This window comes from Pseudomonas sp. GW823-FHT02F05, from assembly GCF_058797315.1.
The window spans coordinates 1-55225 of the sequence record NZ_JBXAJM010000027.1 but is presented as its reverse complement, the minus strand read 5'-3'; the positions used below and the strand labels follow the sequence as shown (position 1 = coordinate 55225).

General features: G+C 60.2%; 56 protein-coding genes and 1 pseudogene (1 of these 57 cut by a window edge). 37 read left to right on the top strand and 20 right to left on the bottom strand.

Annotated elements, in window-relative coordinates; translation table 11 throughout:
- Window positions 1–533 carry the 3' portion of a LysR family transcriptional regulator gene (locus AC1RAC_RS25485; protein WP_054897253.1) on the top strand. The gene continues 364 nt to the left of window position 1, outside the view, so the window shows 533 of its 897 coding nt (coding positions 365–897); the start codon falls outside the window, past its left edge; its stop codon occupies window positions 531–533.
- 8 nt (window positions 534–541) lie between these two features.
- Here the strand turns inward: AC1RAC_RS25485 and AC1RAC_RS25480 are convergent, their stop codons facing one another.
- Window positions 542–868: an ElaB/YgaM/YqjD family protein gene (locus AC1RAC_RS25480; RefSeq protein WP_003187304.1), complete on the bottom strand. Its 327-nt coding sequence runs from the start codon at window positions 866–868 to the stop codon at window positions 542–544.
- A gap of 157 nt (window positions 869–1025) precedes the next feature.
- On the opposite strand from AC1RAC_RS25480, the gene AC1RAC_RS25475 reads away from it, so the two are divergent.
- On the top strand, window positions 1026–1241 hold the full coding sequence (locus tag AC1RAC_RS25475; protein ID WP_005783406.1) for a dodecin: 216 nt from the start codon (window positions 1026–1028) through the stop codon (window positions 1239–1241).
- 116 nt (window positions 1242–1357) lie between these two features.
- The gene (locus tag AC1RAC_RS25470) at window positions 1358–1585 is read left to right on the top strand and encodes a DUF1161 domain-containing protein (protein WP_054897252.1); all 228 of its coding nucleotides are present in this window, start codon (window positions 1358–1360) and stop codon (window positions 1583–1585) included.
- Window positions 1586–1730: 145 nt separating this feature from the next.
- On the opposite strand, the gene AC1RAC_RS25465 is transcribed toward AC1RAC_RS25470, so the two are convergent.
- Complete coding sequence (locus AC1RAC_RS25465; protein WP_034129211.1) at window positions 1731–2732, bottom strand: LLM class flavin-dependent oxidoreductase; 1002 nt, start codon at window positions 2730–2732, stop codon at window positions 1731–1733.
- Window positions 2733–2949: 217 nt separating this feature from the next.
- On the opposite strand from AC1RAC_RS25465, the gene AC1RAC_RS25460 reads away from it, so the two are divergent.
- Window positions 2950–3381, top strand: a complete 432-nt coding sequence (locus AC1RAC_RS25460; RefSeq protein ID WP_003187311.1) for an OsmC family protein — start codon at window positions 2950–2952, stop codon at window positions 3379–3381.
- Between the two features lie 212 nt (window positions 3382–3593).
- Entirely contained in the window at window positions 3594–3833 is a 240-nt protein-coding gene (locus tag AC1RAC_RS25455; RefSeq protein WP_003187312.1) for a DUF1161 domain-containing protein, read from the top strand.
- Window position 3834: 1 nt separating this feature from the next.
- Here the strand turns inward: AC1RAC_RS25455 and AC1RAC_RS25450 are convergent, their stop codons facing one another.
- Window positions 3835–4257 (bottom strand): PA0061/PA0062 family lipoprotein, encoded by a 423-nt coding sequence (locus tag AC1RAC_RS25450; protein ID WP_034134140.1) that lies wholly within the window; start codon window positions 4255–4257, stop codon window positions 3835–3837.
- Window positions 4258–4367: 110 nt separating this feature from the next.
- On the opposite strand from AC1RAC_RS25450, the gene AC1RAC_RS25445 reads away from it, so the two are divergent.
- Window positions 4368–5411, top strand: a complete 1044-nt coding sequence (locus AC1RAC_RS25445; RefSeq protein ID WP_057975187.1) for an aminopeptidase — start codon at window positions 4368–4370, stop codon at window positions 5409–5411.
- Between the two features lie 95 nt (window positions 5412–5506).
- Here the strand turns inward: AC1RAC_RS25445 and AC1RAC_RS25440 are convergent, their stop codons facing one another.
- Both AC1RAC_RS25440 and AC1RAC_RS25435 read right to left on the bottom strand, forming a co-directional pair.
- Window positions 5507–6166 carry an HAD family hydrolase gene (locus AC1RAC_RS25440; protein ID WP_034129215.1) on the bottom strand — a complete coding sequence of 220 codons (660 nt, stop codon included), beginning with the start codon at window positions 6164–6166 and terminating at the stop codon, window positions 5507–5509.
- Window positions 6163–6705, bottom strand: a complete 543-nt coding sequence (locus AC1RAC_RS25435) for a gamma carbonic anhydrase family protein (RefSeq protein ID WP_054897248.1) — start codon at window positions 6703–6705, stop codon at window positions 6163–6165. Before AC1RAC_RS25435 ends, AC1RAC_RS25440 begins: the two co-directional genes overlap by 4 nt.
- A gap of 101 nt (window positions 6706–6806) precedes the next feature.
- Here AC1RAC_RS25435 and prlC point away from each other — a divergent pair, with 101 nt between their 5' ends.
- Window positions 6807–8858 carry an oligopeptidase A gene (prlC, locus tag AC1RAC_RS25430; protein ID WP_054897247.1) on the top strand — a complete coding sequence of 684 codons (2052 nt, stop codon included), beginning with the start codon at window positions 6807–6809 and terminating at the stop codon, window positions 8856–8858.
- Window positions 8855–9130, top strand: coding sequence for a YheV family putative zinc ribbon protein (locus AC1RAC_RS25425; RefSeq protein WP_020301415.1), 276 nt, complete (start codon window positions 8855–8857; stop codon window positions 9128–9130). The genes prlC and AC1RAC_RS25425 overlap by 4 nt, the downstream gene beginning before the upstream one ends.
- 108 nt (window positions 9131–9238) lie before the next feature.
- On the opposite strand, the gene AC1RAC_RS25420 is transcribed toward AC1RAC_RS25425, so the two are convergent.
- Window positions 9239–9889, bottom strand: coding sequence for a dual specificity protein phosphatase family protein (locus tag AC1RAC_RS25420; RefSeq protein ID WP_057975184.1), 651 nt, complete (start codon window positions 9887–9889; stop codon window positions 9239–9241).
- Between the two features lie 275 nt (window positions 9890–10164).
- Here AC1RAC_RS25420 and AC1RAC_RS25415 point away from each other — a divergent pair, with 275 nt between their 5' ends.
- From AC1RAC_RS25415 to AC1RAC_RS25390, 6 genes are all read left to right on the top strand, one after another.
- Window positions 10165–10917, top strand: coding sequence for a gluconate 2-dehydrogenase subunit 3 family protein (locus tag AC1RAC_RS25415; protein ID WP_054897245.1), 753 nt, complete (start codon window positions 10165–10167; stop codon window positions 10915–10917).
- Window positions 10918–10919: 2 nt separating this feature from the next.
- Window positions 10920–12704, top strand: a complete 1785-nt coding sequence (locus AC1RAC_RS25410) for a GMC family oxidoreductase (protein ID WP_492617087.1) — start codon at window positions 10920–10922, stop codon at window positions 12702–12704.
- Window positions 12705–12716: 12 nt separating this feature from the next.
- Entirely contained in the window at window positions 12717–14015 is a 1299-nt protein-coding gene (locus tag AC1RAC_RS25405; protein ID WP_072445700.1) for a cytochrome c, read from the top strand.
- Window positions 14016–14097: 82 nt separating this feature from the next.
- Window positions 14098–15156: a PA0069 family radical SAM protein gene (locus AC1RAC_RS25400; RefSeq protein WP_492617086.1), complete on the top strand. Its 1059-nt coding sequence runs from the start codon at window positions 14098–14100 to the stop codon at window positions 15154–15156.
- Window positions 15157–15384: 228 nt separating this feature from the next.
- Window positions 15385–16116 carry a carbonic anhydrase gene (locus tag AC1RAC_RS25395; protein WP_003187331.1) on the top strand — a complete coding sequence of 244 codons (732 nt, stop codon included), beginning with the start codon at window positions 15385–15387 and terminating at the stop codon, window positions 16114–16116.
- A gap of 85 nt (window positions 16117–16201) precedes the next feature.
- On the top strand, window positions 16202–17743 hold the full coding sequence (locus tag AC1RAC_RS25390; RefSeq protein WP_089041581.1) for a SulP family inorganic anion transporter: 1542 nt from the start codon (window positions 16202–16204) through the stop codon (window positions 17741–17743).
- Window positions 17744–17873: 130 nt separating this feature from the next.
- Here AC1RAC_RS25390 and AC1RAC_RS25385 read toward each other — a convergent pair whose 3' ends face one another.
- On the bottom strand, window positions 17874–18521 hold the full coding sequence (locus tag AC1RAC_RS25385; protein WP_003187334.1) for a hypothetical protein: 648 nt from the start codon (window positions 18519–18521) through the stop codon (window positions 17874–17876).
- 369 nt (window positions 18522–18890) lie between these two features.
- Here AC1RAC_RS25385 and coxB point away from each other — a divergent pair, with 369 nt between their 5' ends.
- The 4 genes from coxB to AC1RAC_RS25365 all read left to right on the top strand — a co-directional run bounded on the left by coxB (window position 18891) and on the right by AC1RAC_RS25365 (window position 23270).
- Window positions 18891–20018, top strand: a complete 1128-nt coding sequence (gene coxB / locus AC1RAC_RS25380; protein ID WP_032894328.1) for a cytochrome c oxidase subunit II — start codon at window positions 18891–18893, stop codon at window positions 20016–20018.
- Between the two features lie 58 nt (window positions 20019–20076).
- Window positions 20077–21660, top strand: coding sequence for a cytochrome c oxidase subunit I (gene ctaD / locus AC1RAC_RS25375; protein WP_003187339.1), 1584 nt, complete (start codon window positions 20077–20079; stop codon window positions 21658–21660).
- Window positions 21661–21795: 135 nt separating this feature from the next.
- Window positions 21796–22347, top strand: a complete 552-nt coding sequence (locus AC1RAC_RS25370; protein ID WP_054897242.1) for a cytochrome c oxidase assembly protein — start codon at window positions 21796–21798, stop codon at window positions 22345–22347.
- Between the two features lie 35 nt (window positions 22348–22382).
- Window positions 22383–23270, top strand: coding sequence for a cytochrome c oxidase subunit 3 (locus AC1RAC_RS25365; RefSeq protein WP_003187344.1), 888 nt, complete (start codon window positions 22383–22385; stop codon window positions 23268–23270).
- Between the two features lie 6 nt (window positions 23271–23276).
- On the opposite strand, the gene AC1RAC_RS25360 is transcribed toward AC1RAC_RS25365, so the two are convergent.
- Window positions 23277–23480 carry a twin transmembrane helix small protein gene (locus AC1RAC_RS25360; protein WP_003187345.1) on the bottom strand — a complete coding sequence of 68 codons (204 nt, stop codon included), beginning with the start codon at window positions 23478–23480 and terminating at the stop codon, window positions 23277–23279.
- A 31-nt stretch (window positions 23481–23511) separates the two neighbouring features.
- On the opposite strand from AC1RAC_RS25360, the gene AC1RAC_RS25355 reads away from it, so the two are divergent.
- From AC1RAC_RS25355 to AC1RAC_RS25335, 5 genes are read left to right on the top strand one after another with little or no spacing between them, the layout of a single operon-like run.
- Window positions 23512–24276: an SURF1 family protein gene (locus AC1RAC_RS25355; RefSeq protein WP_492617085.1), complete on the top strand. Its 765-nt coding sequence runs from the start codon at window positions 23512–23514 to the stop codon at window positions 24274–24276.
- Window positions 24242–24826, top strand: a complete 585-nt coding sequence (locus AC1RAC_RS25350; protein WP_492617084.1) for a PA_0111/PP_0108 family redox-active disulfide protein — start codon at window positions 24242–24244, stop codon at window positions 24824–24826. The genes AC1RAC_RS25355 and AC1RAC_RS25350 overlap by 35 nt, the downstream gene beginning before the upstream one ends.
- 10 nt (window positions 24827–24836) lie before the next feature.
- Window positions 24837–25916 carry a COX15/CtaA family protein gene (locus AC1RAC_RS25345; RefSeq protein WP_054897239.1) on the top strand — a complete coding sequence of 360 codons (1080 nt, stop codon included), beginning with the start codon at window positions 24837–24839 and terminating at the stop codon, window positions 25914–25916.
- Window positions 25904–26803, top strand: a complete 900-nt coding sequence (gene cyoE, locus AC1RAC_RS25340; protein WP_054920928.1) for a heme o synthase — start codon at window positions 25904–25906, stop codon at window positions 26801–26803. The genes AC1RAC_RS25345 and cyoE overlap by 13 nt, the downstream gene beginning before the upstream one ends.
- Window positions 26800–27435: an SCO family protein gene (locus tag AC1RAC_RS25335; protein WP_054897237.1), complete on the top strand. Its 636-nt coding sequence runs from the start codon at window positions 26800–26802 to the stop codon at window positions 27433–27435. Before cyoE ends, AC1RAC_RS25335 begins: the two co-directional genes overlap by 4 nt.
- 129 nt (window positions 27436–27564) lie before the next feature.
- Here the strand turns inward: AC1RAC_RS25335 and AC1RAC_RS25330 are convergent, their stop codons facing one another.
- The 3 genes from AC1RAC_RS25330 to AC1RAC_RS25320 are packed head-to-tail and all read right to left on the bottom strand — an operon-like array spanning window position 27565 to window position 30068.
- Entirely contained in the window at window positions 27565–28335 is a 771-nt protein-coding gene (locus AC1RAC_RS25330; RefSeq protein WP_003187353.1) for a MetQ/NlpA family ABC transporter substrate-binding protein, read from the bottom strand.
- A 51-nt stretch (window positions 28336–28386) separates the two neighbouring features.
- The gene (locus AC1RAC_RS25325; RefSeq protein ID WP_003187354.1) at window positions 28387–29061 is read right to left on the bottom strand and encodes a methionine ABC transporter permease; all 675 of its coding nucleotides are present in this window, start codon (window positions 29059–29061) and stop codon (window positions 28387–28389) included.
- Window positions 29061–30068: a methionine ABC transporter ATP-binding protein gene (locus AC1RAC_RS25320; protein WP_034129230.1), complete on the bottom strand. Its 1008-nt coding sequence runs from the start codon at window positions 30066–30068 to the stop codon at window positions 29061–29063. The genes AC1RAC_RS25325 and AC1RAC_RS25320 overlap by 1 nt, the downstream gene beginning before the upstream one ends.
- Window positions 30069–30333: 265 nt before the next feature.
- On the opposite strand from AC1RAC_RS25320, the gene katE reads away from it, so the two are divergent.
- The gene (katE, locus tag AC1RAC_RS25315; RefSeq protein ID WP_186527005.1) at window positions 30334–32475 is read left to right on the top strand and encodes a catalase HPII; all 2142 of its coding nucleotides are present in this window, start codon (window positions 30334–30336) and stop codon (window positions 32473–32475) included.
- Window positions 32476–32561: 86 nt separating this feature from the next.
- On the opposite strand, the gene AC1RAC_RS25310 is transcribed toward katE, so the two are convergent.
- From AC1RAC_RS25310 to zur, 4 genes are read right to left on the bottom strand one after another with little or no spacing between them, the layout of a single operon-like run.
- Entirely contained in the window at window positions 32562–33281 is a 720-nt protein-coding gene (locus tag AC1RAC_RS25310; RefSeq protein WP_014716334.1) for a PA5502 family lipoprotein, read from the bottom strand.
- Window positions 33282–33318: 37 nt separating this feature from the next.
- Window positions 33319–34107: a zinc ABC transporter permease subunit ZnuB gene (gene znuB, locus AC1RAC_RS25305; RefSeq protein WP_034129232.1), complete on the bottom strand. Its 789-nt coding sequence runs from the start codon at window positions 34105–34107 to the stop codon at window positions 33319–33321.
- Window positions 34100–34870, bottom strand: coding sequence for a zinc ABC transporter ATP-binding protein ZnuC (gene znuC, locus AC1RAC_RS25300; protein WP_072435321.1), 771 nt, complete (start codon window positions 34868–34870; stop codon window positions 34100–34102). The genes znuB and znuC overlap by 8 nt, the downstream gene beginning before the upstream one ends.
- The gene (zur, locus tag AC1RAC_RS25295) at window positions 34870–35352 is read right to left on the bottom strand and encodes a zinc uptake transcriptional repressor Zur (RefSeq protein ID WP_014716336.1); all 483 of its coding nucleotides are present in this window, start codon (window positions 35350–35352) and stop codon (window positions 34870–34872) included. The genes znuC and zur overlap by 1 nt, the downstream gene beginning before the upstream one ends.
- Before the next feature lie 58 nt (window positions 35353–35410).
- Between zur and AC1RAC_RS25290 the strand changes: the two genes are divergently transcribed.
- Window positions 35411–36340 (top strand): zinc ABC transporter substrate-binding protein, encoded by a 930-nt coding sequence (locus tag AC1RAC_RS25290; protein WP_127880425.1) that lies wholly within the window; start codon window positions 35411–35413, stop codon window positions 36338–36340.
- Between the two features lie 107 nt (window positions 36341–36447).
- Here the strand turns inward: AC1RAC_RS25290 and AC1RAC_RS25285 are convergent, their stop codons facing one another.
- Both AC1RAC_RS25285 and AC1RAC_RS25280 read right to left on the bottom strand, forming a co-directional pair.
- Window positions 36448–37401, bottom strand: coding sequence for a homoserine kinase (locus AC1RAC_RS25285; protein ID WP_492617083.1), 954 nt, complete (start codon window positions 37399–37401; stop codon window positions 36448–36450).
- Window positions 37402–37457: 56 nt separating this feature from the next.
- Window positions 37458–37748 (bottom strand): DUF2782 domain-containing protein, encoded by a 291-nt coding sequence (locus AC1RAC_RS25280; RefSeq protein WP_016978788.1) that lies wholly within the window; start codon window positions 37746–37748, stop codon window positions 37458–37460.
- A gap of 74 nt (window positions 37749–37822) precedes the next feature.
- Between AC1RAC_RS25280 and polA the strand changes: the two genes are divergently transcribed.
- Window positions 37823–40618, top strand: a complete 2796-nt coding sequence (polA, locus tag AC1RAC_RS25275) for a DNA polymerase I (RefSeq protein WP_054920911.1) — start codon at window positions 37823–37825, stop codon at window positions 40616–40618.
- 271 nt (window positions 40619–40889) lie between these two features.
- Here polA and yihA read toward each other — a convergent pair whose 3' ends face one another.
- The gene (gene yihA / locus AC1RAC_RS25270) at window positions 40890–41531 is read right to left on the bottom strand and encodes a ribosome biogenesis GTP-binding protein YihA/YsxC (protein ID WP_003187369.1); all 642 of its coding nucleotides are present in this window, start codon (window positions 41529–41531) and stop codon (window positions 40890–40892) included.
- A 192-nt stretch (window positions 41532–41723) separates the two neighbouring features.
- Between yihA and AC1RAC_RS25265 the strand changes: the two are divergent.
- The 6 genes and pseudogenes from AC1RAC_RS25265 to AC1RAC_RS25240 all read left to right on the top strand — a co-directional run bounded on the left by AC1RAC_RS25265 (window position 41724) and on the right by AC1RAC_RS25240 (window position 47203).
- Window positions 41724–41931: pseudogene (locus AC1RAC_RS25265) on the top strand (cytochrome).
- A gap of 33 nt (window positions 41932–41964) precedes the next feature.
- The gene (locus tag AC1RAC_RS25260) at window positions 41965–42591 is read left to right on the top strand and encodes a c-type cytochrome (protein WP_014716340.1); all 627 of its coding nucleotides are present in this window, start codon (window positions 41965–41967) and stop codon (window positions 42589–42591) included.
- Window positions 42592–42758: 167 nt separating this feature from the next.
- The gene (dsbA, locus tag AC1RAC_RS25255) at window positions 42759–43394 is read left to right on the top strand and encodes a thiol:disulfide interchange protein DsbA (RefSeq protein WP_003187375.1); all 636 of its coding nucleotides are present in this window, start codon (window positions 42759–42761) and stop codon (window positions 43392–43394) included.
- A 10-nt stretch (window positions 43395–43404) separates the two neighbouring features.
- Window positions 43405–44283, top strand: a complete 879-nt coding sequence (locus AC1RAC_RS25250; protein WP_003187377.1) for an endonuclease/exonuclease/phosphatase family protein — start codon at window positions 43405–43407, stop codon at window positions 44281–44283.
- Window positions 44280–46337, top strand: a complete 2058-nt coding sequence (locus AC1RAC_RS25245) for a GGDEF domain-containing protein (protein WP_492617082.1) — start codon at window positions 44280–44282, stop codon at window positions 46335–46337. Before AC1RAC_RS25250 ends, AC1RAC_RS25245 begins: the two co-directional genes overlap by 4 nt.
- 89 nt (window positions 46338–46426) lie before the next feature.
- On the top strand, window positions 46427–47203 hold the full coding sequence (locus tag AC1RAC_RS25240) for an N-acetylmuramoyl-L-alanine amidase (RefSeq protein WP_054897230.1): 777 nt from the start codon (window positions 46427–46429) through the stop codon (window positions 47201–47203).
- Between the two features lie 32 nt (window positions 47204–47235).
- Here the strand turns inward: AC1RAC_RS25240 and AC1RAC_RS25235 are convergent, their stop codons facing one another.
- Complete coding sequence (locus tag AC1RAC_RS25235) at window positions 47236–49023, bottom strand: ATP-binding protein (protein WP_054897229.1); 1788 nt, start codon at window positions 49021–49023, stop codon at window positions 47236–47238.
- Between the two features lie 10 nt (window positions 49024–49033).
- A complete protein-coding gene (gene algB / locus AC1RAC_RS25230) occupies window positions 49034–50380 on the bottom strand; it encodes a sigma-54-dependent response regulator transcription factor AlgB (protein WP_034129241.1) in 1347 nt (448 codons plus the stop codon).
- A gap of 389 nt (window positions 50381–50769) precedes the next feature.
- Between algB and AC1RAC_RS25225 the strand changes: the two genes are divergently transcribed.
- From AC1RAC_RS25225 to AC1RAC_RS25205, 5 genes are all read left to right on the top strand, one after another.
- On the top strand, window positions 50770–51054 hold the full coding sequence (locus AC1RAC_RS25225; RefSeq protein ID WP_020301400.1) for a hypothetical protein: 285 nt from the start codon (window positions 50770–50772) through the stop codon (window positions 51052–51054).
- 77 nt (window positions 51055–51131) lie between these two features.
- Complete coding sequence (locus AC1RAC_RS25220) at window positions 51132–51296, top strand: DUF1328 domain-containing protein (protein ID WP_003187386.1); 165 nt, start codon at window positions 51132–51134, stop codon at window positions 51294–51296.
- A 2-nt stretch (window positions 51297–51298) separates the two neighbouring features.
- Window positions 51299–51766: an inhibitor of vertebrate lysozyme family protein gene (locus tag AC1RAC_RS25215; protein ID WP_034129242.1), complete on the top strand. Its 468-nt coding sequence runs from the start codon at window positions 51299–51301 to the stop codon at window positions 51764–51766.
- A 712-nt stretch (window positions 51767–52478) separates the two neighbouring features.
- Window positions 52479–53810, top strand: coding sequence for a glutamate/aspartate:proton symporter GltP (gene gltP / locus AC1RAC_RS25210; protein WP_003187390.1), 1332 nt, complete (start codon window positions 52479–52481; stop codon window positions 53808–53810).
- 97 nt (window positions 53811–53907) lie between these two features.
- Window positions 53908–55137 (top strand): nucleoside recognition domain-containing protein, encoded by a 1230-nt coding sequence (locus AC1RAC_RS25205; protein ID WP_492617081.1) that lies wholly within the window; start codon window positions 53908–53910, stop codon window positions 55135–55137.
- Window positions 55138–55225: the final 88 nt, after the last annotated feature.

Below are 55225 nucleotides of genomic sequence, written 5' to 3'. Positions count from 1 at the left end.
ATTTACGCTTGCACCTGTCGGCAGGCGAAGGCGATCTGGACCCGCGCCGCCCGGGGCTGGATGCCTTGCTGGTATTCGCTGAGCCGCCGTGGCCGGCGGATATGCAGGTGTATGAGCTGGCCAGCGAGCGCATCGGACCGGTCTTGAGCCCCCGCTTCGCCGGTTTTGAACAACTGCGTCAGGCCCCAGCGTCGGATCTGCTGGAGCAACCCTTGCTTCACACCACCTCACGTCCGCAAGCCTGGCCCAGTTGGGCACGGCAACACGGCCTAGAGCCCGGCGCGCTGAAACTCGGCCAGGGGTTTGAGCATTTGTATTATCTGCTGGAAGCGGCGGTTGCCGGCTTGGGAGTGGCAATTGCGCCAGAACCGCTGGTGGCAGAGGACCTGCGAGCGGGTCGCCTGGTGGCGCCTTGGGGGTTCAGTGAAACCCCGGCGCACCTGGCGTTGTGGCTACCCAAGCGCGCCGCAGACGGGCGCGCCGGGCAGTTGGCGCAATGGCTCAAGGCTGAGCTGTTGCGTCAACCGATGTAACCGGTCAATCAGTCACCGCGTTTGCACAGCAGATAAGCCGCCAGCAGGCCCAGCGCGCCAACGGCGACACCGGCGGTCGTCCAGGGGTGCTCTTGTGCGTAGTCACGGGTGGCAGCGCTGGTTTCGCGGATTTTGACTTTGCTTTCTTCGTAGGCGTCGCTGATCAGGTGGCGAGAGTGCTTGAGGGCGTTCTCGGCATTGCTTTTCAAGGCCTTCAGCGTTTTGCGCGACTCATCGGACGCGTCGTCCTTGAGGCTCTCCAGCGATTTGAGCAGGCTCGAAATCTCGGCTTCCATGCTTTCCAGCGACGCTTTGCGTAAAGAAGTGTTGGCCATGTGGACATCTCCTGAAGTGATTGAGTGGCGTGTGTAGATACCGACTGCGCCGGTTTCAGAAAGTGCAGTAATTCTGAACTTTCGCCTCCCAACGGTCGCCTGAAGCAGTACGCACATTCGCTGCTAGTCTTGATTGACGACCTAAAGGAGAAACGCCATGAGTGATCATCACACGTACAAGAAAGTCGAACTGGTAGGCTCTTCCACCACCAGCATCGAAGACGCGATCAACAATGCCCTGGCTGAAGCCAACAAAAGCATCAAGCATCTGGAGTGGTTTGAGGTGACCGAAACCCGTGGTCACATCAAAGATGGCAAGGCTGCGCACTTCCAGGTCACGCTCAAAGTGGGATTCCGCATTGCCAGTAGTTGATCGGCAGAGTTGAACTTTGCCCGCTGGCCGATTGCCATAACCTGCGCTACAAACAACGGGTGCCGACGCGATGAGCGTCGGCACGCTCTTTTTGATCAGCGCAAGGAAAGTAACGGATGAAGAAGTTTCTGTTAGCGGTAGGGTTGTTGAGCATTGCGGGTACCGCTATGGCGGCGGGCAAGCCTTGTGAAGAGCTGAAAAGCGAAATCGCAGCGAAAATCGACGCCAAGGGTGCTTCGGGGTATTCGCTGGAAGTGGTGGACAAAGGTGCTACGCCAAGTGACCAGAAAGTAGTTGGCACCTGCGAAGGTGGCACCAAGGAAATTGCCTACAAGCGCGGCTAACCCCGTGCTGTATAAGCGACGCACCTGTGGCGAGGGAGCTTGCTCCCGCTGGAGTGCGCAGCGCTCCCATTTTTTGGGGCCGCTACGCAGCCCAGCGGGAGCAAGCTCCCTCGCCACAGGTGCGTCGTTTTTTGCCTCGGACTACTCAGCCCTTCATTACTTGTGCAAGCAGCTCGTAGGAATGAATCCGGTCGGCGTGCTCATACAGGTCACTGGTAAAAATCAGCTCATCGGCACCGGTCTGCTCGATCAACACCTCCAACTTGCCGCGAATCTTCGCCGGGCTGCCCACCATGGCCAAGCCGAGGAAGCTACCGACCGCATCTTTTTCATGGGGCAACCACAGGCCGTCCATGGTTTTTACTGGAGGGCGCTGCACCAGGCTCTGGCCGCGCATCAACGCGAGAATACGCTGGTACACCGAGGTGGCCAGGTAATCGGCCTGCTCATCGGTGTCGGCCGCCACCAGCGGAATGCCGAGCATCACGTAGGGCTTGTCCAGTACGGCTGAAGGCTTGAAGTGATTGCGATACACGCGAATTGCCTCATGCATCAAGCGCGGTGCGAAATGGGAGGCGAAGGCGTAAGGCAAGCCACGCTCACCGGCCAATTGTGCGCTGAACAGGCTTGAACCCAGCAGCCACACCGGCACATTGGTGCCGGTGCCCGGTACCGCGATAACCCGTTGGTCGGGCGTACGCGGGCCGAGGTAGGCCATCAGCTCGGCCACATCTTCGGGGAAGTCATCGGCACTGCCGGAGCGTTCACGGCGCAGGGCGCGGGCGGTCATCTGGTCGGAACCGGGCGCGCGCCCCAGGCCCAGGTCAATACGACCGGGGTAGAGGCTTTCCAGCGTACCGAACTGCTCGGCGATCACCAGTGGCGCGTGGTTTGGCAACATCACCCCGCCAGACCCCACGCGAATGGTCGAGGTGCCGCCTGCCAGGTAACCGAGCAGTACCGAGGTGGCCGAACTGGCGATGCCGTCCATATTGTGGTGCTCAGCTACCCAGAAACGGTGGTAGCCGAACTTCTCCACATGCTGGGCCAGGTCCAGGGAATTGCGCAGCGACTGCGCCGGGCTGCCGTTGGCGCGTACGGGCACCAGGTCGAGGGTCGAGAACTTTACGTCGGACAGCGATTTCATAAGCCTGCTTCTCCAATGGGGGCGCAGGCTTTCTAGACGAACCAAAACCTGCCGCTTCATGTGCATGCTCTATGCAATGAGGGCATATACCCGAGATTCAATAGGTAGCTCTGAAATTTCCTACTGGATTGCTAGGTTTCTCTTACGAATGAACTTTGTTTTGACGTCTATCCTCAGAACCCTTACCGACGCAAAACCACCGTTCGAGGAGAAAGCTATGAGTATCGTTAAAAAGGCATCCGCGCATTGGGAAGGCGACCTGAAGACTGGCCTGGGCTCCATTTCCACCGAAACCGGCGTGCTGCGCGAAGCGCCCTACGGCTTCAAGGCCCGCTTCGAGGGCGGCAAGGGTACCAACCCTGAAGAATTGATCGGCGCGGCTCACGCCGGCTGTTTCTCCATGGCGTTTTCCATGATTCTCGGCGACGCCGGGCTCAAGGCTGACAGCATCGACACCCAGGCCGAAGTGACTCTGGACCAGGTCGAGGGCGGCTTTGCGATTACAGCAGTGCACCTGATCCTGAAGGCCAAAATCCCAGGCGCGAGCCAGGCACAGTTCGATGAACTGAGCAAAAAAGCCAAGGAAGGGTGCCCGGTCTCCAAGGTACTGAATGCAACCATCACCTTGGATGCCACGCTGGTCAACTGACACAGCAGTCATCTTATGTGGGAGCGGGCTTGCTCGCGAATGCGGTGGATCAGCCGATATCTTCGGTGACTGATACTCCGTATTGGCGAGCGAGCCCGGTCCCACATGTTTAGTTCTGCGTTAAATCAGAACTCGTGTTTGCAAAATGTGGTCGAATAGCCCATGCAGCCTAGGCGCACACTCGTGCGCAGCGCATTCAGGGAGCTCCACACATGAAACGTTTTGCCTTGGCAATCATCTGCGGTGTATTGGCCACTTCGGCCGTGGCCGCGCCAAAAGATTGTGAAGAGCTCAGGAAAGAAATCGAAGTGAAGATCCAGGCCAAGGCGATTCCGTCCTACACCCTGGAAATCATCACCGCCGAAGAAGCCAAGAACCATGACGAAGCCATGATTGTCGGCTCATGCGAAAACGGCACCAAGCGCATCATCTATCAAAAGAACAACGACTGACTCAGATGCAGTTCACGCTGCGCTCTTCGGCCAATAGTTGGCGGGTTGAGTCGTACAGCCGGATGTTGGGCGTGAACGCCAGTGAGCGCCCTTCCAGCACATAGCGCTGGCCGGCCTGAAAGTGGTCGTACTGCAGCGTCATGAAGCAGGTGCGATACATCATCTGGCTGAGGCCACCCAGGCCGCCGCCAGCGGGCACTTCAAAGTCAAAGCGCACCATCAGCTCGTGAGGGCCGGGAGGCATTTGAAAAAAGCGCCCGTCGTCGAGGTTTTTCCCGTCCAGGCGCTGAGCCATCACCAACTTGGAACCCGGTGTCGGCGTGGTGAAATCGACCCAGGCCTGCTGCGGGTCCACGGGGGGGATGGGGGTCGAGGCGCAAGCGCTGAGGAATACAGCGGCGACGGGAAGCAAGAGCTGGCGCATGGCAGGTACTCAACACGAGAAGAGGCTTGAGTATAAACACGCCACGCCGTGGAAAAATCCCCGGCAAGCGCGATAGTCTGGCGAACCCATCACCCAGGAGCAGTCAGTGCATGATCAGGCGTTTTCTTCCAGGACTGATGGTTTTGCTGCTCAGCGGCTGCTCCAGTGTCAGTTATTACAGCCAGTTGGCGAGTGGCCAGTGGCACCTGTTGCGGGCCCGGGAGCCGGTTGCCGAGGTCATCGCCGACCCTGCTCGCCCGCCACTGCTGCGCGAGCATCTGGCTCAATCGCAGAAAGCTCGAACCTTTGCCAGTGAACACCTGCATCTGCCGGACAATCAAAGTTACCGGCTTTATGCCGATATTGGCCGACCCTATGTGGTCTGGAATGTCTTCGCCACGCAGGAATTTTCTCTGTCACCCCAGAACCATTGCTTTCCCATCGCCGGTTGCGTCGCCTATCGCGGCTACTACAACCAAGGTGCGGCCCGGGGCGAGGCGGCGCTGTTGCGGCAACAGGGCATGGATGTGTCGATCGGCGGCGTGGAGGCCTATTCCACCCTGGGCTGGTTCAATGACCCGATCATGAGTTCGATGATGAGCTGGGGCGATGAGCGCCTCGCCACGCTGATCTTCCATGAGCTGGCCCACCAGCGCTTCTACGTGAAGGACGACACCGAGTTCAACGAGTCCTATGCCAGTTTTGTCGAGCAGGAGGGCACGCGCCAATGGCGTGCGGCGCGGGGCCTGGCGCCTGTCGGCGATGCGGCGTTGAAGCAACGCGATCAATTTATCCGGCTGATTCTCGATACCCGTAGACGCCTGGAGGCGTTGTACGCGCAGCCGTTGGCAGCGGACGCGATGCGCCGGGCCAAAGCGGCGCAATTCGAGCAGTTGCGTAGCGAATACCGGCACCTGCGTGATAGCCAATGGGGTGGTGACAAGCGTTATGACGCCTGGATTAACCAGCCGATGAATAACGCGCGGCTTTTGCCGTTTGGGTTGTATGACCAATGGGTGCCGGCGTTTGCGGCGTTGTTTGCGCGGGAAGGCGGGGATTGGGTGAGGTTTTATGCGGCGGTGGAGAAGTTGGGTGGGCTGCCGGTGGAGCAGCGTAAAGCGGCGTTGAGGCAGTTGGAGACGGTTGGTCGTTAGGGCCTCTTCGCAGGCAAGCCAGCTCCCACAGTTGACCGATTTTCAACATGAGGATGCGGTCAACTGTGGGAGCTGGCTTGCCTGCGAAAGCGGTCTCAAGGACGCTGCAAAAACGCCTGATGCATCTGGTCCAACGTCTCGAAATGCCAGGTCGGTGCCTCGGCACTCAGCTCTTCAAAACTACCAAACCCATACCCCACGGCGGCCGAATCCAGCCCATTACTGCGTGCGCCGATCAGGTCATGCTTGCGATCACCGATCATCAAGGTGGTGGCCGGGTCCAGCCGTTCCTCACGCATCAAATGCGCGATCAACTCGACCTTGTTGGTACGCGTGCCGTCCAGTTCGCTGCCGTAGATCACCTTGAAGTACTTGGCAAAGTCGAAATGCCGCGCAATCTCGCGGGCAAATTCCCACGGTTTGGAGGTGGCTACGTACAGCTGACGCCCTTGGCTGTTCAACTCTTCCAATAACGGCATGACGCCGTCGAACACGCGGTTTTCGTACAGGCCGGTGACCTTGAAGCGCTCACGGTAGAAATTCACCGCCTCCCATGCCTTGGCCTCGTCGAAGGCGTAAAACTGCATGAACGCCTGCAGCAAGGGCGGGCCGATGAAGTGTTCGAGTTTGGTCAGGTCGGGCTCATCAATGCCCAGTTTGGCCAAGGCGTACTGGATCGAACGGGTAATGCCCTCGCGTGGGTCGGTGAGGGTGCCGTCCAGGTCGAACAGGACGGTGGGGTGATGCAGGGTCATTGATCGAATCCTTCAGCCAGGTGCAGGTCTTTGAGCTTCACGTAGTTCGCAGCGCTGTAGGTGAAAAAGGCGCGTTCTTTGTCAGTCAATGCGCGAACCTGTTTGACCGGGCTGCCCACATATAAAAAACCACTGTCGAGTTTCTTGCCTGGCGGCACCAGGCTGCCGGCGCCGATGATCACGTCGTCTTCGACCACGGCGCCATCCATCACGATACTGCCCATGCCGATCAGGACGCGGTTACCCACGGTGCAGCCATGCAGCATGACTTTGTGGGCGATGGTCACATCGTCGCCGATCAGCAACGGGTAACCCTGCGGATTGAACGGCCCGGCATGGGTAATGTGCAGCACGCAGCCGTCTTGCACGCTGGTGCGCGCACCGATGCGGATGCGGTGCATATCGCCGCGAATCACCGTCAGCGGCCAAACCGAGCTGTCAGTGCCGATTTCGACATCGCCGATCACCACCGCCGAAATATCGACAAACGCCCCGGCGCCGAGGGTTGGCGTGTGGTTCTGATAGGTGCGAAGGGTCACGATAGCCTCTCTCTCTTCTGCTGATAGCTGCGGTGGGTGTTGATTGTAATTAAGATGGCCCCATCTTTGTTCTACATGTTTCTTCAGCCAAGGTGCCCACCGTGAGCGCGAACAACCCTCTTTTGCAGTCCTACGACCTGCCGCCGTTCTCGGCGATCCGTGCCGAGCACGTGCAGCCGGCCATCGAACAGATCCTCGCCGACAACCGCGTGGCAATCGCAGAGATCCTCCAAAGCCAGGGTAAAAATCCGACGTGGGCAGGCCTGGTCCTGGCCATGGATGAACTCAATGATCGCCTTGGCGCGGCCTGGAGCCCGGTCAGCCACCTCAATGCCGTGTGCAACAGCGCCGAACTGCGCGAAGCCTACGAGGCGTGCCTGCCGGCATTGAGCGCCTACTCCACCGAAATGGGCCAGAACCGTGAGCTGTTTCAGGCCTTCGAAGCCCTGGCCAACAGCCCGGAAGCTGCCGGTTTCGATGTGGCGCAAAAAACCATTCTGGAACACTCCCTGCGTGACTTCCGCCTGTCGGGTATTGATTTGCCGCCGGAGCAGCAAAAACGCTACGCCGAGGTGCAGAGCAAGCTGTCCGAGTTGGGCAGCAAATTCTCCAACCAGTTGCTGGACGCCACCCAGGCCTGGACCAAGCACGTCACTGATGAGGCGACACTTGCCGGCCTGACCGATTCGGCCAAGGCGCAAATGGCTGCCGCCGCCCAGGCCAAGGGCCTCGACGGCTGGCTGATCACGTTGGAATTCCCCAGCTACTACGCCGTCATGACCTACGCCCAGGACCGCGCCCTGCGTGAAGAGGTTTATGCCGCCTACTGCACCCGTGCGTCGGACCAGGGCCCGAATGCCGGTCAGAACGATAACGGCCCGGTGATGGAGCAGATCCTCGACCTGCGTCAGGAACTGGCCCAATTGTTGGGTTATGCGTCGTTCTCCGAGCTGAGCCTGGCCACCAAGATGGCCGAATCCAGCGACCAGGTGCTGAGCTTCCTGCGCGACCTGGCCAAGCGCAGCAAGCCGTTCGCCGCCCAGGACCTGCAGCAACTCAAGGCCTACGCCGCCGAGCAAGGCTGCGCTGATCTGCAGAGCTGGGACAGCGGTTTCTACGGCGAAAAACTGCGTGAGCAGCGCTACAGCGTGTCCCAGGAAGCGCTGCGCGCCTACTTCCCCATCGACAAAGTGCTGGGCGGCCTGTTTGCCATTGTGCAGCGCCTGTACGGCATCGAGATCGCTGAGCTTAAAGGCTTCGACACCTGGCACCCGGATGTGCGCTTATTCGAGATCAAGGAGAACGGCGAGCACGTCGGACGCTTCTTCTTCGACCTGTATGCCCGCGCCAACAAGCGTGGCGGTGCCTGGATGGATGGTGCCCGTGACCGCCGCCGTACCCTTGATGGCGTGCTGCAAAGCCCCGTCGCCAACCTGGTGTGCAACTTCACCCCGGCCGACAGTGGCAAGCCTGCCCTGCTGACCCACGATGAAGTCACCACCCTGTTCCACGAATTCGGCCACGGCCTGCATCACCTGCTCACCCGCGTGGAGCACGCCGGCGTATCCGGTATCAACGGTGTGGCGTGGGACGCGGTGGAACTGCCGAGCCAATTCATGGAGAACTGGTGCTGGGAGCCTGAAGGCCTGGCGCTGATCTCCGGCCACTACGAAACCGGCGAGCCCCTGCCCCAAGACCTGCTGGAAAAAATGCTCGCGGCGAAAAATTTCCAGTCCGGCCTGATGATGGTGCGTCAGCTGGAGTTCTCGCTGTTCGACTTTGAACTGCACGCCACCCATGGCGATGGTCGCAGCGTGGCCCAGGTACTTGAAGGCGTGCGCGATGAAGTCTCAGTCATGCGCCCACCGGCCTACAACCGCTTCCCCAACAGCTTCGCTCACATCTTCGCCGGCGGTTATGCGGCGGGTTACTACAGCTACAAATGGGCGGAAGTGCTGTCGGCGGACGCGTTCTCCAAGTTTGAGGAAGACGGCGTGCTCAACGCCCAGACCGGGCGTGCCTTCCGTGAAGCCATCCTGGCCCGTGGCGGCTCCCAGGCGCCGATGGTGCTGTTCGTCGATTTCCGCGGACGCGCGCCGTCGATTGACGCACTCTTGCGCCACAGCGGCTTGAGTGAGGACGCGGCAGCATGAGTGAAGGGCCTGTGATTACCAAAAAGCAATTTATCGCCGGGGCGGTCTGCCCGGCGTGCAGCGAGCCGGACAAGTTGAAGATGTGGACCGAAGACAGCGTGCCGCACCGCGAATGCGTGGCCTGCGGGTATACCGATACGCTGAATGATCAAGGCCTGTCGGTGCCCAAGGAATTGGGCACTAGGGTCAATACCACCGCGTTGAAAGCGCCGGCCGATCCTAAGGTGCAGGCAGTGCAGTTCTTCCCGAACCCGAAGCTGAAAAAAGACTAAGCCGGCACTCACTGTAGGAGCGAGCTTGCTCGCGAAGAACTCAACAGCGCGGCGTTTATCCAGGAAAACGCGCGTTATCGTTAACGTTCTTCGCGAGCAAGCTCGCTCCTATAATTTTTTTTCTTCCTTACCCGTTGTGGTGATCCAGCCTTTCATTGAGCACAACGCAAAGGCGCTGGTGCTGCAATCCCCATTCGCCAAAGCTGTGCGCAACTTGTCGACATCGGCTTTCATCATGTAGCGAACGCCATCCTTGAAACCATTGCTGCTGCCAAAGCCGCCCAAGGTCATTTCGTTCAGCGCGTCCTCCTTGCTCCACCCTTGAACCACCACCCGATACATCGCTGCCATCAGGCCGGTGCGGTCGGCGCCGTGCTTGCAATGCATCAACACCGGGCCATCGGCCTCTGCTGCCTGAATCGCTCTGATTGCCGCCAGCACGTCGGCATCGTCGACGTGGTTGGTTCGATAGCTCAACTGCACCTGTTTGATATCAGAGGATTGGAGCCACTGCGTATCAGATTCTGGCAGGAAGTTGATGACCGTAACGATCTTGAGTTTTTGCAATAACGGCAGCGCACGTCCATCCGGCAATGCGCTGCGATAGAGCGTGGGTGTCATCTGGTGCAGGTTGTATTGGTTACCCACCGGCTGGGCCCACTCCGGCGAGCGGATCGACGCAGCCTCATCGGCTTGTACGGTGCTGAACAGGCTCATGAGCGCCAGGCCGAGAACGAGGAGTAAGCGTGTGTTGAACATGAACGTCGTGACCGAGCTAGGAAGTGGCTGATGGGCCGCAGATTCACTTAAAGCGGGTCAATACGGCGTGAGGTCCGTGTCAAAGAATCGTGATGCTTGCGATCTGATCCGGTGTTTTTGTCACCGAATCGACGCCTCTGAATTCTTAGCCTGCTATCATTTGTAACTAATGTTTGCCATTGTGCTGTGTCTGCTTGGATCCAATTAGCGGCAAAGCCTTCACGCTGCTCCCAGAAGCGGCGGATAAACCCGTGACCACATGATGAGGTGTACCTATGTCTGATCAAGATCAAGACAACCCCCGGCGTGACTTTTTACGCAAATCCTTGACCTTGATCCCGGTGGTCACGGTTGCCAGCACCGGCCTTGGCGGTTCGATGTTGATGGCCACTCCGGAACCGGCCCAGGCCGAGCCGGCCAAACCCGCGGTCAGCGACAAAGCCTACGAGCCAAGTTATTTCACGGCCGAGGAATGGGCGTTTATCAACGCCGCCGTCGAGCGCTTGATTCCCGCTGACGCCCAAGGCCCAGGTGCCTTGGAAGCTGGCGCGCCGGAATACATCGACCGCCAGATGAACACCCCTTACGCCAGTGGCGCCCTGTGGTTCATGCAAGGCCCGTTCAACGCTGATGCGGCGCCGGAGATGGGCTGGCAAAGCAAATTGGTACCCAAGGAGATCTATCGCCTCGGCATTGCTTGTACGGATGCGTGGTCGAAAGCGTTCAACGGTAAGGCTTTTGCTGCGCAAGACAGCGCTACCCGAGACGATATGCTTAGGCGTCTGGAGGCTGGCGGCAGCGAAGTGGCGGCGCACTTCGACGCGGTGCCGCCCAAGATGTTCTTCAACCTTTTGCTGCAAAACACCAAGGAAGGCTTTTTCTGCGACCCTATCCACGGCGGTAATAAAGGCATGGTCGGCTGGACCATGATCGGCTTCCCCGGCGCCCGCGCCGATTTCATGGATTGGGTGGAACGCAACGAGCAATACCCCTTCCCGGCTGTTTCCATTCGCGGCGAGAGGGCGTAAACGTGGCGACCATCATGAAGAAAGTGGATGCAGTGATTGTGGGCTTCGGCTGGACGGGCGCGATCATGGCCAAAGAGCTGACAGAAGCGGGCCTCAACGTGGTAGCGCTGGAGCGCGGCCCGATGCAGGACACTTATCCAGACGGCAACTATCCCCAGGTCATCGACGAATTGACCTACAGCGTGCGTAAGAAGCTGTTCCAGGACATCTCCAAAGAAACGGTGACCATTCGCCACAGCGTGAATGACGTCGCCCTGCCCAATCGTCAGTTGGGCGCGTTCTTGCCGGGCAATGGCGTTGGTGGTGCGGGGTTGCACTGGTCGGGCGTGCATTTTCGCGTCGACCCGATTGAGCTGCGCATGCGCAGCCATTACGAAGAGCGCTACGGGAAGAACTTCATTCCCAAGGACATGACCATCCAGGACTTCGGCGTCAGCTACGAAGAGCTGGAGCCGTTTTTCGACTATGCGGAAAAAGTCTTTGGCACCTCCGGCCAAGCCTGGACGGTCAAGGGCCAACTGGTCGGTGAAGGCCGTGGCGGCAACCCCTACGCGCCGGATCGCTCCAACCCGTTCCCGCTGGAGGCGCAGAAAAATACTGTCTCCGCCCAGCTGTTTCAGAAAGCGGCGACCGACGTAGGTTACAAACCTTACAACCTGCCTTCGGCCAATACGTCGGGGCCGTACACCAACCCCTACGGTGCGCAGATGGGCCCGTGCAACTTCTGCGGGTTTTGCAGTGGCTACGTGTGCTACATGTACTCCAAGGCTTCGCCGAACGTGAACATCCTGCCGGCCTTGCGCCAGGTGCCCAACTTCGAGCTGCGGCCCAATTCCCACGTGCTCAAGGTCAACCTCGACAGCACCAAGAAGAAAGCCACCGGCGTGACCTACATCGACGCCCAGGGCCGCGAGTGTGAACAACCGGCTGACCTGGTGATTCTTGGCGCCTTCCAGTTCCATAACGTGCGCCTGATGCTGCTGTCCGGCATCGGCAAACCCTACGACCCGATTACCAACGAGGGTGTGGTAGGCCGCAACTTCGCCTACCAGAACATGGGCACCATCAAGGCGTTCTTCGACAAGGACACCCACACCAACAACTTTATCGGCGCGGGCGGCAATGGCGTGGCCATCGACGACTTCAACGCCGACAACTTTGACCATGGCCCCCACGGCTTCGTGGGTGGTTCGCCGATGTGGGTCAACCAGGCGGGCAGCCGGCCGATTGCCGGTACGTCCAACCCGCCGGGCACGCCGGCCTGGGGCAGCACCTGGAAGCGCGCCACCGCCGATTACTACACCCATCAGGTCTCAATGGATTCTCACGGTGCCCATCAGTCCTACCGCAGCAACTACCTGGATCTGGACCCGGTCTACCGGGATGCCTACGGCCTGCCGCTGCTGCGCATGACCTTCGACTGGCAAGAAAACGACATCAAGATGAACCGCTTCATGATGGAAAAAATGGGTAAAGTGGCCCAGGCCATGAACCCCAAGGCCATCGCCGTGCTGGGTAAAAAGGTTGGTGAGCATTTCAATACCGCCTCCTACCAGACCACCCACCTCAACGGCGGCGCGATCATGGGCACCGACCCGAAAACCAGTGCGTTGAACCGCTACTTGCAGAGCTGGGATGTGCACAACGTCTTTGTCCCTGGTGCTTCCGCTTTCCCACAAGGCTTGGGCTACAACCCTACCGGCCTGGTGGCAGCGTTGACCTACTGGTCAGCTCGCGCGATTCGCGAGCAGTACCTCAAAAACCCCGGCCCGCTGGTTCAGGCATAAGGAGCGATGACCATGAAAGCACTCGTTATCGCCTCCCTGGCGCTGTTCAGCAGCTGCTCGATCAGCGCCGCCGAAACCGATCTGATCAAGCAGGGTGAATACCTGGCACGTGCCGGCGACTGCGTCGCCTGCCACACCGCCAAGGGTGGCAAGCCCTTCGCTGGCGGCCTGCCGATGGAAACGCCTATTGGCGTGATCTACTCCACCAACATCACCCCGGACAAGACCGGTCTGGGCGACTACAGCTTCGAGGATTTCGACAAGGCCGTGCGCCATGGTGTCGCCAAGAACGGTAGTACGCTTTACCCGGCGATGCCTTACCCGTCTTATGCACGTGTCAGCGACAGCGATATGCAAGCGCTGTATGCGTACTTCATGAAGGGGGTCGAACCGGTTGCCCAGGAAAACAAGGACAGCGATATTCCCTGGCCCCTGAGCATGCGTTGGCCGTTGGCGGCCTGGCGCTGGATGTTTGCCCCGGCAGTCGAGGCGCATCAGCCGCAAGCCGCTGCCGACCCGGTGATCGATCGCGGTGCCTACCTGGTGGAAGGTCTCGGACATTGCGGCGCCTGCCATACGCCGCGTGCCCTGACCATGCAGGAAAAAGCCCTGAGTGCCACGGACGGCAGCGCCTTCCTCTCTGGCAGTGCGCCGTTGGAAGGCTGGATTGCCAAAAGCCTGCGCGGCGACCACAAGGACGGCCTCGGCAGTTGGAGCGAAGAGCAACTGGTGCAGTTTCTCAAGACCGGCCGCAGTGACCGCAGTGCGGTGTTCGGCGGTATGAGCGATGTTGTCGTCCATAGCATGCAGTACATGTCGGAAGATGACCTGACCGCTATCGCGCGATACCTCAAGAGCCTGCCGGCAGTCGATCCGAAGGACCAGCCGCACCAATACGACAAGCAGGTAGCGCAAGCGCTCTGGAAAGGTGATGACAGCAAGCCGGGCGCCTCGGTGTATATCGACAACTGCGCGGCCTGCCACCGTACCGACGGCCATGGCTATACGCGGGTATTCCCGGCGCTGGCGGGCAACCCGGTGTTGCAGACGGCAGATGCCACGTCGTTGATCAACATTGTGTTGAACGGCGGCACCTTGCCGGCCACCCATGCGGCGCCATCAACCTTCACTATGCCAGCGTTCGCCTGGCGTCTGTCGGACCAGGAAGTGGCGGATGTGGTCAGTTTTATCCGTGGCAGCTGGGGCAACCAGGGCGCGCCGGTCAAGGCGAGCGATGTGGCGGACCTGCGCAAAAACGATCTGCACACCACCTCGGGCGATGACTTGGGGCAGGTGACGCAAAAGCACTGATAAGTTCGCTGGCCGCCCAACGGCACTGGTCAGAAACCTCGCGCCTCGATACTGTATATAAAAACAGTATCGAGGCGTTTTCATGTCTACTGCGCTGCCGCCCCGTGGCCGGGGTACGGCCACCAATCTGCATAATCGCTTTGCACCCACCGTCAGCGTGGCCGAGGACGACGGTTGGTATCAGGAAGTGCCGCCGACCCAAGGCACCGAAGTGCGTATCGAAACGGCCAAGACCATCATCACCCGCAACAACTCGCCGGACTTGCCGTTTGATCGGTCGATCAACCCGTATCGTGGTTGTGAACATGGTTGCATCTACTGCTATGCGCGGCCCAGCCATGCCTATTGGGACATGTCGCCCGGGCTGGACTTTGAAACCAGATTGATTGCCAAGAGCAATGCGGCCGATGTGCTGGAACAGCAGCTGTCCAAGCCGGGCTACGTGTGTGCGCCGATCAACCTGGGCTCCAATACCGATCCGTACCAGCCAATCGAGCGCGAATACCGGATCACCCGGCAAACCCTTGAAGTACTGCTGCGCTACCGCCACCCAGTGACGATCATCACCAAGGGCTCGCTGATCCTGCGCGACCTCGACCTGCTGACCGAGTTGGCCCGCCAGCGCCTGGTGGCGGTGATGATCAGCCTCACCAGCCTGGACGACGAGCTCAAGCGCATCCTGGAACCGCGCACGGCGGCCCCCAAGGCACGGCTGCGGGCGATTCGGGTAATGCGCGACGCAGGCATCCCGGTGGGCGTGCTTTGTTCGCCAATGATCCCGATGATCAACGACAGCGAGCTGGAGAGCCTGCTTACCGAAGCTCACGCGGCCGGCGCACAAAGCGCGGCGTATATGATGCTGCGCCTGCCATTGGAGGTGGCGCCGTTGTTCGAGGAGTGGCTGGCGGCCCATTACCCCCAGCGAGCCGCCCATGTGATGAGCCTGGTGCGTCAAGTACGCGGGGGTGAGGTGTATGACAGCCGGTTTGGCGTGCGTATGCGCGGTGAAGGGCCGTTTGCCGATTTGCTGGCGCAGCGTTTCAGCAAGGCGATCAAGCGTCTGGGGCTGAATCGGCGGCAAGGGTTCAACCTTGATTGCACGGCGTTTTGCCCACCGGGCAGGCAGATGGCTTTGTTGTAGACTGAGGGAGAGACGTGCACCTTTGCTGTAGGAATAGTCGCGTTTTGACATCACTGAAACCCGCGTTCTAGAGCGGTTCATTCAGTTTGAGTTAAGTTTCGACGTTTACCTTGTTCAGCGAGTGACTGATGAGTCGGCGGCCTGGCCGGTGCTTGTTTTACAACTATTTCACCGCCATGGCGTCGAACTGACCTGAACCCTCCCCTGCATTGATCAAGAGGATGAATCATGAGTGACAAGGATAAACAGCCGTTGGCTGCGTCGGCTTCAGCCCCTCAGGTGGCGGAATCCGCCGATGCAGCGCTGCAGCATATCGTTGACGGCTTTTTGCATTTCCATCACGACGTCTTCCCCCAGCAGGAAGAACTTTTCAAGAAACTCGCCACTGCCCAGAGCCCACGGGCGATGTTCATCACCTGCGCCGACTCGCGCATCGTGCCCGAGCTGATCACCCAGAGCTCCCCAGGCGACCTGTTCGTGACCCGTAACGTCGGTAACGTGGTGCCGCCCTACGGCCAGATGAACGGCGGTGTTTCCACGGCTATCGAATACGCTGTGCTCGCCCTTGGCGTACAGCACATCATCGTGTGCGGGCATTCGGACTGCGGCGCCATGCGTGCCGTGCTCAACCCCGACAGTCTGGAAAAGATGCCGACGGTCAAGGCCTGGTTGCGTCACGCCGAGGTCGCCAAGACCATGGTCCATGACAACTGCGACTGCGCCAACGAAGGCGAGAGCATGGCGGTGCTGACCGAAGAAAACGTCATCGCCCAACTGCAACATTTGCGTACCCACCCTTCCGTGGCTTCGCGCATGGCCAATGGTCATTTGTTTATCCATGGTTGGATCTACAACATCGAGACCAGCGAAATTCGGGCCTACGATGCGGACAAAGCGGCGTTCCGACCGCTGAACGGCACCGAGCCGATCCCTTCAGCGACGCCTAAAGCGCGCTTCTAAAACACTTCCCTGCCGGGTAATGCGGTGGCTGCCATGGATGCAGCCAGGCTTTACCGCGCCCGGCGAATGCCTCGGGAGAGTCATCATGCGTGCTGCTCAATTGAAAGCTGTATTGCCACGGGAGCTGCTCGCCTCGGTGGTTGTTTTTCTGGTCGCCTTGCCACTGTGCATGGGCATCGCGATTGCGTCCGGCATGCCGCCGGCCAAGGGCCTGATCACTGGCATCATCGGCGGCCTGGTGGTGGGCTGGTTGGCCGGCTCGCCGCTGCAGGTCAGCGGCCCGGCGGCGGGTCTGGCGGTGCTGGTGTTCGAGCTGGTGCGCCAGCACGGCATGCTGATGCTGGGGCCGATCCTGTTGCTGGCCGGCTTCCTGCAATTGGTTGCCGGGCGTTTGCGCCTGGGCTGCTGGTTTCGCGTCACCGCGCCGGCGGTGGTCTACGGCATGTTGGCCGGGATTGGCGTGTTGATCGTGCTGTCGCAGGTTCATGTGATGCTCGACGGCGCGCCCAAGCCTTCAGGGCTGGATAACCTGGCCGGCTTCCCGGCAGCGCTGGCTGCAGCAATTCCTACCTTCGGCGGCGGGCTCGGCTGGCAGGCTGGCGTACTTGGTTTGTCGACGATGTTGGTGATGTACCTGTGGGACAAATTCCGCCCGCAACAACTGCGGTTTGTACCTGGCGCGTTGCTTGGCGTGGGCCTGGCGACTGTTGCCAGCCTGGTGCTGGCGTTGCAGGTCAAGCGCGTGGAAGTCCCGGAAAACCTGGCGGACGCTATCGACTGGCTGCGCCCCAGCGACTTGCTGAACCTGGCGGATCCACAGTTGCTGATCGCGGCATTCGCCGTGGCGTTTATTGCCAGTGCCGAAACCCTGCTGTCTGCCGCAGCGGTGGACCGCATGCACAGTGGTCAACGTTCGGATTTCGATAAGGAATTGTCGGCCCAAGGGGTGGGCAACATGCTCTGCGGTCTGGTTGGCGCTTTGCCAATGACCGGCGTGATCGTGCGCAGCTCGGCTAACGTCCAGGCCGGGGCAACCACGCGTCTGTCGGCGATGTTCCATGGCCTATGGCTGCTGGGTTTCGTGCTCTTGCTGTCGAGCGTGCTGCAGAGCATTCCGGTCGCGAGCCTGGCGGGTGTGCTGGTGTACACCGGCATCAAGTTGGTAGACATCAAGGCGTTCAAGGCGCTAGGCCGCTATGGGCGGATGCCGATGTTCACCTATGCGGCCACGGCACTGGCAATCATCTTCACCGATTTGCTGACCGGTGTGCTGGTGGGGTTTGGGCTTACATTGGTGAAGCTGGCGTTCAAGGCGTCGCGCCTGAAAGTCAGCCTGATCGACCTGCCCCAGGAAGGTGAGATGGAGCTGCGTTTGACGGGGGCGGCAACCTTTCTGAAGGTGCCGGCGTTGACTCAGGTGTTGTCGGCGGTACCTGCGGGGACCACCCTGAATGTGCCGTTGAGCAACTTGAGTTACATCGACCACTCTTGCCTGGAGTTGCTGGAAGAATGGGGCCGGGCCAATGCGGCCAAGGGCTCGACGTTGGTGATCGAGGCTCGCGGTTTGAAGCGTCGGCTGGAAGGTCGGGTGAGAACGACAGTGGGGATCGGCTCAGCGCCTGCCTGACCTCTCAAAAAACTGTGGGAGCCGGGCTTGCCCGCGATGGCGCTGGTTCAGTCAACTAATCTGTTGGCTGATACTCCGCCAATCGCGGGCAAGCCCGGCTCCCACAGTTGATCTTTGTAAGCCGGACGATTTACGCAGGTTGATCCAGCGACAGCTCAACCCCAAGCTGGCGCGACAGGCATGGCCAGCGCTTCCAGGACGCTTCGGTCTGCGGGCTCTTGAGCTGTTCGCGATAGGCCTCGACCGATTCCAGCGCAAAGCTTTCCTCGTTAAGCATCTCATCCACCGCCAGGTGCACGGCTTCATCCAATTGGTTGGCGAAGTCTTCACCGATCAGTTGATGGGCGATCACGTTGGCCACGGTGGTATCCGCTGGAATCAGCGGCTGGCCAAAATGCTTGATATACAGATCGTTCACTTCTTCGACCAGGCGATGCGCCAGGTAGGCCTCATCCAGCAGGCCATCAAGGCCGTCGTGTCCGGCCAGAATCGCTGGTGGCTGCAGGAAAAAATGTTCAGCGATTTTCAGTACCGGTTTGATCTGGCTTTCAATCCCGGCCTCACGGGCCACGTCATTGGCGGCGTCGAGCAAATCAGGAACCAGATCGATGTAAGCGGTCACAAAACGGGTCATGACCATGTTGCGATCACCGTCAGCCAGGGCGATGGACGAATGCAGGTGCGGCACTTGTTTTTTCAGCTGGCTGACGAGCTGGCCGGTGCTGGCTTCGTGTTGATGGGCACGGGAAATCTGCTCGCGCAATGCGGCGGTGTTCATGAGGGCTCCAGTGAAGCAGGCGTAGGAAAAGGGAGAAGATAAGGTAGTTCGTTTATACGAGCGCCTAAGACGCATTTGTCATAATTATTTCATGGTTATAGGCAGGGGTTATATCGAAATGCCATCGTTCGTCGGATAAACGATTCCGCTGCCCATTTTACGGGCTCCGTCTGTCTGTTTCTATTGATTTGCCCCCACACATTGCGGGGTTGCTACGGCTGTCTATACTCGGTTTTGTACGCAATTAGCTGATGACGCCCAACTGCATGACGCAGGCAAGGCTTGGCGGTTGTAAGCAGTATGGAAGCCGCTCCCTTCGCCGCAGGTGCAAACCGGCGGGATAACAAGAAACATAAAGGGGAACCCGCAATGACGCGACATCCACACGTTTGGATGGGCCTCCTGTTGTGGTCGGTATTCGGCCAGGCGCACGCCGCCTGGACTACGAATATGGCGCCAGGGGCTACTGAAGTCAGCCACGCTGTGTTTGACCTGCACATGACCATTTTCTGGATCTGTGTGGTGATCGGCATCGTCGTGTTTGGCGCGATGTTCTGGTCGATGATCCTGCACCGCCGGTCTACGGGCCAGGTAGCGGCGAAGTTCCACGAAAGTACCACCGTGGAAATCCTCTGGACCGTGGTGCCCTTGCTGATCCTGGTGGCCATGGCCATTCCGGCCACCAAGACCCTGATCAACATCTACGACAGCAGTGAGTCGGATATCGATATCCAGGTCACCGGCTATCAGTGGAAGTGGCACTACAAATACCTGGGCCAGGATGTGGAGTTCTTCAGCAACCTGGCCACACCCGCCGAGCAGATCCATAACCAGGCCACCAAGGGCGAGCACTACCTGTTGGAAGTCGACCAGCCGCTGGTATTGCCGGTGGGCGCCAAGGTGCGCTTTCTGGTGACCGCCGCCGATGTGATCCACTCCTGGTGGGTGCCGGCCTTTGCGGTCAAGCGCGATGCTATCCCTGGCTTCGTCAACGAAGCCTGGACCCGCGTCGAGAAGCCCGGCATCTACCGTGGTCAGTGCGCCGAACTGTGTGGCAAGGACCATGGCTTCATGCCCATCGTGGTGGAGGTCAAGTCCAAGGCCGACTACGACACCTGGCTGGGCGAGCGCAAGGAGGAGGCCGCCAAGCTCAAGGAGTTGACCTCCAAGGAGTGGACGCTGGACGAACTGGTGGCGCGTGGCGACAAGGTCTATCACACCACTTGCGTGGCCTGTCACCAGGCTGAGGGCCAAGGCTTGCCACCGATGTTCCCGGCGCTCAAGGGTTCGAAAATCGCCACCGGGCCGGCCAAAGACCATCTGAGCATCGTGTATCACGGCAAGCCCGGCACCGCGATGGCAGCTTTCGGCAAGCAGCTCTCGGAAGTGGATATCGCCGCTGTGGTGACCTATGAGCGTAACGCCTGGGGCAATAACAAAGGCGACATGGTCACGCCCAAAGACGTGCTGGCTCTGAAACAGGCGGAAAGCAAATGACGACTTTCATTGCCAATGCCCTGAATCGTCCCGCTCACTCGCTTGCAGGAGAACGGCCATGAGCACCGTGATCGACCATGGTCATGCCGACCACGCACACGGCCCCGCCAAGGGCCTGATGCGCTGGGTGCTGACCACCAACCACAAAGACATCGGCACCATGTACCTGTGGTTCGCCTTCACCATGTTCCTGCTCGGCGGCTCGTTCGCCATGGTGATCCGCGCCGAGTTGTTCCAGCCGGGCCTGCAGATCGTGCAGCCGGCGTTCTTCAACCAGATGACCACCATGCACGGCCTGATCATGGTATTCGGCGCGGTGATGCCGGCGTTTGTCGGCCTGGCCAATTGGATGATCCCGTTGATGATCGGCGCGCCGGACATGGCCCTGCCGCGCATGAACAATTTCAGCTTCTGGCTGCTGCCGGCGGCGTTCCTGCTGCTGGTGTCCACCTTGTTCACGCCCGGCGGCGGGCCGAATTTCGGTTGGACCTTCTACGCCCCGCTCTCGACCACCTATGCCCCGGAAAGCGTGACGTTCTTTATCTTTGCCATCCACCTGATGGGCATCAGTTCGATCATGGGCGCGATCAACGTGGTCGCCACCATCCTTAACCTGCGTGCGCCGGGCATGACCCTGATGAAAATGCCGCTGTTCGTGTGGACCTGGCTGATCACCGCGTTCCTGCTGATCGCGGTGATGCCGGTACTGGCGGGCTGCGTGACCATGATGCTGATGGATATCCACTTCGGCACCAGCTTCTTCAGCGCGGCCGGTGGTGGCGATCCCGTGCTGTTCCAGCATGTGTTCTGGTTCTTCGGGCATCCCGAGGTGTACATCATGATCCTGCCGGCCTTTGGCGCGGTCAGCTCGATCATCCCCACCTTCTCGCGCAAGCCGCTGTTCGGCTACACCTCGATGGTCTACGCCACCGCGAGCATCGCGTTCCTGTCGTTCATCGTGTGGGCGCACCACATGTTTGTGGTGGGCATTCCGCTGGTGGGTGAGCTGTTCTTCATGTACGCCACCTTGCTGATCGCCGTGCCTACGGGCGTGAAGGTGTTCAACTGGGTCAGCACCATGTGGCAAGGCTCACTGACGTTCGAGACGCCGATGTTGTTTGCGGTGGCCTTTGTGATCCTGTTCACCATCGGCGGCTTCTCCGGGCTGATGCTGGCGATTGCCCCGGCGGACTTCCAGTACCACGACACCTACTTTGTGGTGGCGCATTTCCATTACGTACTGGTGCCCGGCGCGATCTTCGGGATCTTCGCTTCGGCCTACTACTGGCTGCCTAAATGGACCGGCCACATGTACGACGAAACCTTGGGCAAGCTGCACTTCTGGTTGTCTTTCGTGGGCATGAACATGGCGTTCTTCCCCATGCACTTTGTGGGGCTGGCCGGTATGCCGCGCCGAGTGCCGGACTACAACCTGCAGTTCGCTGACTTCAATATGGTCTCGTCCATTGGTGCCTTCATGTTCGGCGCCACGCAGATCTTCTTCCTGTTCATTGTCATCAAGTGCATCCGTGGCGGCCCGCCTGCGCCGGCCAAACCGTGGGATGGCGCCGAAGGCCTGGAGTGGAGCGTGCCCTCGCCGGCGCCGTATCACACCTTCACCACGCCGCCGGAGGTCAAATGAAGCCCTCCCTATACTCCCCCTGTGGGAGCGGGCTTGCCCGCGATGGCGGTAGGTCAGGCACTGAATCTACCAGCCCTCAGGCCCTCATCGCAGGCAAGCCAGCTCCCACAGAAAGTCCAAAGCCAGGTGGGCGCCATGGCTGAGTCCGTACCGCTCAAGCGCCTGGTCACCCGCCTGCTGATCCTGGTGCTGGCAATGTTCGCCTTCGGCTTCGCCCTCGTGCCGATCTACGACGTGATGTGCAAGGCGTTCGGCATCAACGGCAAGACCGCCGGGCAGTACGAGGGTGAGCAAATGGTTGACCCCTCGCGCCAAGTGCGGGTGCAGTTTCTGTCCACCAACGCCATCGACATGGTCTGGGAATTTCACTCCAAGGCCGATGAGATTGTGGTCAACCCCGGAGCAGTCAACGAGATGCTGTTCGTGGCCTACAACCCCACTGATAAGCCGATGACCGCCCAGGCGATACCCAGTATTTCCCCGGCCGAAGCGGCGATGTACTTCCACAAGACCGAATGCTTTTGCTTCACCCAGCAAGTGTTGCAGCCCGGTGAGCGCATTGAGATGCCCGTACGTTTCATCGTCGACCGAGCGATGCCCACGGATGTGAAGCATTTGACCCTGGCGTACACGCTGTTCGATATCACTGCGCGCCAGCCGCCCGTGGCCGTCAGGACCGGGGGCTAGCTACTGTTTGCCCCCTCAATCAGGAGAGCGAATACATGTCGACTCATGATACGTACTACGTACCAGCGCAAAGCAAATGGCCAATAATTGCCACGATTGGCCTGCTGGTCACCGTGTATGGCCTGGCCGTGTGGTTCAACGACTTGAAGGCCGCGCGCCCTGAATCCCACGGGCCGTGGATCTTTTTCGTCGGCGGTTTGCTGCTGGCCTACATGCTGTTTGGCTGGTTTGGCGCGGTGATCAAGGAAAGTCGTGCTGGGCTGTACAGCGCCCAGATGGACCGCTCGTTCCGCTGGGGCATGACCTGGTTCATCTTTTCGGAGGTGATGTTCTTCATCGCCTTTTTTGGTGCGCTGTTCTACGTGCGCGTCTGGGCTGGGCCTTGGTTGGCGGGCGAGGGGCCCAAGGGCATTGCGCACATGCTGTGGCCGAACTTCGAGTTTGCCTGGCCCCTGCTGAACAACCCCGACCCCAAGCTCTACCCTGCGCCCAAAGGCACCATCAGCCCCTGGGGCCTACCATTGGTCAATACCATCCTGCTGGTGAGTTCCAGCGTGACCATCACCATTGCCCACCATGCCCTGCGCAAAGGCCATCGTGGCGCACTGAAACTCTGGCTGGCGATCACCGTGCTGCTGGGCTTGGCGTTTCTTGGATTCCAGGCCGAGGAATACATCCACGCCTACAAAGAGTTGGGCCTAACCCTGGGTTCAGGCGTGTACGGCGCGACGTTCTTCATGCTCACGGGCTTTCACGGCGCCCACGTGACCATCGGCACCATCATTCTGTTTGTGATGCTGATGCGCATCCTGCGCGGGCATTTCAATGCCGAGCACCAGTTCGGTTTCGAGGCGGCCAGTTGGTATTGGCACTTTGTGGACGTGGTGTGGATCGGGCTGTTTTTCTTTGTCTATGTGCTCTGACGCCGCTTACCACGGCGCATGAGAGACCAATTGGCCGCTGAAAAAGCCCCAGGCGATCAAGCCCACGGTGATCACGGCCAGGGTGACACGCACGGTCAAGGCAGTGACGAGGCGGTTGGAGTTGCCCTCGTCCTTGACCAGGAAGAACAAGCCACTGAACAGGCTCACGACGGTCGCGATCAGCATCAGGGCAATGGCGGCTTTGAGCATGGTCTGGCTCCGGGCTAATTGGGGAGGGGCGATGAGATCGAGTATAGCCAGTGCCATGCAACGCTTTCGTCCGGGCATCGCGCCGACGCTGGTGGTACTGGTGTTGCTGCCGTTGATGGTGGGCCTGGGGTTTTGGCAATTGTCCCGCGGGCACGAAAAGCAACTGTTGGTAGACCGTTATGCCGAGCGCCGCGCCGCCGAGCCGGTCAGCAGTGCTCAGCTCAATGACATGGCTGATCCAGCCTTCCGTCGCGTTCACCTTCGCGGGCAACTGGATGGTGCACACAGCGTATTGCTGGATAACCGCATGCGTGACGGCAAGGCCGGTGTCGAGTTGCTGCAACCCTTTCATGACCAGGCCAGCGGCCTGTGGCTGTTGCTCAATCGCGGCTGGCTGCCCTGGCCGGACCGGCGTATCGCGCCCGCCTTTACTACTCCTGAACAGACGCTGAACCTCGACGCCTGGGTGTACGTCGCCCCAGGCGAGACCTTCCAACTGCATGCCGACCCGGCCAGCACGCAATGGCCGCGCCTGCTTACCGCACTGCACCCCGCCGCCCTGTGGGACGAACTGGGGCGCAGCGGTTTTGACTATGAACTGCGCGCCGAAGCGGGCCCCGGTACCTACGAAACCACCTGGCCCGTCGTCGCCATGGGCCCGGAAAAACACCTGGCCTACGCTGTGCAATGGTTCGCCATGGCCATGGCGTTGCTGGCGCTTTACCTCTACCTCGGATGGCATAACAAAAAGGAGAAGCCCCATGGGAGCGGCCATGAATCCACCCCGCACATCTGACACGCCTGATCGGCGCAAGGGGCGCTGGCAGCTGATTTTGATCCTGATGATGGTGATCGGCCCGATGGTGCTGGCCACCTTCATGTACAAATTGCAGTTCTGGGTGCCGGACAGCCGCAGCTATCACGGCGAACTGATTGGCAACGGCCAGACCCGCGCCGACATCGGCGTGCAGGCCGATGAACAGCGCTGGCAACTGCTGGTCACCGCCCCCACCGCCTGTGCTGCCAATTGCCAGCAACTGGTCTACCTGGCGCGCCAGCTGCAGATCAGCCTTGGCCGTGATGCATCCCGTGCCAGCCATGCCCTGGCGGGTGCGCAACCGTTGAGCGGCGAATACGAGGCCAAGCTCAAAGCCGAATATCCACAGCTGCAGCGCTACCCGCTGGATGTGTCGTCCTTTACCAGGAACGCTGCCGCGCCCGGCGATGCGCAACTGTGGATCGTCGACCCCCACGGCAATTTGGTGCTGCGCTACGACGCCAAGGTCAAGGGCAAGGACTTGCTCAACGACCTGCGCTTGCTGCTGAAACTGTCGAACATCGGATAAGGGCACCCTCATGGCCAAGCCTGGATTTCGCCTCGCGCTGTTTGCCACGTTACTGGCGTTGTTTGTCGTGCTGCTCGGTGCCTATACCCGCCTGACCCACGCCGGCCTCGGCTGTCCGGACTGGCCGGGCTGCTATGGCTTTATCAGCGTGCCGCAAAGCGAAGCCCAACTGGCCCATGCCGAGTTGCACTTTCCCGACACGCCGGTGGAGGCCGACAAAGGCTGGGCCGAGATGACCCATCGCTACTTCGCGGGCAGCCTGGGCCTGTTGATCGCGCTGCTGGCGGCGCGTTCGTGGCGTCATCGACGTGATCCGGGCCAGCCCGTGAAGCTGCCGCTGTTCCTACTGGCGGTGGTGTTCGCCCAAGCGGCGTTTGGCATGTGGACCGTGACCTTGAAGCTCTGGCCGCAAGTGGTCACAGGGCACCTTTTGGGCGGCTTTGCGACCTTGAGCCTCCTGTTTCTGCTGACCCTGCGGCTGTCCGGCGTACTACCGGCGCTGGTCGTGCCCAAGCGCCTGCAATATTGGGCGACGGCGGGCCTGGTGCTGGTGATCGGGCAGATCGCCCTGGGCGGCTGGGTCAGTTCCAACTACGCAGCGGTGGCCTGTATCGATTTGCCCACCTGTCATGGCCAATGGTGGCCGACGGCAGACTTCGCCAATGGTTTTCACCTGACCCAGCACATCGGCCCCAATTACCTGGGCGGGCAGCTCGACAGCGAGGCGCGCACTGCTATCCACCTGACGCATCGCATCGGCGCCGTGCTGGTCACGCTCGTGCTGCTCGGTTTGGCCTGGCAACTGCGAGCAGTAGGGATGACGCGCCTGGCCGGCCTGCTGTTGATCGCCCTGGCTGCGCAGATCTGCCTGGGGGTGAGCAATGTGGCGTTCGGCTTGCCCCTGCCGGTGGCGGTCGCACACAACGCCGGCGGGGCAGCGTTGTTGTTGACGCTGGTGCTGGTCAATTATCACGCGCGCACCAGCCTGGTTCGGGTGCGTCACCCGCGCCTGTTCGGCTGGCGTTTTATCCCGCGCAAACAGGTGTCGGGCCTTATCACCCTTAAAGGAGAGCTGCCATGGCGACCGTGATCGGCGCACGTCGCGACCGGGCGATCTGGCGTGACTATTTGGAGCTGACCAAGCCCAAAGTAGTGGTGCTGATGCTGATTACTTCGCTGGTGGGCATGTTCCTTGCCACCCGCGCCGGGGTGCCCTGGACAGTGCTGGTGTTCGGCAACCTCGGCATTGCCCTGTGTGCCGGCGGCGCGGCGGCGGTGAACCATGTGGTCGATCGACGGATTGATGCCGTGATGGCGCGCACTCACAAGCGGCCGATGGCTGAGGGGCGTGTCTCGCCGATGGCGGCGTTAGCGTTTGCGTTGTTCCTGGCTATTGCAGGATTAGCCCTGCTGCTCGCGTACACCAACCCGCTGGCGGCCTGGCTGACCTTGGCTTCGCTGCTGGGTTATGCGGTGATCTATACCGGCTTTCTCAAGCGAGCAACGCCGCAGAATATCGTCATCGGCGGTCTGGCCGGTGCGGCGCCGCCGCTGTTGGGTTGGGTGGCTGTTACTGGGCATGTGAGTGCCGAACCCTTGCTGCTGGTGCTGATCATCTTCGCCTGGACTCCGCCACATTTCTGGGCCCTGGCCATTCACCGCAAAGAGGAATACGCCAAGGCCGACATCCCGATGCTGCCGGTCACCCATGGCGAACACTACACCAAGGTGCATATCCTGCTGTACACCTTCGCCCTGCTGGCGGTGAGCCTGATGCCCTACGTTATCCACATGAGCGGGCTGCTCTACCTGGGCTGTGCGCTGGTATTGGGTGCGCGCTTTCTGCAATGGGCCTGGGTGTTGTACCGTGGCAGCCAGCCGCACGCGGCGATCAACACGTTCAAGTACTCTATCTGGTACTTGCTGCTGCTGTTTATCGCCCTGCTCGTAGACCACTACTTATTGTTGAACCTATGACTCGAACTCAAAAAACCGTCTTCATCCTCGTGGCCCTGGTGGCGTTGATCATGGGCCTGACCGTCAACAAAGTGCTCTCGGGCAAAGGCCAGGGCGATCCCACTGCGCTGATCGACGCCGGCATCATTCTGCTGCCGCAAAGCCGCCAGTTGCCAACGGTGACCATGACCGACCAGGAAGGCCAGCCGGTGGTGGTCAATGAGTTGAAGGGCAAGTGGAGCCTGCTGTTTTTCGGTTACACCTTCTGCCCGGATATCTGCCCGACCACCCTCGCCCAGCTTCGCCAGATCAAGAGTGAGCTGCCCAAAGAGGCTGTGGACAAGTTGCAGGTGATCCTGGTCAGCGTCGATCCACACCGCGATACCCCGGCGCAGCTCAAGCAGTACCTGGGTTACTTCGACCCACAGTTCCAAGGCCTGACTGGCGCTAACGTGGAGGATGTGCAGAAGGTCTCGAATGCGGTGAGCATTCCCTTCATTCCGGCGGATACCAGCAAGCCGAACTATACAGTCGACCACAGCGGTAACCTGGCACTGATCGGCCCGGATGGTACTCAGCGTGGGTTTATTCGTGCGCCATTGAACAACCAGAAGCTGGTGGCGCAGTTGCCGGGGTTGCTTCAGCGCAAGTGAGCACCTGATGATCGTTCCCACGCTCTGCGTGGGAATGCAGTTAGGGACGCTCTGCGTCCCCAAGCGTGACGCAGAGCGTCACGAGAGGCGTTCCCACGCGGAGCGTGGGAACGATCAGATCAGGAGAAATCAGAACGCCGGTTTGATCGCGCCTTTGTACTTCTCTTCGATGAATTTCTTCACTTCAGGCGTGTGCAGAGCTGCGACCAGCTTCTTCACCGCGTCCGCATCCTTGTTGTCTTCGCGGGTCACCAGGATGTTCACGTAAGGCGAATCGCTGCCTTCGATCACCAGGGCATCCTTGGATGGGTCCAGCTTGGCTTCCAGGGCGTAGTTGGTGTTGATCAGCGCCAGGTCGACCTGGGTCAGCACGCGCGGCAGGGTGGCGGCTTCCAGTTCGCGGAATTTCAGGTTTTTATCGTTGCCGGTGATGTCCTTGATGGTCGACAGGATGTTGGTCGGGTCCTTCAGGGTGATCAGGCCGTTCTTGGCCAGCAGCAACAGCGCACGGCCGCCGTTGGTGGCGTCGTTCGGGATCACCACGTTGGCGCCGTCAGGCAGGTCGGCCAGTTTTTTGTACTTGCTGGAGTAAGCGCCCAGAGGTTCGAGGTGCACAGCGCCGACGCTCACCAAGTGAGTGCCTTTGGCCTTGTTGAATTCATCCAGGTACGGCTGGTGCTGGAAGAAGTTGGCATCCAGGCGCTTTTCAGCCACCTGTACGTTCGGCTGCACGTAGTCGGTGAAGACTTTGACCTTCAGATCCACGCCTTCTTTGGCCAGGGCAGGCTTCACGAATTCGAGGATCTCGGCGTGAGGCACCGGCGAAGCAGCGACCGTAATGGTCTCGGCGTGGGCGGAAAACGCAGCCACGGCGGCGAAAGCAACCAGTAGTTTTTTCATCCAGCAAGCTCCTTGTTCGGGCATCTGCCGGCTATGTGCCGGCAATGGCCGTTATTTACGAGAAAAGTGCACCACCAGCCGGTCGCCGACGGTTTGCAGAATTTGCACCAGAATCAACAGCATCACCACAGTGACCACCATCACATCGGTCTGGAAACGCTGGTAGCCAAAACGGATTGCCAGGTCGCCCAGGCCGCCAGCACCGACCACACCAGCCATCGCGGTGTAGGAAACCAGCGTAATCGCCGTCACCGTAATCGCCGCGAAGATGCCAGGGCGGGCCTCGGGCAATAGGGCATTGGTGATGATCTGGCGGGTGGTGGCGCCCATGGCCTGGGTGGCTTCGATGATGCCACGGTCCACTTCGCGCAGGGCGGTTTCCACCAGGCGAGCAAAGAATGGCGTGGCACCGACGACCAGTGGTGGGATCGCGCCGGCGACACCCAGCGACGTGCCGGTGATCAGTACCGTGAACGGAATCATCACGATCAACAGGATGATGAACGGCAGCGAGCGCAAGATATTCACGATCAGCGACAACAGCGCGTACAGGCCTTTTTGTTCGAATAGCTGGCGCGGGCTGGTCAGGAACAACAGCACGCCCAGGGGCAGCCCCAGTAGCACGGTGAAGAACAGCGAGCCGAACAGCATGGTCATGGTGTCGCCGGTGGCGAGCCAGATTTCAGACCAGTCGATATTGGCGAAGAAACTCAGGAAAACGTCCATCAGCGCAGGACCTCCATGTGAACGTCGGCGGCGGTGAAGCGTGCGAACGCGGCTTCCATGTCACCGCCGGTGACGGCGAGGGTCAGTTGCCCGTAAGGGATGTCTTTGATGCGGTCGATACGACCGGCAAGAATGCTGTAGTCCACACCGGTTTCCCGTGCGACGGTACCCAGCAGTGGCGCGTAGGTCGCGTCCCCTTGGAACGTCAGGCGCACGATACGGCCTGGCACATGGGCAAAGTCGTCGCGCTGCTCGCCTTCGTCCACCTGTTCGGCTTCTTGTACGAAGCGCTTGGTGGTCGGGTGCTTGGGGTGCAGGAACACGTCGGCCACCGAGCCTTGCTCGACGATTACCCCGGCGTCCATGACGGCGACCTGGTCGCATACGCGGCGGATCACGTCCATTTCATGGGTGATCAACACGATGGTCAGGTTCAACTCGCGGTTGATCTCGGCCAGCAGTTGCAGGACCGACGCCGTGGTTTGCGGGTCGAGGGCGCTGGTGGCTTCGTCACAAAGCAGGATTTTTGGCTTGGTCGCCAGGGCTCGGGCGATGCCGACGCGCTGTTTCTGGCCGCCGGACAACTGCGCCGGGTACTTCTTGGCGTGGTCCGACAAGCCGACGCGGGCGAGCAGCTCAGCCACACGCTGGTCGATTTCCTTGCGCGACAGTTCACCGGCGAGCGTCAGCGGCAGCGCGACGTTGTCGGCCACGGTCTTGGACGCCAGCAAGTTGAAGTGCTGGAAGATCATCCCGACCTGCTGGCGAAAGCGCCGCAGGCCGTTGGCGTCCAGCGCAGTGACTTCTTCGCCATCCACCTTGATCTGGCCGCCACTGGGCTCTTCCAGACGGTTGATCAGGCGCAACAGGGTGCTTTTACCGGCACCCGAGTGGCCAATCAGGCCAAACACCTGGCCGTTCTCGACGCGCAGGCTGGTGGGGTGCAGGGCGGGGATATCCTTACCGGCGACGCGGTAGGTTTTATGGACGTTTTGAAACTCGATCACGTAGCGAACCTTGTGGGGCGCATTGAAAAGGGATCAGCGGTTAGCCGGGCGCGCATTTTAGCCTGTCCGTATAGCGTTTCTTAGCATTTATTTCGTATTCATCCAGTCATTTGGCAATAACGCGATCAAAGGTCATAAAAAAGGAACGGTGCAAAACCAAGTCAGTCACTACTTAAGCAACTCGATTTCCCAGGTGCCGTGCCTGGGGTTTTGCTCAAACGAGCCGGGGACCGCTCTGGCCACTTTGAATAAGGAGTTTTGACTGATGAGTACCAAGAAGCCAGCCACCCCGCCGAAGAGTGAACTCGCGGGCACTGATACCCTGGACCGTGGCAACACCAACGCCAAGCTGCAGGCGTTGGAAGAATTCCGTTCCGACGCGACCGGCCAGGCCCTGCGCACCAACCAGGGCGTGAAGATTTCCGACAACCAAAACAGCCTGAAAGTCGGCGCCCGCGGCCCTTCGCTGCTGGAAGACTTCATCATGCGTGAAAAGATCACGCACTTTGACCATGAGCGTATCCCCGAGCGCATCGTGCATGCCCGTGGTACGGGGGCCCATGGCTATTTCCAGAGTTACGGCGACCATTCGGCGCTGACCAAGGCAGGTTTCCTGCGCACGCCTGAGCATAAAACCCCGGTGTTCGCACGTTTTTCCACGGTGCAGGGCCCGCGTGGTTCCGGCGACACCGTGCGTGACGTGCGCGGTTTTGCCGTGAAGTTCTTCACCGACGAAGGCAACTTCGACCTGGTGGGCAACAACATGCCGGTGTTCTTCATCCAGGATGCGATCAAATTTCCTGACTTCGTCCACGCGGTGAAACCCGAGCCTCATAACGAGATTCCTACCGGCGGTTCGGCCCACGATACGTTCTGGGACTTTGTTTCGCTGCAACCGGAATCCGCGCACATGGTGATCTGGGCCATGTCCGACCGCGCCATTCCAAAAAGCCTGCGCGCCATGCAGGGCTTTGGGGTACACACCTTCCGTTTGATCAATACCGAAGGTAAGTCCAGCTTCGTGAAGTTCCACTGGCGTCCAACAGTCGGCACCTGCTCGCTGGTATGGGATGAGGCGCAAAAGCTGGCCGGTAAAGATACGGACTACCACCGTCGTGACCTGTGGGAAGCGATTGAAAGCGGCGATTACCCCGAGTGGGAGCTGGGCGTACAGATCGTGGCCGAAGAAGACGAGCACACGTTTGATTTCGACTTGCTCGACCCGACCAAGATCATTCCAGAAGAACTGGTACCGATCACGCCGCTGGGCAAAATGGTGCTCAACCGTAACCCGGACAACTTCTTCGCTGAAGTCGAGCAGGTTGCGTTCTGCCCGGGCCACATCGTGCCGGGCATCGACTTCACCAACGACCCATTGCTGCAGGGCCGTCTGTTTTCCTACACCGATACCCAGATCAGCCGACTGGGCGGGCCGAACTTTCATGAGATTCCAATCAACCGGCCTGTCGTGCCTTTCCATAACGGCCAGCGCGACGCTCAGCATCGCACCGTGATTGATAAGGGTCGTGCGTCCTACGAGCCAAACTCTATTGATGGTGGTTGGCCGAAAGAAACCCCTGCTGGTCCTACCGATGGTGGCTTTGAGTCCTACTACGAGCGCGTCGATGCCAACAAAGTGCGTGAGCGCAGCGAATCCTTCGGTGACCATTTCTCCCAGGCGACGCTGTTCTACAACAGCATGAGCCACCACGAGAAAGAGCACATTATCGCGGCCTACAGTTTTGAGCTGGGCAAGGTGGAGCGCGAGTTCATCCGTGCGCGCCAGGTCAACGAGATCCTGGCCAATATCGACCTGGAGCTGGCCAAGCGCGTTGCGCAGAACCTGGGCTTGCCGGCGCCGACCAAGGGCACCGTGCCTGCCCGTGAAACGTCGTTGAAAGAATCGCCAGCCTTGAGCCAGGTGAACTTGCTGTCGGGCGATATCAAAACGCGCAAAGTGGCGATTCTGGCAGCCAACGGCGTTGATGGTGCGGCCATTGACGCGTTAAAAGCCGCGCTTGAAGCTGAAGGCGCCCATGCCAAGTTGCTGGGGCCTACTTCGGCGCCGGTGACCACCGCGCAGGGCAAGACGCTGCCGGTCGACGCCTCGATGGAAGGCATGCCGTCCATTGCCTTCGACGCAGTGTTTATCCCGGGTGGCAAAGAGTCCGTGAAGGCGCTGAGCGGTGATGGCGTGGCGTTGCATTACGTACTGGAAGCCTACAAACACCTGAAGGCGATTGCGGTAGCCAGCGATGTGAAGCCGTTGCTGGACCTGCTGAAACTGGAGGAGGATGCGGGGTTGATCGTGGGCGCGGATGCCAAGGCGTTCAAGGCCTTCTTTGCGGCGATTGCCCAGCATCGAGTGTGGGCGCGTGAGCCGAAATCCAAGGCGATTCCGGCTTAACTTATCGGTTGTTTGTTAGATCGTCATCGCAGGCAAGCCAGCTCCCACACTGTTCAAATGTGCGAGCTGGCTTGCCTGCGATGCTTTTAATCCGCCTTGCGCGGAATCAGCACAACCTGCGCCGGAATATGTTTCAGGATTTGCCGGTGAATTTTCAGGTCATACCCCGAATCAATTCGCTTCACCCGCTTGGTCAATAACGTGGCCAGCCACGGGTAATCCTGGGTGCGTGGCACCTGGATGCTGACGTCGCACTGGTAATTCACCACATCGGTGGCGATGGCGTCCAACTGATGGCGCATGTCTTCAACATCCGCAAGGTTCAGCGCCACGGTGGTGCTCGGCGCTGCCGGGTCGATGACCTTGGCGGCAGGCTTGGCCTCAGCGGCTTTCAACGCAGCTTCTGCCTGGTCCAATTCGGCTTTGCGCGCATGGCTGATGGCGCTGTTGACGCCACCGGTCAGCGCAGGGGCCTTGGGCATCAAAGCGCGGGCACGGCTCAGGGCCGTGGCGGCCGCGTTGACGTCGCCTTTTTGCAGCACGATCTGGCTGCGCTGCAGGTAGGCTTCGGCCAATTGACGCTGGTAGGCCTCAAGTGCCGGGTCGTTGGGCGATTGGGCCTGCAATGCAGCCAGTTGGTCTTCGGCGGTGGCCAATTCGCTGCTGGCCAGGTTTTGTTCCAGCTGCGCGATGGCCGCAGCCCGCGGATCCGGAGCCTGGGGGGCAGCGGGCGGCGTACTTTGGCAGGCGCCCAGCAGCAGTGAAAATGCGGCAAGGAGCAGATAACGGGAGGTGAACGGCTTCATTCCTGCGACTCTCTATTTGCGCAAAAAGCGAGCAAGTCTACACCCCTCGACGGGGCAGGACAAAACTCAGCAGAAACAGGGCGGCCGCCGTAACCACAATCGACGGCCCGGCCGGTGTGTCCTTGAACCAGGACAGCGCCAGGCCACCACACACTGCAAGCATCCCCAGGAGGCTGGCGCCAATTGCCATCTGCTCCGGAGAGCGAGCGTGGCGCTGGGCAGCGGCGGCTGGAATGATCAGCAGCGACGTGATCAACAATACGCCGACAATCTTCATCGCGACAGCAATCACCACGGCGATGAGCAACATCAAGGCCATACGCAGGCCTGCGACGGGCAAGCCTTCTACCTTGGCCAGTTCTTCATGCACGGTGATCGCCAGCAACGGGCGCCACAGGGCCACCAGCAACACCAGCACCGCAGCGCTGCCGCCGAGGATCCAGGCCAGGTCGGTCGGGCTGATCGCCAGCAGGTCACCGAACAGGTAGGCCATCAGGTCGATGCGCACTTCATGCATGAAGCTCAGCACCACCAGGCCCAGGGACAAGGTGCTGGGTGCGAGGATGCCCAGCAGGGTGTCGGAGGCCAGTGGCTGGCGTTGCTGCAGGGTCACCAGCAGCACGGCCAGCAGCAGGCAGCCGACGGTCACGGCGATGGCCGGGCTTACATCCAGCAGAAAGCCCATGGCCACGCCCAGCAAGGCGGCATGGGACAAGGTGTCGCCGAAATAGGCCATGCGTCGCCAGACCACGAACGAGCCCAATGGGCCCGCCACCAGTGCCAAAGCCAAGCCTGCCAGCAGGGCGTAGAGCAGAAAATCAGCCATGCTTGCAGCTATCTCCATGAACGTGGGGGGTATCGACGACGGCGCCATGCAGGTCATGGGCGTGGTCATGGTGGTGATGGTAGATCGCCAGGCTCTGGGCGTTCTTGCCGAACAGCTCCACGAACGCCGGGTCGCCACTGACCTGTTCCGGGTGGCCGGAGCAGCACACGTGGCGGTTGAGACAGACCACTTGGTCGGTGGTGCTCATGACCAGGTGCAAGTCGTGGGAGACCATCAGTACGCCGCAACCATGGCGGTCGCGCAGGCGGGTGATCAGGCTGTACAGCTCGGCCTGGCCGGCGACATCGACACCTTGCACGGGTTCATCGAGTACCAGCAGCTCGGGCTCGCGCAGCAAGGCGCGGGCCAGCAGCACGCGCTGCATTTCGCCGCCGGAAATACTTTGCACCGGGTTGTCGATGACGTGTTCGGCGCCGACTTCCTTAAGCGCAGCCTGGGCGCGGGTGCGGTCTACGCCAGGCACCAGGCGCAGGAAGCGCAATACGGAGAGCGGCAATGTCGGGTCCACATGCAGCTTTTGCGGCATATAGCCCACGCGCAGCTTGGGCTTGCGCCAAACCGTGCCGCTGTGGGGCTTGAGCAGCCCGAGTACGGCGCGCACCAAGGTGGTCTTGCCAGCGCCGTTGGGGCCGATCAGGGTGACGATTTGCCCCGGTTCCACGCTCAGTGCGATGTTCTCCAGCACGTTTTGCCCGGCGAACGTGACCCCGACCTGCTCCAGGCGGATTAACGCATTGCTCATCAAACCCCCTGGCAGCCTGCGCACAGGCCGACCACTTCGACCGTTTGCCCTTCGACCTTGAAGCCGACGTCGGCAGAGCTTTTGATAATGGCGTCGCTGATGCTTTTTTGTTCAAGCTCAATGGCGGCGTGGCACTCGCGGCAGATCAGGAACTGGCCCTGATGCGCGTGCTCCGGGTGGTTGCAACCGACAAAGGCGTTAAGCGAGGCGATACGGTGCACCAGGCCGTTTTCCAGCAGGAAATCCAACGCACGGTAAACGGTGGGCGGCGCGGCGCGGCGGCCGTCCTGCTCGCTGAGGACGCCGAGAATGTCGTACGCGCCCAAAGGCTTGTGGCTCTGCCACACCAGCTCCAGCACCCGGCGACGCAAGGCGGTCAGGCGCAAGCCTTTCTTTGCGCACAGGGTGTCGGCCTCTGACAATGCGGTGTGCACGCAGTGAGAGTGGTCGTGGGGACGGCTGGCAAGCGGTGTTTTAGGCATGAGCGGCGACAGATATTTGATAGAGACGTTATTATGTTACCCGTTCCTACGCCATCGAGTGGTCATCGTGTCCCGACTTTTTCCCGTTTTTGTCGTATTTGTCACCAGTTTGTTCGTTGCCGGTGCCGCTCAGGCCGAGGTCAAGGTGCTGACAAGCATCAAGCCGTTGCAGCTGATTGCAGCTGCCGTGCAGGACGGCGTGGCCGTTCCAGAGGTGTTGCTGCCGCCGGGGGCGTCGCCGCACAACTTCGCTTTGCGCCCATCCGACGTACGGCGTGTGCAGTCGGTGGACCTGCTGTACTGGATTGGGCCAGACATGGAAACGTTTTTGCCGCGTGTGCTCAAAGGCCGTACGGCGCCAACGGTGGCCGTGCAGGACCTGCCAGGCATGAAACTGCGCGTCTTCGGCGAAGATAGCCACTCTCATGCCGATGAAGCCGACGAACATGATCACGATCACCGCCCAGGCAGTGTGGATGCGCACCTGTGGCTGTCCACGGTCAATGCACGTGTGATCGCCGCTCGGATGGCGGCCGATCTGAGCGTTGCCGACCCAGCCAATGCCGAGCGTTATCAGAGCAATGCGAAGGCCTTCGAAGAACGCCTGAACGCGCTGGATGCGCGCCTGAAGCAGCGTTTGGTGGGCGTTGATGGCAAACCTTATTTCGTGTTCCACGAAGCCTTTGATTACTTCGAAGAGGCGTACGGTTTGAAGCATGCTGGCGTGTTCAGCGTGGCCGCCGAAGTGCAGCCGGGCGCGCAGCACGTAGCGGCGATGCGTGCGCGTTTGCAGGAAGTGGGCAAGACTTGCGTGTTCAGCGAGCCGCCGTTGCGACCTCGCTTGGCCGAAACCCTGGTGGCCGGGTTGCCGGTGAAGTTGGCGGAATTGGATGCGTTGGGTGGCTATACGCCAGCTACCGCGCAGGGTTATGAGCAGGTACTGGAAAAGCTCGGCAATGACCTGGCCGGTTGCCTGGAGTCGCTCTAACACGCAACATAAAACCCCTGTGGGAGTGGGCTTGCCCGCGATAGCGCAGTGTCAGTCGATACTGCTATTGCAGGCAAGCCAGCTCCCACATTGGCCGAGTCGGTCTTTTAAAGTGCGAACGGCAGGTGGACCTTGACCTGTTGACGCTGCGCCAAGCGGTGCTCGAACTCAGCCGGGTCATGAATCAACACATCCTGCCCTGCAAATGATTCGGCCGCGATCAGCCGGGACAGCCAGAACCGTACGCACGCCACGCGCAGCATGGTCGGCCATAGCTCGGCTTCCTTCGCGGTAAACGCCCGTAGCCCCGCGTAAGCGCCCAGCAGCGCCCGGGCACGGTGACCGTCAATCACGCCATCGGCATCCGAGCACCAATCATTCAAGGCGATTGCCACGTCGTAGAGCATCGGCCCCGAACAGGCGTTGTAGAAGTCGATCAGGCCTGTCAGGTGCGTGCCTTCAAACATCGCGTTATCGCGAAACAGATCGGCGTGCACATTCGCCCGCGGCAGGCCGAGGATGTCGGCCTTGTGGGCGTCTATCTCGGCCAGCGCATCGCGCAACAGGCGTTGCTGGGCCTCGTTGAGGTGCGAAATGAGTTGCGCGCCCTCGCAGAGCATCCAATCCAGGCCGCGGTCGGTCTTGCGTTCAAGTACCTTTTCGCCCTGGGTGGCCAAGTGCAGGTGGCCGAGCAGTTCGCCAACCTGGGTGCAATGCTGTGCATTGGCCTCCTTGATGTGCTTGCCCGCCAGGCGCGGTTGCAGCAAGGCCGGTTTGCCCTTGAGTTCGCGCAAAGCGATGCCGTCGGTGGTACGCAGGGCGTACGGCACAGGCAGGTCGGCGTCGTGGAGCACGTCGAGCAGTTCGATGAAGAACGGCATTTCTGCCACCGGGCCACGCTCAACCAGGGTCAGGACGAACTCGCCCTGCTCCAGGCTGATAAAGAAATTGGTGTTTTCGCTGCCGGCGGCAATCCCCTGGAAATCAAGCAGGCGGCCGAGCCCATAAGGGGCGAGAAAGGTTTCCAGCTCAGGCCGAGCCAGGGGGGTGAACACAGACATGGTTAAAACTGCCGTTACGGGCGCTGCGGTGGGCAGCGCCGGTTAAAATTAAGAAATCATTTCCATTCGAAGATCTTCCATGACGGGATCAGCATATCTGGCTGGTCAGAGCGGATGAAGTTCGCGTCGGTGCCGTCCGCACGTACCAGAAAGTACGGTGGTGCACCCTTCGGGGTGACCTTGATCGCGTACAGAAAGCCGTTTTGGCGGTATTCCTGGATGGTTTTGTCGCCTTCCGTGCGAATGGTAACTTCCGGATCACCTCCAGGGGCACTGTCTGCCGCCATGGCAGCCATCGGAGCGAGTGCAATCAAACCGGTCAACAGCAGGCGATTGAATGTACGCATGATAACCTTGTCCCTTTGTTTTCATTGGTCCGGCTATTCTAGCGCCTGACCCGCCGAAAAGGTTGATCCTGCTCATGAGCCAAGCGCCCCTCGTCCTGGTGGACGGTTCTTCTTATCTGTACCGCGCCTTCCACGCGCTGCCACCGCTGACCACCTCCAAAGGCCTGCCCACCGGTGCGGTCAAGGGCGTGTTGAACATGCTCAAAAGCCTGCGCAAGCAGTACCCGGACAGCCCATTTGCCGTGGTTTTCGACGCCAAGGGTGGGACGTTTCGCGATGAGATGTACGCCGAATACAAAGCCAACCGCCCGAGCATGCCCGATGACATGCGCCTGCAGATCGAGCCGCTGCATCAAAGCGTGATCGCTCTTGGCTTCCCGTTGCTGTGCGTCGAGGGCGTTGAGGCCGATGACGTGATCGGCACTCTGGCCCGCAGCAGCGCGGCCGCCAGCCGCCCGGTGGTGATCTCGACCGGTGACAAAGACATGGCGCAGTTGGTGGACGGCCACATTACCCTGGTCAACACCATGACCGGTAGCTCGATGGACATCGAGGGCGTTAAGGAGAAATTCGGCGTCGCTCCGGAGCAGATCATCGACTATCTGGCGTTGATGGGGGATTCGTCCGACAACATTCCCGGGGTTCCGGGCATTGGCCCCAAGACCGCCTCCGGCTTGCTGGTGGGAGTCAATGGCGGCCTCAAAGAGCTTTATGAGCAGCTGGATATTGTGCCGACCCTGCCTATCCGTGGGGCCAAGACCCTGCCGGCCAAGCTGGAGGAGCACAAGGAGATGGCATTCCTGTCCTATCAGTTGGCGACGATCAAGATCGATGTGCCGCTGGATATCGGGTTGGATGATTTGCACCTGATCGAACCGGATCGCGAAAAGCTGCTGGAGCTGTACACGCTGCTTGAGTTCAAGAGCTGGTATGACGAGATTCAGCGCGATGCCAAGCGTGTCGAGCTCAAATCGGCGAGCGAGGTTGCGCCGGCCGCCGAAATGCCGGTCGAGGCTGTTATATCAGTACCGGTAGAGGCGGTTTACACCACTATTCTGGACCAGGCTACCTTCGACGTGTGGCTGAAAAAACTCCACGATGCGCCGTTGTTTGCTTTCGACACCGAAACCACCGGCATCGACGCCCAGCAGGCGCAATTGGTCGGGGTCTCGTTTGCTGTGCAGCCCCATGAAGCCGCCTACATCCCGCTGACCCATTCCTATATCGGCGCGCCGGATCAATTGGACCGCGACACCGTTCTGCTGGCCCTGAAACCGCTGCTGGAAGACCCGACCAAACTCAAGGTGGGCCAGCACGCCAAGTTCGACATGAACATCCTGGCCAACTGCGCCATTGGTGGCGACCCTGCCCAGGGCATTACCGTGCGCGGCATCGCCTTCGACACCATGCTCGAATCCTACGTGCTCAATTCCACCGCGACGCGGCACGATATGGACAGTCTGGCGAAGAAGTACCTGGACCACGACACGGTCAGTTTCCAGGACATCGCCGGCAAAGGGGCCAAGCAACTCACGTTCGATCAGATCGCCCTTGAGCAAGCCGGCCCCTATGCGGCCGAAGATGCCGACGTGACCTTGCGCCTGCATCAGCACTTGTACGCGCAACTGGCGGCGATCCCGAGCCTGGCCAGTGTGCTGACGGACATCGAGATCCCGCTGGTGCCGGTGCTGGCACGCATCGAGCGCCAGGGCGCACTGGTAGACAAGGACCTGCTCGGCATTCAGAGCATCGAGCTGGGTAACAAGATGGTCGAGCTGGAGCGCCAGGCGTACGAGATCGCCGGTGAAGAATTCAACCTGGGCTCGCCCAAGCAGCTCGGGGCGATCCTGTACGAGAAGCTCGGCATGCCGGTGCTGAAAAAAACCGGCAAGGGCCAGGCATCCACCGCTGAGGAAGTGTTGGCCAAACTGGCCGAAGATGATTTTCCGTTGCCCAAGGTACTGATGCAGTACCGCAGCATGAGCAAGCTCAAAAGTACCTATACCGACCGCCTGCCGGAACAGATCAACCCGCGTACCGGGCGTATTCATACGTCTTACCACCAGGCCGTCGCGGCGACCGGGCGCTTGTCCTCCAGCGATCCGAACCTGCAGAACATCCCGGTGCGCACCGCCGAGGGGCGGCGCATTCGCCAGGCGTTTGTCGCGCCCAAGGGCTACAAACTGCTGGCGGCGGACTATTCGCAGATCGAGCTGCGGATCATGGCGCATTTGTCCAAGGACGAAGGCCTGATGAACGCCTTCCGCAATGACCTGGACGTGCACACGGCCACGGCGGCCGAAGTGTTCAAGGTCGAGTTGAATGAGGTCACGTCCAACCAGCGCCGCAGCGCCAAGGCGATCAACTTTGGCCTGATTTACGGCATGGGCGCCCAGAAGCTGGGCAAGGACATCGGCGTCGATACCAAGACCGCCAAGGCTTACATCGATGTGTACTTCGCTCGCTATCCAGGGGTGCGCGAATATATGGAGCGAACCCGCGCCCAGGCGGCGGATCAGGGGTACGTCGAAACCTTCTTCGGGCGGCGCCTGTACTTGCCGGATATCAACTCCAACAAGCCCCAGGAGCGCGCGGCGGCCGAGCGCACAGCGATCAACGCGCCGATGCAGGGTACGGCGGCGGACATCATCAAGAAAGCCATGGTGCAGGTGGATAACTGGCTGACCGAGTCGGGCCTGGATGCCAAGGTCATCCTTCAAGTGCACGACGAATTGGTGCTGGAGGTGCGTGAAGACCTGGTCGCGCAGGTCAGCGAGAAGATTCGCGAGCATATGAGCGCGGCGGCTCAGTTGGACGTGCCTTTGGTGGTGGACGTAGGCGTAGGCGATAACTGGGACGAGGCGCACTGATTCCGCGGCTTTGCCATCACCGTTAGTGGTGGCGAAGCGGTTTAGATCGGAAACCGTCGTCAGTTATTTCCAATAGTTTTTTGAGCCTGTCGGAACTTAACCTGTGAACTGCCACTCAGAGTTACTGAATGGGTGGTGAAGCCCTTCAATGCTCCTATGTTGTGTTAAGTGTTGGCAGATAATTCCAGACCCCGCCCTAGCGGTCCGGAACTTGAACCCCGAACTTCCCCTCCCCAAAAGAAGTCCGGGGTTTTTTTTGCCCGTAGAAAAGTTACTCGGCGATTTCTGCGCCCTTGTCCGCCAATTCCATCCAGCCGGCCAGTACGGTGTAGGCCTCTTCAAGGCCCATGCGCTTGGGGGCGGAGAACAGCTGAATCGTGATGGTATCGCCCCAGCCCTTACGGATTTCGGACTGCACTTTGAGCAGGGTGTTCTTGGCTGCGCCGTAGGTGAGCTTGTCGGCCTTGGTCAGCAAAATGTGCATCGGCATGCCGCTGGCGACAGCCCAGTCGAGCATCAGCAAGTCGAAGTCGGTCATTGGATGGCGGATGTCCATCATCAGGATCAAACCCTTCAAACTCTCGCGACCGCCCAGGTAAGCCTCAAGGTGACGCTGCCAGTGCAGCTTCAGCGGGATAGGTACTTTTGCATAACCGTAGCCCGGCAGGTCGACCAGACGCCGATCATCGTCTAGCTTGAAGAAATTGAGTAGTTGCGTGCGGCCCGGGGTTTTCGAGGTGCGCGCCAGGCTGGCGTGAGTCAGGGTGTTCAGTGCGCTGGATTTACCGGCGTTGGAACGGCCGGCAAAGGCGACTTCAAAGCCCTCGTCATCGGGGCATTGGTCCACTTTGGCGGCGCTGAGCATGAAGGTGGACTGTTGGCACAGGCCGAGGATGGGGTTCTTGAGTTGCATGAGATTTCCGATGTGGGCGGTGCCGAGAAAGGGTGCGGCAAGCGGTGTCGTTTCCGTTTCAGTAGCGCCAGTATATAATGCCGCAGATTTTGTGTGTGCTTTGTCCCAGCGAAGGATGAGGTTCACGGGAGCGAAAGACCTTTATTGCGCATTAGAACGCAAAACGCTCTCAAACCCTGAATAGGTCGATGTATGGACCGACGGTTGCTCGCTTCTGCTGCCCTGATTCCGCTTTACGGCGCTCAGGCTACACAGGATCAACCGAGTTTGCATGGTCAGGCTGAAGCAGTGCGTGACCCAGGGTTTCAAGGCAATGCCGCCGCGTGGTTTGTGCATGGACTGCAGTACTGAGGATTACCAGGCCGTCATTGATTTGATGGTGAGTAAACCCGGTAGATAACTCTTAAACCCTTAGCCGTAGTTGGATTAGCTGATGAACAAACTGATCGTGAGTCTGCTGTTGACCTTGGGCATCACAGGCGCTGCCGTCGCTGCAGAGGGCCCCGTCAAAGGTGATGCCACTGCCGGTCAAGCGAAGGCCGCCGTGTGTGGTGCCTGCCACGGGCCGGATGGTAACAGCCCGGCGCCGAACTTCCCCAAACTGGCCGGCCAGGGTGAACGCTACCTGAGCAAGCAGATGCACGACATCAAGGACGGCAAGCGCACGGTGCTGGAAATGACCGGCCTGCTGACCAATCTCAACGATCAGGACCTGGCGGACCTCGCGGCGTATTTTGCCAGCCAGAAGGGTAGCGTGGGAGCTGCCGATCCTAAATTGGTCGCCCGCGGAGAGCAGTTGTTCCGTGGCGGTAACCTGGAAAAAGGCTTGCCCGCCTGCACCGGTTGCCACTCGCCCAATGGCGCAGGCAACGCTGCCGCAGGCTTCCCGCACCTGAGCGGCCAGCATGCCACCTACATCGCCAAACAGTTGACCGACTTCCGCAAAGAAGAAGCCGGCCGGGCCAACGATGGGGACGCCATGACCATGCGCACCATCGCTCGCAAGCTGAGCGACGAAGACATCGCAGCCCTCTCCAGTTATATCCAGGGCCTGCACTGACGGGGCTGGGCGTTAACGCTCGATTAATCCCGCGATGCAAGCATAAAAAGGGTGGCTCAGGCCGCCCTTTTTTGTGGCCGCTGCCGTTACACTAACGAACTCATGTCCGCGTAGACCTGTCACAACAAAGGTCGCGTGAGGCGACTTTATTTGTCCAGGAGTAAAGCATGCGTAATCTGATCCTCAGCGCCGCTCTCGTCACTGCCAGCCTCTTCGGCATGACCGCTCAAGCTGCCGATGTGCCGCTTGAAGCCGGTAAAACCTATGTTGAACTGGCTAACCCGGTTCCGGTTGCGGTACCCGGCAAGATCGAGGTGGTGGAGCTGTTCTGGTACGGCTGCCCGCATTGCTACGCCTTCGAGCCGACTATCAACCCATGGGCTGAAAAGCTGCCCAAGGATGTTAACTTCCGTCGCATTCCTGCCATGTTCGGTGGCCCATGGGACGCCCACGGCCAACTGTTCCTGACGCTGGAAGCCATGGGTGTTGAGCACAAGGTCCACAACGCTGTCTTCGAAGCGATCCAGAAACAAGGCAAGCGCCTGACCAAACCGGACGAAATGGCTGACTTCGTTGCTACTCAAGGTGTCGACAAGGACAAGTTCCTCGCGACCTTTAACTCCTTCGCTATCCAGGGCCAAATCAAACAGGCCAAGGAACTCGCGCAGAAGTACGGCGTGCAAGGCGTTCCAACTCTGATCGTCAACGGCAAATACCGTTTCGACCTGGGCAGCACCGGTGGTCCTGAAGCGACCCTGAACGTTGCCGACCAACTGATTGCCAAAGAACGCGCTGCCAAGTAAGGGGCTCGCCATGCGCCGCTGGGGTACCGAGCGTGTCGTTGGCCTGCATGAACCGCAGGTCAACGAGCATCACCTGGAGTCCACAGGCCTGCCGGCAGACAGCCGCTTGCGCCTGCTCAGCTTCAATATCCAGGTGGGCAACAGTACCGAGAAGTATCGGCACTACCTCACGCGTGGCTGGCAGCACCTGCTGCCCCACAAGGGGCGTACCGGTAACCTGCAGAAAATCGGCGACCTGCTCAGCGACTTCGACTTGGTCGCCCTGCAGGAAGCCGACGGCGGCAGCCTGCGCTCCGGCTATATCAACCAGGTGGAACACCTGGCTCAGCTGGGCGCCTTCCCGTACTGGTATCAGCAACTCAACCGCAACCTGGGGCGCCTGGCGCAGCACAGCAATGGCGTACTCAGCCGCCTCAAACCCACGGCTATTGAAGATCATCCCTTGCCAGGCCCCAAAGGGCGCGGGGCGATCCTTGTGCGTTTTGGCGAAGGCCCGGAAGCCTTGGTGGTGGTGATGATGCACCTGGCCCTCGGGGGGCGTACGCGCAACCTGCAACTGGCCTACGTGCGTGAATTGATTGGTAACTACAAGCACCAGGTGCTCATGGGTGACATGAACACCCATGCCAACGACCTGCTGCAGAATTCTCCGCTGCGCGACCTGGGGTTACTGGCCCCGCAAGTCGAAGCCACGTTTCCCAGCTGGCGCCCGCAGCGCTGTCTTGACCATATCCTGCTCAGCCCAAGCCTCACACTGGAAAGTGTGCAGGTGCTAGCGCAGCCCATTTCCGATCACCTGCCGGTCGCGGTAGAGATTCGTCTGCCGGGTTCGCTCACGGCTGATGCATTACCCGCGTTGAGCCCAGGCCCTCGCGGACCCCTTGCATGAGCGACGACGCCCAGCGCTGGAAAGAGAAATACCTCCAGAGCATCGAGCAACAAGACAAACTCGAACGCCGCTGGGCTGCCCGCCTCGATTTGCTGCGCCGCGGGCTGGTGCGCAGCACGCTGGCCGCTGAAGGCACCGACCGCGCCGTCGATCAATGCATGAAGGAAATGCGCGATGTCGTGCGCACGGACGACATGGACGCTGCCCTCGCCGCTTTACTGCCACGCCTGGAAAAGGCCGTGCTGGATTCGGAGCAGCGCCGCGAAACCCGTGTCGACCAGATCAGCACCGCGCTCACCGCCTTGGTCACCCAGTTGCAAAAGCTGCCGTTGCCCCGCGAGGTGGCTCGCCCGCTGAAAACCTTCGCCAAGCAACTCGATGGTCGCGTGGCACAAGCGCGGGAGATACCCCTGCTACTCAGTGAGCTGAGCAGCCTGCAGGGGCAGGCGCTGAATAATCTGGAGCCTGAAGGCGATACCGCACGCCCAGGCCCGGGCCTGTTGCAACGCCTGTTCGGTAGTAAGGAGGCCGCCAGTGAAGCATTGCCGGTTGACGCTGAGCCACTGCCGGCAATGCAATTGGCAGCGCCAAAGCCTGCAGCGCCCAAACCCGCACCCGAACCGGAAGAACCTGCGCAATCGGAAGAGCTGACCCAAGCCTTGCGTGCCTTTGCACCGCTGTCACCCACACCCGTGGCCTTGAAGGCTGCGCCTGTTGCCGCGGCCGAAGGGCAAGAGGTCGCCAGAGAAACGCCGGTATTCGACGCTCCAGAGCTGCCGTCGATTGCGCCTGCGCAATTACCGGAGCCCGACGTGCAGGCGCCACCGGTTGCGGAGCCTGCTCACGAAAGCGCACTCGCTGCCTTTATCGAACCGCCGCCGGCTCCAGTCGAAACGCCGGATGAGACCACCATCGGCAGCCTGTCGCTGCCCCCCGTGCTGGAAAGCCCCGAGCCTGACGAGCTGCAACCGGACGGCACCTACGCCCTGCCCGATTCGCCTGAACCGTCCTACAGCTCGGTGGCCAAGCACATTGAAGGCACTTTGCTCGGCCTGCTGGAAGACCTTTCCCTGCCCGAACGTCACCAGCCCCAGGCCGAGGCGATGCGTGAGCGTCTCGCCCATGGTTTGAATTGGTACGAACTGCTGCCGATCCTGGATGACCTGGCCGTGCTGATGCTGGCGGTCACCGACAGTGGCCAGCATGAGTTCGAGGCTTATCTCAAGCAGCTCAACGAGCGTCTCGAGGCATTCCAAGGGCATTTGCAGGTCGCCAGCGACGGCCACGCCGACAGCAGCCTGGCCGCGCGGGAGTTGGACACACAGATTCGCGAGCAGGTGGACGGCCTGCAAAGCAGCGTGCAGGACGCCGCCGACCTGGACAGCCTCAAGCAGGTGCTCGAAAGCCACCTTGAAGGCTTGCTCGGCACCATGGACGAACACCAGCAACAGCGTGACCTGCGCGAACAGGAAGTGGCCGCACGCCTCAAAGGCCTGGCTGAACGCGTGGCCCATATGGAGCTGGAGGCCCAGGGCTACCGCGAGCACCTGGAGGTGCAGCGCCAGAAGGCCTTGATCGATCCGCTCACCGGCCTGCCCAACCGTGCGGCGTGGAGCGAACGCCTCGATTACGAGGTCAACGCCTGGCATCAGCGTGGTAACAGCCTGTCGCTGGCCATGCTCGACCTGGACCACTTCAAGCGCATCAACGACGGCTACGGTCACCTGGCAGGGGACAAGGTCTTGAAGATTATCGCCAACGTGCTGAGCAAACGCCTGCGGCCGACTGACTTCATCGCGCGGTTTGGTGGTGAAGAGTTTGTGCTGCTCATGCCCGACTCAGCCCTGGCGGATGCCCTGGCCGTAGGTGAAGTATTGCGTGAGGCCATTGCAGCGTGCCCGTTCCACTTCAAGGGCGAGCCGGTAACGATCACGGTGTCCATGGGCGTGGCGCAGTTTCAACCCGGCGAGCGCAGTGACCTGGCGCTCAAGCGTGCCGACGAGGCACTCTACAGGGCAAAGGCTGCGGGGCGTAATCAGGTGCAGGCGGCATAAAAGATGTTCCATTTTGTGATTTGACCGCCTAGCCATGAACCTTACGTTACACTGTTGCATTATCGTCTTTCAGTGTAATGCCTCTCGCCATGAAATCCTTGTATATCGCTTTAGCGTTTCTTCTGCTTGCCGGCTGCGCCAGCGGCCCGCGCCTGAACACCAGCCATCCCTCGGTCAACCACGACAACCGCGTGCAGTTCGTTGTGGTGCATTACACCTCGACCAACCTTGAACGTTCCCTGGCGCTGTTGACCCATGGCCAGGTCAGCAGCCATTACCTGATCGGCGACGACGCCTCCGGCACCATCTACAAGCTGGTGGATGAAAGCCAGCGCGCCTGGCACGCCGGGCAAAGCGAGTGGATGGGGCGCACCTGGCTCAATTCCAGCTCCATCGGCATCGAGATCGTCAACCCAGGGTTCAGTGATACGCCGACGGGGCGTGTGTGGTACCCGTATTCCGAAGCGCAGGTGCAGTCGCTGATCGTGCTGCTCAAGGACATCAGCAAGCGCAATGGCATCGACCCCAAGAACATCATCGGGCACAGCGACATTGCCCCACTGCGTAAGCTGGACCCAGGCCCGTTGTTCCCTTGGAAACGCTTGGCGGCAGAAGGTCTGGCCGTGTGGCCGGATGCCCAGGCAGTGGCCCGGTTCCAGGTGCAGTACGCCGCGCAGTTGCCGAGCATTACCTGGTTCCAGGAAGAGCTGGCGCGCCTGGGCTACCAGACGCCGCAGACCGGTGAGCTGGATGTGGCCACAAGGCACGTCATCGCTGCGTTCCAGATGCGCTTTCGCCCGTCATTGTTTGACGGCACCCCAGACGCTGAAAGCGCCGCGATCCTGAAGGCCTTGAATCACCGCTGATGGTGTACAGGTAGGAGCGAGCAAGCTCGCTCCTACAGGGGCAATGCCATATAGAACTGCGTACCCTGCCCTGGCCGCGAGTACACACCCATGCGGCCGCCGTGCAATTGCACGATTTCCTTGCACAGTGCCAAGCCCAGGCCCGCACCGCCCTTCTTGCGGCCCACCTGTACAAAGGGTTCGAAGATCCGCCCTTGCTGGCCGTAGGCAATGCCTTCGCCGTTGTCCTCGACGCTGATAATCACCCGCTCGCCATGCCGTCGTGCCTGCAGGCGAATCTGCCCGCCTTCGGCGGTGTGGCGCAGGGCATTGCCCAACAGGTTGTCGAGCACCCGCTCCAGTTGCACTTGGTCGGCATACAGCCTTGGCAACTCAGGTTGAGCTTCTACCAGCAACTCAATGTGCTGGGCGTTCGCAGGCTCAGCAAACCGAGCCCGTGCGTGCTCCAGCAAGTCGGTGACATCGCACGTGCCCAGGGTGAGTTTCTGCAGGCCGTTCTGGTAGCGCGAAAAGTTGAGCAGGTCGTTGATCAACTGCATCAGGCGCTGCATTTCTTCATTCACCGTATCCAGCAGGTCCGCCTCGCGGGAGTCCGGTGGGAACTTGGCCCGCTCTCGGAACAAGCCGAAGGCCATGTGCATGCCGGTAACCGGCGTGCGCAGCTCATGGGAGGCGCGCAATACGAACTCGCTGCGCACCCGTTCGAAGGCGCGCTGTTCAGTCACATCATGCAGCACCATCACGGCCCCGAGAATGTGCCCCTGTGTATGGCTAACCGGGGTCAGGCTGTAGGTCAGCAGGCGCAACTCACCCTCGACTTCCACCTCCAGATCGTCCGGGGCCCGCTCCAGGTTGCCGCCGCGCAGCACCAGTTGCAGCTGTTCATCCATTTCCGCACGACCCATGGCTTCGCCAAGGCCTTGACCCAGCCGCTCCTCATCCCAGCCCAATTGGCGCTGCGCTACAGGGTTGAGGTGCTCCAGGCAGCCTTGGCGATCAATCATCAACAGGCCGTCATCGATACTGTCGAGCACCGCTTGCAGGCGCTGTTGGCCGGCCAGCAGCTCATCGATGTTAGTGGCCTGATGTTGGCGCAACGCTTCGGCCATGATGCCGAAACGGCGGGTCAGCAGGTTCATTTCCGCTGCGGAGGAGATCGGCAGCGTGACTTCAAAGTCGCCCTGCCCGATCTTGTCGGCGGCCTTGGCCAGGGCCTCGATGGGACCACCGAAACGCCGGGCGATGCCATGGGCCGTGACGAAACCGATGATCAGCACCGCGAGCCCTACCAGCCCGAGCAGGCCCGCTATCAACAGGGCGCGCTCACGGGATTTATGCTCACTGGTACTGATATTTTCCAGGGCCCGCTTGTGGTCGGCGATCAAGCCGTTGCGCAGTATGTTGAAGGTCTCGGTGAGCTTTTCCTTGCTGCCCGCAGGCGGTGATGTCTGCTGGGATTGGTCAAACGCCTTGAGCAGATTCTGGTAATCCGAGCGTGCCTGGCTGAAACCATGGTTTTTGCCGTCGACCTGCTCATGGGCGATGCCCTGATCCAACAGATCGAAATAATGCTGCTTGGAGGCTTGCAGGGCGTCTGGGTCGGGACGCTTCTCCAGCATCATGATCAACTGGTCGCCCAGGCTCTGACGCAATTTGAGCCCCAGGTCCAGGGTGATGAAATTACTGCGGATCAGCGATTCCTGGGTCTTGGCCATTTGCATGACGCTGACCAAGCCCAGGACCAACCCCAGCAAAGCCACGGTAATCAAGGCTGAGATGCTCAGGAATAACCGGGTGCGCAGTTTCATCGCGAGCTTCATAAGGTCCTGTTCAAAGGTTGTACTGCTTGCGTTTGCGGTACAGCGTCGACGCATCGATGCCGAGTGTGCGGGCCGCTTGGTCCAGTGTGTCGCTGGTCGCAAGTACGGCGCCGATATGGGCTTTCTCCAGCTCGTCAAGGCTCAAAGCCGACCCGATACGCGGTGCATTGTTGGCCGGTTGCTCAGCCATCCCCAGGTGGCTGATCTCAACCTTCTCCTGGGGGCAGATGATGCTGGCGCGTTCCACTACGTTGCGCAGTTCACGAATATTGCCGGGCCAGCGGTAGTTCAGTAGCGCTTCGCGGGCATTATCGCTGAAGCCGCGCGCCGGGCGTGCGTATTCCTTGACGAAGCGGGCAAGGAAGCGGTCAGCCAGGGTCAGGATGTCTTCACTGCGTTCGCGCAGCGGGGGCAGGTGCAAGGTGATGACATTCAGGCGGTAGAGCAAGTCTTCACGGAAACGGCCATCGCGCACCATGTCTTCCAGGTTCAGGTTGGTGGCTGCGAGGATGCGCACGTCAGCGCGGCGGGTGACTGGGTCGCCCACGCGCTCATACTCTTTGTCTTGGATAAACCTCAGCAACTTGGGTTGCAACGTGAGCGGGAAATCGCCGATCTCGTCGAGAAACAGCGTACCGCCGTCCGCCTGATTCACTCGGCCCAGGGTGCTTTCACTGGCGCCGGTGAATGCGCCGCGGCTATGGCCGAACAGTTCGCTTTCCATCAGTTCGGCGGTCAGTGACGGGCAGTTGATGGTCACGCAGGACTTCTTCGAGCGTTTGCTCCATCCGTGTATCGCCCGGGCCAACTCACCTTTACCGGTGCCGGACTCGCCGAGAATCAAGATATTGGCGTCCGTCCCGGCCACCTGCCGCGCGGTTTCCAGCACCACCATCATTGCCGGGCTATGGGAGTCCAGGCCGTCTTTGGGCTGGCGCACCTCGCCTTCCAGCGCTTCCAGCCGCGCAGAGAGCTGACGCACCTCCAGCTGTTTGGCCGTGGCCAGGCGCAGTTGGTCGGGGCTGCAAGGCTTGACCAGGTAGTCGGCGGCGCCAGCCTGGATGGCGTCCACGGCGGTATCCACGGCCGAATGGGCGGTCACAATCACCACGCGCATCCACGGAGCCTGCACGCGCATCTGGGCCAGCACGTCCAGGCCATTGTCCTCGCCCAGGCGCAGGTCGAGGAAGCACAGGTCGAACACCTGACGCTGCATCAGGGCATCGGCCTGGGCGGCGCTGTTCGCGGTGGCGACGGTGTAGCCCTCATCTTCCAGGCAATAGCGGAAGGTGCGCAGGATCGCGGATTCGTCATCCACTAAAAGAATGCGGCCTTGAAGTTCCTTGGCTGAATCCATCTGTCCCGCACTCCTTAACTATAAATGTGATGGTGTTTAGTCCCGGAATAATCGGGCAAGTTGCATGGTTTATTCTGATTCATAAAAGGCTTCTTCGTGCAGCTATCTGCGCGCCTTCCTACAGACGACGTCTGAAGGCATTTTCCCTTCCTTTCACCCTTCGATCCTTCGATGTGTGCGCTGGGTGTCTGGTTCCGACCCCCGACCATCGTGCATTTCGCACGGCCTGCAAGGAGGCATCGTGCAGGATGCTAGGCGACGAATCTATCGAGCAAGTGTAAATGCTTGATTTTATTGTGTTTTATTTTGCAATAAAGCTGGCATGCACTCTGCAATATCTCCCCCAAGAGCGTCATGAACGAATAATCAGAATGCGGGAGTAATGCAGCATGACTCGCCAAAGCCTCAGCCAATTGCGTGTATCGCCGCTGCGCTTGCAGCAGGGCCTGTTCGCCAGCCTGGCCTTGATGGTCACGTTGATTGCCGGCCAGCAGTTGCAGCATTGGCAGGAGCGTGCGCAGCCAGCCCCGCAATTTGAACGTCCTGTCATGACCCAGACCCATTTTCGTTCCATTGGCAGCGCCAGCGCCGATGTGACTGCCCCGCAATTGAGCCTGGTAGACCAGGGTTCCACTCTGGACGAACTGCCGGCCCATGACCGTTGGGTGTTCTAGGTAAAAAATGTCGCTCGTGTTGAGCGGCTGCACGGTATCACCGCTGTTACCCCTATAGAAGCATAAGGAGAATCACCATGTTGAGTTGGGCAATCACATTTCTGATCATCGCCATTGTGGCCGCAGTCCTGGGCTTCGGTGGTATCGCTGGCACCGCCACCGGCATCGCCAAGATCCTGTTTGTGGTCTTCCTGGTGATGTTTATCGCTTCGTTCTTCTTTGGTCGCAAAGGCCGAGGTTGAATATGGTCAGCCTGCCTTTTAAAGCCCTTGCTGCCGCCCTGCTGTTGGGCGGCAGCGGCCTGGCCATGGCCGCCAACGACGGCCAGTCCCGGGCTAACGAATTGCTCAGCGCGGATCCGCAGTACCGTGAAACCTGGCAAGACGTGGTGAAGAAAGAGGAACGCCTGCCCGAATGGGTGATGAACCTGTCGGGCACGGCCGAGCAAATGAATGCCGTTGAGGAAGATGGCGACAAGTACTTGGTCGGGCCGCTTTGCGAAACCGCAGACACCTGCCTGAACAAGCGCCTGATCGTTGCCTTCAGCCTCGACAAGGAAGATGCCTACGCCATGTTGGTGGAAGTCCCGGCGGGTTTGCCAGCGGACAAGTCCCCGACCCGGCACGCCGATTACCGTTTCCTCGGTAAGCCGGACGAGGGTATGCAAAAGCTGCTGATGGAACAGCTCAAGAAAGATCCGAATTGGTACTAGGTTCCGTCTGACGGAGCCGGCGTCCATAGAAGGAAGCCCTTGTGCTTCTTTCTGTTTGCATCGCTCCTTGAGTGATGCATGACCAGGGGGCCGGGTTGCTCTGATCGATCAGGATCGGCGTGACCTACGGGTACAGGGAGTACCTGCGCAAGGGCCGGGTCAGGCGAAAAGCTGCGACGCAAGTTCACAAGACCTCAAGCTTGCTGAACTTGCGGCGGGCTTACGACTCTCATTCCCGCGTTTCATGCCGCCTATAGCCGCAGTTTTGTTTTTTGCGTCTGGCCAACCATTACCGGGTATGTCGGCGTGACCATCTATCGAGAATTTTTCAATCGCGCTATAGGATCTTTCCGATCCTAGGTAATGGATTTCTCAGACATTTCTGCCAGCCAATCGAAATCGTCCAGTATCTCTGCGCGAGCCTGATTTGGCTGCTTAACGGCATATTCACCCGCTCGAATGGCGGATACGAACTGACCGTTTGGACAAATATTTTCAAAAAAAGCCATGCCGATTCGGCATAGGGTAGGCGTTTACGGCATTAGACGTCGCTCCCTTGCATGGGAATAGTTGCGCCTTTTTTCGCCTGCCAGTAAGCCATTTCGGCCACGCTGCGGTGACCTTCCATGGAGGCAGATGCACACACTTTTTCGCTTTCGAGCGTTGCAGCTGGCGCATTTGCCGTAAGTCCACTTGAAGCAAGGGTAATGACATGAAGAAGGCAAAGCTAAGCCTCGCCTGGCAGATCCTCATCGGTTTGGTACTGGGCATTGCAATCGGTGCCGTGCTCAACCATTTCAGTGCTGAAAAGGCCTGGTGGATCAGCAATGTGTTGCAGCCGGCGGGCGATATCTTTATCCGCCTGATCAAGATGATCGTGATCCCGATTGTGATTTCTTCGCTGATCGTCGGCATTGCCGGTGTAGGCGACGCGAAAAAGCTCGGTCGTATCGGCGTCAAAACCATCCTCTACTTCGAAATCGTCACCACCATCGCCATCGTGGTGGGCCTGTTGCTCGCCAACCTGTTCCACCCAGGCGCTGGCATCGACATGAGTACCCTGGGTACCGTCGATATCTCCAAGTACCAGGCGACTGCCGCCGAAGTGCAGCATGAACATGCGTTCATCGAGACCATCCTCAACTTGATCCCCTCGAATATCTTCGCCGCTGTTGCCCGTGGCGAGATGCTGCCGATCATCTTCTTCTCGGTGTTGTTCGGCCTGGGCCTGTCGAGTCTCAAGCCTGAACTGCGCGAACCGCTGGTGACCATGTTCCAGGGCGTGTCCGAGAGCATGTTCAAAGTCACCCACATGATCATGAAGTACGCGCCTATCGGTGTATTCGCGCTGATCGCGGTGACGGTCGCCAACTTCGGCTTCGCCTCGCTGCTGCCGCTGGCCAAGCTGGTGATCCTGGTTTACGTCGCGATCCTGTTCTTCGCCTTCGCGGTCCTGGGTTTGATCGCACGCCTGTTTGGCTTCTCGATCCTCAAGCTGATCCGCATCTTCAAAGATGAGTTGGTATTGGCTTACTCCACCGCCAGCTCCGAAACCGTGCTGCCGCGTGTGATCGAGAAGATGGAAGCCTACGGCGCGCCGAAAGCGATCTGCAGCTTCGTGGTGCCGACCGGCTATTCGTTCAACCTCGACGGTTCGACCCTGTACCAGAGCATCGCGGCCATCTTCATTGCCCAGCTGTATGGCATCGACCTGTCGATCGGCCAGCAACTGATGCTGGTACTGACCCTGATGGTGACCTCCAAAGGTATCGCCGGCGTGCCGGGCGTGTCCTTCGTGGTGTTGTTGGCGACGCTGGGCAGCGTGGGCATCCCACTGGAAGGCTTGGCGTTTATCGCCGGTGTCGACCGTGTGATGGATATGGCGCGTACCGCCCTGAACGTGATCGGCAATGCCTTGGCCGTACTGGTTATCTCCCGTTGGGAAGGCATGTACGACGACGCCAAGGGCGAGCGCTACTGGAATTCCCTGCCGCACTGGCGCAGCAAGGAAGCCCTGCCTACGGCACAAGCCACCCGTAGCTGATTGCAGATTGATCGAAAACAAACCCCGGAGAATTCCGGGGTTTGTCGTTTCTGCCAGCCCCGTTATCATTCGCCCCATCTTTCGGGGGATTTATCTGATGCTCAATGGCCTGTGGCTTGGCTTCTTTGTCGTGGCAATGGTGTCAGCGCTGGCGCAATGGCTGGTGGGCGGTAACGCCGGGATCTTCGCGGCGATGGTCGAAAGCATTTTCGCCATGGCCAAATTATCGGTGGAAGTCATGGTGCTGCTGTTCGGTACCCTGACGTTATGGCTGGGCTTTCTGCGGATCGCCGAAAAAGCCGGGATCGTCGATTGGCTGGCCAAGGCCCTCGGCCCGCTGTTTCGCCGCCTGATGCCGGAAGTGCCCGCCGGGCACCCCGCGATCGGTTTGATCACCCTCAACTTTGCCGCCAACGGCCTGGGCCTGGACAACGCCGCCACGCCCATCGGCCTGAAAGCCATGAAGGCGCTGCAAGAGCTCAACCCCATCCCCAATACGGCGACCAACGCTCAGATCCTGTTCCTGGTGCTCAACGCGTCCTCGCTGACGCTTTTGCCGGTGACCATCTTCATGTACCGCGCCCAGCAAGGCGCTGCGGACCCGACGCTGGTGTTCCTGCCGATCCTGCTGGCCACCAGCGCCTCGACACTGGTGGGCCTGCTGTCGGTGGCGGTGATGCAGCGCCTGCGTTTGTGGGACCCGGTGGTGCTGGCCTATCTGATCCCCGGCGCGCTGGTACTGGGCGGCTTCATGGCGCTGCTGGCGACCCTGTCTGCCACAGCGCTGGCCGGTTTGTCGTCGATCCTGGGCAACCTCACGCTGTTTGGCTTGATCATGCTGTTCCTGGTGATCGGTGCGTTGCGCAAGGTCAAGGTGTACGAGGCCTTTGTCGAAGGCGCCAAGGAAGGCTTCGACGTGGCCAAGAACCTACTGCCCTATCTGGTGGCGATGCTGTGTGCGGTTGGCGTGTTGCGTGCCTCGGGCGCCTTGGAGTTCGGCCTGGAAGGGATTCGCCATGTGGTGGCCTGGACTGGCCTGGATACGCGCTTTGTCGACGCTCTGCCGACCGCAATGGTCAAGCCGTTCTCCGGCAGTGCGGCACGGGCGATGCTGATCGAGACCATGCAGACCCAGGGTGTGGACAGCTTTGCGGCGTTGGTGGCGGCGACGATACAGGGCAGTACTGAAACCACGTTTTATGTGCTGGCCGTGTACTTCGGCTCGGTAGGCATCCAGCGGGCGCGGCATGCGGTGGGATGTGCGTTGTTCGCGGAGTTTGCTGGTGTGGTCGCGGCTATTTTGGTGTGCTACTGGTTCTTCGGTTAAGCATGAGCCGCACCCTGTAGGAGCGAGCTTGCTCGCGAAAAACCTGAGACCGCCTCGGGGAGTCTGATGCCCCGCGTCATCGTTAACG

Coding starts and splice junctions, on each gene's coding strand:
- AC1RAC_RS25385 (WP_003187334.1), bottom strand. CDS start 18,521: ATGAACACCGCCGCATTGCGCGAGCAGATTTCCCGTGCCCATCAACAC.
- AC1RAC_RS25355 (WP_492617085.1), top strand. CDS start 23,512: ATGAGATCGAGTATAGCCAGTGCCATGCAACGCTTTCGTCCGGGCATC.
- AC1RAC_RS25440 (WP_034129215.1), bottom strand. CDS start 6,166: ATGACCCTGCATCACCCCACCGTCCTGTTCGACCTGGACGGCACCCTC.
- AC1RAC_RS25420 (WP_057975184.1), bottom strand. CDS start 9,889: ATGTTCAACACACGCTTACTCCTCGTTCTCGGCCTGGCGCTCATGAGC.
- polA (WP_054920911.1), top strand. CDS start 37,823: ATGAGCCAAGCGCCCCTCGTCCTGGTGGACGGTTCTTCTTATCTGTAC.
- AC1RAC_RS25390 (WP_089041581.1), top strand. CDS start 16,202: ATGCGTGCTGCTCAATTGAAAGCTGTATTGCCACGGGAGCTGCTCGCC.
- algB (WP_034129241.1), bottom strand. CDS start 50,380: ATGGATTCAGCCAAGGAACTTCAAGGCCGCATTCTTTTAGTGGATGAC.
- cyoE (WP_054920928.1), top strand. CDS start 25,904: ATGGCGACCGTGATCGGCGCACGTCGCGACCGGGCGATCTGGCGTGAC.
- AC1RAC_RS25450 (WP_034134140.1), bottom strand. CDS start 4,257: ATGCGCCAGCTCTTGCTTCCCGTCGCCGCTGTATTCCTCAGCGCTTGC.
- znuB (WP_034129232.1), bottom strand. CDS start 34,107: ATGGCTGATTTTCTGCTCTACGCCCTGCTGGCAGGCTTGGCTTTGGCA.
- AC1RAC_RS25205 (WP_492617081.1), top strand. CDS start 53,908: ATGCTCAATGGCCTGTGGCTTGGCTTCTTTGTCGTGGCAATGGTGTCA.
- AC1RAC_RS25460 (WP_003187311.1), top strand. CDS start 2,950: ATGAGTATCGTTAAAAAGGCATCCGCGCATTGGGAAGGCGACCTGAAG.
- AC1RAC_RS25470 (WP_054897252.1), top strand. CDS start 1,358: ATGAAGAAGTTTCTGTTAGCGGTAGGGTTGTTGAGCATTGCGGGTACC.
- AC1RAC_RS25220 (WP_003187386.1), top strand. CDS start 51,132: ATGTTGAGTTGGGCAATCACATTTCTGATCATCGCCATTGTGGCCGCA.
- AC1RAC_RS25480 (WP_003187304.1), bottom strand. CDS start 868: ATGGCCAACACTTCTTTACGCAAAGCGTCGCTGGAAAGCATGGAAGCC.
- AC1RAC_RS25400 (WP_492617086.1), top strand. CDS start 14,098: ATGTCTACTGCGCTGCCGCCCCGTGGCCGGGGTACGGCCACCAATCTG.
- AC1RAC_RS25280 (WP_016978788.1), bottom strand. CDS start 37,748: ATGCGTACATTCAATCGCCTGCTGTTGACCGGTTTGATTGCACTCGCT.
- katE (WP_186527005.1), top strand. CDS start 30,334: ATGAGTACCAAGAAGCCAGCCACCCCGCCGAAGAGTGAACTCGCGGGC.
- AC1RAC_RS25260 (WP_014716340.1), top strand. CDS start 41,965: ATGAACAAACTGATCGTGAGTCTGCTGTTGACCTTGGGCATCACAGGC.
- AC1RAC_RS25225 (WP_020301400.1), top strand. CDS start 50,770: ATGACTCGCCAAAGCCTCAGCCAATTGCGTGTATCGCCGCTGCGCTTG.
- AC1RAC_RS25425 (WP_020301415.1), top strand. CDS start 8,855: ATGAGTGAAGGGCCTGTGATTACCAAAAAGCAATTTATCGCCGGGGCG.
- yihA (WP_003187369.1), bottom strand. CDS start 41,531: ATGCAACTCAAGAACCCCATCCTCGGCCTGTGCCAACAGTCCACCTTC.
- gltP (WP_003187390.1), top strand. CDS start 52,479: ATGAAGAAGGCAAAGCTAAGCCTCGCCTGGCAGATCCTCATCGGTTTG.
- znuC (WP_072435321.1), bottom strand. CDS start 34,870: ATGAGCAATGCGTTAATCCGCCTGGAGCAGGTCGGGGTCACGTTCGCC.
- AC1RAC_RS25465 (WP_034129211.1), bottom strand. CDS start 2,732: ATGAAATCGCTGTCCGACGTAAAGTTCTCGACCCTCGACCTGGTGCCC.
- AC1RAC_RS25335 (WP_054897237.1), top strand. CDS start 26,800: ATGACTCGAACTCAAAAAACCGTCTTCATCCTCGTGGCCCTGGTGGCG.
- AC1RAC_RS25250 (WP_003187377.1), top strand. CDS start 43,405: ATGCGCCGCTGGGGTACCGAGCGTGTCGTTGGCCTGCATGAACCGCAG.
- AC1RAC_RS25445 (WP_057975187.1), top strand. CDS start 4,368: ATGATCAGGCGTTTTCTTCCAGGACTGATGGTTTTGCTGCTCAGCGGC.
- ctaD (WP_003187339.1), top strand. CDS start 20,077: ATGAGCACCGTGATCGACCATGGTCATGCCGACCACGCACACGGCCCC.
- AC1RAC_RS25360 (WP_003187345.1), bottom strand. CDS start 23,480: ATGCTCAAAGCCGCCATTGCCCTGATGCTGATCGCGACCGTCGTGAGC.
- dsbA (WP_003187375.1), top strand. CDS start 42,759: ATGCGTAATCTGATCCTCAGCGCCGCTCTCGTCACTGCCAGCCTCTTC.
- AC1RAC_RS25475 (WP_005783406.1), top strand. CDS start 1,026: ATGAGTGATCATCACACGTACAAGAAAGTCGAACTGGTAGGCTCTTCC.
- coxB (WP_032894328.1), top strand. CDS start 18,891: ATGACGCGACATCCACACGTTTGGATGGGCCTCCTGTTGTGGTCGGTA.
- AC1RAC_RS25370 (WP_054897242.1), top strand. CDS start 21,796: ATGGCTGAGTCCGTACCGCTCAAGCGCCTGGTCACCCGCCTGCTGATC.
- AC1RAC_RS25245 (WP_492617082.1), top strand. CDS start 44,280: ATGAGCGACGACGCCCAGCGCTGGAAAGAGAAATACCTCCAGAGCATC.
- AC1RAC_RS25285 (WP_492617083.1), bottom strand. CDS start 37,401: ATGTCTGTGTTCACCCCCCTGGCTCGGCCTGAGCTGGAAACCTTTCTC.
- AC1RAC_RS25310 (WP_014716334.1), bottom strand. CDS start 33,281: ATGAAGCCGTTCACCTCCCGTTATCTGCTCCTTGCCGCATTTTCACTG.
- AC1RAC_RS25240 (WP_054897230.1), top strand. CDS start 46,427: ATGAAATCCTTGTATATCGCTTTAGCGTTTCTTCTGCTTGCCGGCTGC.
- AC1RAC_RS25395 (WP_003187331.1), top strand. CDS start 15,385: ATGAGTGACAAGGATAAACAGCCGTTGGCTGCGTCGGCTTCAGCCCCT.
- AC1RAC_RS25350 (WP_492617084.1), top strand. CDS start 24,242: ATGGGAGCGGCCATGAATCCACCCCGCACATCTGACACGCCTGATCGG.
- AC1RAC_RS25415 (WP_054897245.1), top strand. CDS start 10,165: ATGTCTGATCAAGATCAAGACAACCCCCGGCGTGACTTTTTACGCAAA.
- AC1RAC_RS25365 (WP_003187344.1), top strand. CDS start 22,383: ATGTCGACTCATGATACGTACTACGTACCAGCGCAAAGCAAATGGCCA.
- AC1RAC_RS25455 (WP_003187312.1), top strand. CDS start 3,594: ATGAAACGTTTTGCCTTGGCAATCATCTGCGGTGTATTGGCCACTTCG.
- AC1RAC_RS25405 (WP_072445700.1), top strand. CDS start 12,717: ATGAAAGCACTCGTTATCGCCTCCCTGGCGCTGTTCAGCAGCTGCTCG.
- AC1RAC_RS25325 (WP_003187354.1), bottom strand. CDS start 29,061: ATGGACGTTTTCCTGAGTTTCTTCGCCAATATCGACTGGTCTGAAATC.
- AC1RAC_RS25235 (WP_054897229.1), bottom strand. CDS start 49,023: ATGAAGCTCGCGATGAAACTGCGCACCCGGTTATTCCTGAGCATCTCA.
- AC1RAC_RS25330 (WP_003187353.1), bottom strand. CDS start 28,335: ATGAAAAAACTACTGGTTGCTTTCGCCGCCGTGGCTGCGTTTTCCGCC.
- AC1RAC_RS25215 (WP_034129242.1), top strand. CDS start 51,299: ATGGTCAGCCTGCCTTTTAAAGCCCTTGCTGCCGCCCTGCTGTTGGGC.
- AC1RAC_RS25345 (WP_054897239.1), top strand. CDS start 24,837: ATGGCCAAGCCTGGATTTCGCCTCGCGCTGTTTGCCACGTTACTGGCG.
- zur (WP_014716336.1), bottom strand. CDS start 35,352: ATGCCTAAAACACCGCTTGCCAGCCGTCCCCACGACCACTCTCACTGC.